At 65.1% G+C, this 56,115-nt stretch carries 48 protein-coding genes and 3 pseudogenes (2 of these 51 running past the window's edge); 22 read left to right on the top strand and 29 right to left on the bottom strand.

The window, feature by feature from the left end:
• On the bottom strand, positions 1-368 hold the 5' portion of the coding sequence (locus EST26_RS03615) for an arsenate reductase ArsC (RefSeq protein ID WP_291065527.1). It extends 142 nt beyond the left edge of the window; 368 of the gene's 510 nt are visible here — the first part of the coding sequence; it begins with the start codon at positions 366-368; the stop codon falls past the left edge of the window.
• Positions 347-739, bottom strand: a complete 393-nt coding sequence (locus tag EST26_RS03610) for a helix-turn-helix transcriptional regulator (RefSeq protein ID WP_291065526.1) — start codon at positions 737-739, stop codon at positions 347-349. The genes EST26_RS03615 and EST26_RS03610 overlap by 22 nt, the downstream gene beginning before the upstream one ends.
• A gap of 191 nt (positions 740-930) precedes the next feature.
• On the opposite strand from EST26_RS03610, the gene EST26_RS03605 reads away from it, so the two are divergent.
• From EST26_RS03605 to EST26_RS03585, 5 genes are all read left to right on the top strand, one after another.
• Positions 931-1,794, top strand: coding sequence for a GNAT family N-acyltransferase (locus tag EST26_RS03605; protein WP_291065525.1), 864 nt, complete (start codon positions 931-933; stop codon positions 1,792-1,794).
• Positions 1,794-2,720, top strand: coding sequence for a UDP-2,3-diacylglucosamine diphosphatase (locus tag EST26_RS03600; protein ID WP_291065524.1), 927 nt, complete (start codon positions 1,794-1,796; stop codon positions 2,718-2,720). Before EST26_RS03605 ends, EST26_RS03600 begins: the two co-directional genes overlap by 1 nt.
• Before the next feature lie 26 nt (positions 2,721-2,746).
• The gene (locus EST26_RS03595) at positions 2,747-3,841 is read left to right on the top strand and encodes a glycosyltransferase family 1 protein (protein WP_291065523.1); all 1,095 of its coding nucleotides are present in this window, start codon (positions 2,747-2,749) and stop codon (positions 3,839-3,841) included.
• A 66-nt stretch (positions 3,842-3,907) separates the two neighbouring features.
• Positions 3,908-5,986: a polyphosphate kinase 1 gene (gene ppk1 / locus EST26_RS03590; RefSeq protein ID WP_291065522.1), complete on the top strand. Its 2,079-nt coding sequence runs from the start codon at positions 3,908-3,910 to the stop codon at positions 5,984-5,986.
• A 16-nt stretch (positions 5,987-6,002) separates the two neighbouring features.
• A complete protein-coding gene (locus EST26_RS03585) occupies positions 6,003-6,479 on the top strand; it encodes a histidine phosphatase family protein (protein WP_291065521.1) in 477 nt (158 codons plus the stop codon).
• A 62-nt stretch (positions 6,480-6,541) separates the two neighbouring features.
• Here the strand turns inward: EST26_RS03585 and EST26_RS03580 are convergent, their stop codons facing one another.
• Both EST26_RS03580 and EST26_RS03575 read right to left on the bottom strand, forming a co-directional pair.
• Positions 6,542-7,108: a hypothetical protein gene (locus EST26_RS03580; protein ID WP_291065520.1), complete on the bottom strand. Its 567-nt coding sequence runs from the start codon at positions 7,106-7,108 to the stop codon at positions 6,542-6,544.
• Entirely contained in the window at positions 7,066-8,550 is a 1,485-nt protein-coding gene (locus EST26_RS03575) for a Ppx/GppA phosphatase family protein (RefSeq protein WP_291065519.1), read from the bottom strand. The genes EST26_RS03580 and EST26_RS03575 overlap by 43 nt, the downstream gene beginning before the upstream one ends.
• Positions 8,551-8,869: 319 nt before the next feature.
• On the opposite strand from EST26_RS03575, the gene phoU reads away from it, so the two are divergent.
• The 3 genes from phoU to phoR are packed head-to-tail and all read left to right on the top strand — an operon-like array spanning position 8,870 to position 11,626.
• A complete protein-coding gene (gene phoU / locus EST26_RS03570) occupies positions 8,870-9,571 on the top strand; it encodes a phosphate signaling complex protein PhoU (RefSeq protein ID WP_291065518.1) in 702 nt (233 codons plus the stop codon).
• Positions 9,568-10,299: a phosphate regulon transcriptional regulator PhoB gene (phoB, locus tag EST26_RS03565; RefSeq protein WP_291065517.1), complete on the top strand. Its 732-nt coding sequence runs from the start codon at positions 9,568-9,570 to the stop codon at positions 10,297-10,299. The genes phoU and phoB overlap by 4 nt, the downstream gene beginning before the upstream one ends.
• 7 nt (positions 10,300-10,306) lie before the next feature.
• On the top strand, positions 10,307-11,626 hold the full coding sequence (phoR, locus tag EST26_RS03560; RefSeq protein WP_291065515.1) for a phosphate regulon sensor histidine kinase PhoR: 1,320 nt from the start codon (positions 10,307-10,309) through the stop codon (positions 11,624-11,626).
• 9 nt (positions 11,627-11,635) lie between these two features.
• Here the strand turns inward: phoR and EST26_RS03555 are convergent, their stop codons facing one another.
• The 4 genes from EST26_RS03555 to trxA form a co-directional block, all read right to left on the bottom strand.
• Entirely contained in the window at positions 11,636-13,360 is a 1,725-nt protein-coding gene (locus tag EST26_RS03555; protein ID WP_291065513.1) for a hypothetical protein, read from the bottom strand.
• 135 nt (positions 13,361-13,495) lie between these two features.
• Complete coding sequence (locus tag EST26_RS03550) at positions 13,496-13,756, bottom strand: type B 50S ribosomal protein L31 (RefSeq protein ID WP_291065511.1); 261 nt, start codon at positions 13,754-13,756, stop codon at positions 13,496-13,498.
• Between the two features lie 130 nt (positions 13,757-13,886).
• A complete protein-coding gene (gene rho / locus EST26_RS03545; protein WP_291065509.1) occupies positions 13,887-15,149 on the bottom strand; it encodes a transcription termination factor Rho in 1,263 nt (420 codons plus the stop codon).
• A gap of 221 nt (positions 15,150-15,370) precedes the next feature.
• On the bottom strand, positions 15,371-15,703 hold the full coding sequence (gene trxA, locus EST26_RS03540) for a thioredoxin TrxA (protein ID WP_291065508.1): 333 nt from the start codon (positions 15,701-15,703) through the stop codon (positions 15,371-15,373).
• Positions 15,704-15,825: 122 nt separating this feature from the next.
• On the opposite strand from trxA, the gene EST26_RS03535 reads away from it, so the two are divergent.
• The 3 genes from EST26_RS03535 (at position 15,826) to EST26_RS03525 (ending at position 23,799) form a co-directional block, all read left to right on the top strand.
• Complete coding sequence (locus EST26_RS03535) at positions 15,826-18,519, top strand: PD-(D/E)XK nuclease family protein (protein WP_291065507.1); 2,694 nt, start codon at positions 15,826-15,828, stop codon at positions 18,517-18,519.
• A gap of 52 nt (positions 18,520-18,571) precedes the next feature.
• A complete protein-coding gene (locus tag EST26_RS03530; protein ID WP_291065505.1) occupies positions 18,572-21,976 on the top strand; it encodes a UvrD-helicase domain-containing protein in 3,405 nt (1,134 codons plus the stop codon).
• Positions 21,977-22,098: 122 nt separating this feature from the next.
• Positions 22,099-23,799 carry an alkaline phosphatase gene (locus EST26_RS03525; protein WP_291065503.1) on the top strand — a complete coding sequence of 567 codons (1,701 nt, stop codon included), beginning with the start codon at positions 22,099-22,101 and terminating at the stop codon, positions 23,797-23,799.
• A gap of 60 nt (positions 23,800-23,859) precedes the next feature.
• Here the strand turns inward: EST26_RS03525 and EST26_RS03520 are convergent, their stop codons facing one another.
• From EST26_RS03520 to EST26_RS03485, 8 genes are all read right to left on the bottom strand, one after another.
• Positions 23,860-25,818, bottom strand: a complete 1,959-nt coding sequence (locus EST26_RS03520; protein WP_291065501.1) for an ATP-binding cassette domain-containing protein — start codon at positions 25,816-25,818, stop codon at positions 23,860-23,862.
• A gap of 7 nt (positions 25,819-25,825) precedes the next feature.
• Complete coding sequence (gene prmB, locus EST26_RS03515; protein ID WP_291065499.1) at positions 25,826-26,731, bottom strand: 50S ribosomal protein L3 N(5)-glutamine methyltransferase; 906 nt, start codon at positions 26,729-26,731, stop codon at positions 25,826-25,828.
• Entirely contained in the window at positions 26,728-27,909 is a 1,182-nt protein-coding gene (gene dapE / locus EST26_RS03510) for a succinyl-diaminopimelate desuccinylase (protein WP_291065497.1), read from the bottom strand. Before dapE ends, prmB begins: the two co-directional genes overlap by 4 nt.
• The gene (locus tag EST26_RS03505; protein WP_291065495.1) at positions 27,906-29,066 is read right to left on the bottom strand and encodes a PilT/PilU family type 4a pilus ATPase; all 1,161 of its coding nucleotides are present in this window, start codon (positions 29,064-29,066) and stop codon (positions 27,906-27,908) included. Before EST26_RS03505 ends, dapE begins: the two co-directional genes overlap by 4 nt.
• Positions 29,067-29,085: 19 nt before the next feature.
• Entirely contained in the window at positions 29,086-29,910 is an 825-nt protein-coding gene (dapD, locus tag EST26_RS03500; RefSeq protein WP_291065493.1) for a 2,3,4,5-tetrahydropyridine-2,6-dicarboxylate N-succinyltransferase, read from the bottom strand.
• A 49-nt stretch (positions 29,911-29,959) separates the two neighbouring features.
• Entirely contained in the window at positions 29,960-31,204 is a 1,245-nt protein-coding gene (gene dapC, locus EST26_RS03495) for a succinyldiaminopimelate transaminase (RefSeq protein ID WP_291065491.1), read from the bottom strand.
• Positions 31,205-31,337: 133 nt separating this feature from the next.
• Positions 31,338-31,787, bottom strand: coding sequence for a hypothetical protein (locus EST26_RS03490; RefSeq protein ID WP_291065490.1), 450 nt, complete (start codon positions 31,785-31,787; stop codon positions 31,338-31,340).
• Positions 31,788-31,790: 3 nt separating this feature from the next.
• Entirely contained in the window at positions 31,791-31,943 is a 153-nt protein-coding gene (locus tag EST26_RS03485; RefSeq protein WP_291065582.1) for a hypothetical protein, read from the bottom strand.
• A gap of 15 nt (positions 31,944-31,958) precedes the next feature.
• Here EST26_RS03485 and EST26_RS03480 point away from each other — a divergent pair.
• Positions 31,959-32,525 (top strand): annotated as a pseudogene (locus tag EST26_RS03480) (S1C family serine protease); the annotation flags it as partial.
• 32 nt (positions 32,526-32,557) lie between these two features.
• Here the strand turns inward: EST26_RS03480 and EST26_RS03475 are convergent.
• Positions 32,558-33,652 (bottom strand): quinone-dependent dihydroorotate dehydrogenase, encoded by a 1,095-nt coding sequence (locus tag EST26_RS03475; RefSeq protein ID WP_291065488.1) that lies wholly within the window; start codon positions 33,650-33,652, stop codon positions 32,558-32,560.
• A gap of 40 nt (positions 33,653-33,692) precedes the next feature.
• On the opposite strand from EST26_RS03475, the gene rpiA reads away from it, so the two are divergent.
• The gene (gene rpiA / locus EST26_RS03470) at positions 33,693-34,364 is read left to right on the top strand and encodes a ribose-5-phosphate isomerase RpiA (RefSeq protein ID WP_291065486.1); all 672 of its coding nucleotides are present in this window, start codon (positions 33,693-33,695) and stop codon (positions 34,362-34,364) included.
• A 27-nt stretch (positions 34,365-34,391) separates the two neighbouring features.
• On the opposite strand, the gene EST26_RS03465 is transcribed toward rpiA, so the two are convergent.
• Genes EST26_RS03465 through EST26_RS03455 form a run of 3 tightly spaced genes read right to left on the bottom strand, consistent with a single transcriptional unit; the run spans position 34,392 to position 37,683 of the window.
• Positions 34,392-35,054 carry a DUF4124 domain-containing protein gene (locus tag EST26_RS03465; protein WP_291065485.1) on the bottom strand — a complete coding sequence of 221 codons (663 nt, stop codon included), beginning with the start codon at positions 35,052-35,054 and terminating at the stop codon, positions 34,392-34,394.
• A 30-nt stretch (positions 35,055-35,084) separates the two neighbouring features.
• Complete coding sequence (locus EST26_RS03460) at positions 35,085-37,166, bottom strand: M3 family metallopeptidase (protein ID WP_291065483.1); 2,082 nt, start codon at positions 37,164-37,166, stop codon at positions 35,085-35,087.
• A gap of 46 nt (positions 37,167-37,212) precedes the next feature.
• Entirely contained in the window at positions 37,213-37,683 is a 471-nt protein-coding gene (locus EST26_RS03455) for a YhbY family RNA-binding protein (RefSeq protein WP_291065481.1), read from the bottom strand.
• 44 nt (positions 37,684-37,727) lie between these two features.
• On the opposite strand from EST26_RS03455, the gene EST26_RS03450 reads away from it, so the two are divergent.
• Entirely contained in the window at positions 37,728-38,468 is a 741-nt protein-coding gene (locus EST26_RS03450; RefSeq protein WP_291065479.1) for an RlmE family RNA methyltransferase, read from the top strand.
• Between the two features lie 59 nt (positions 38,469-38,527).
• On the top strand, positions 38,528-40,438 hold the full coding sequence (gene ftsH / locus EST26_RS03445) for an ATP-dependent zinc metalloprotease FtsH (RefSeq protein WP_291065477.1): 1,911 nt from the start codon (positions 38,528-38,530) through the stop codon (positions 40,436-40,438).
• 242 nt (positions 40,439-40,680) lie between these two features.
• On the opposite strand, the gene EST26_RS03440 is transcribed toward ftsH, so the two are convergent.
• Positions 40,681-42,408, bottom strand: coding sequence for a DEAD/DEAH box helicase (locus EST26_RS03440; RefSeq protein WP_291065580.1), 1,728 nt, complete (start codon positions 42,406-42,408; stop codon positions 40,681-40,683).
• A 301-nt stretch (positions 42,409-42,709) separates the two neighbouring features.
• Positions 42,710-44,281 (bottom strand): annotated as a pseudogene (locus tag EST26_RS03435) (sodium-translocating pyrophosphatase); the annotation flags it as partial.
• Between the two features lie 45 nt (positions 44,282-44,326).
• On the opposite strand from EST26_RS03435, the gene EST26_RS03430 reads away from it, so the two are divergent.
• Positions 44,327-44,989: an IS607 family transposase gene (locus EST26_RS03430; RefSeq protein WP_291065475.1), complete on the top strand. Its 663-nt coding sequence runs from the start codon at positions 44,327-44,329 to the stop codon at positions 44,987-44,989.
• Positions 44,983-46,185, top strand: a complete 1,203-nt coding sequence (locus tag EST26_RS03425) for an RNA-guided endonuclease TnpB family protein (RefSeq protein WP_291065472.1) — start codon at positions 44,983-44,985, stop codon at positions 46,183-46,185. Before EST26_RS03430 ends, EST26_RS03425 begins: the two co-directional genes overlap by 7 nt.
• Positions 46,186-46,208: 23 nt before the next feature.
• Here EST26_RS03425 and EST26_RS03420 read toward each other — a convergent pair.
• A pseudogene (locus EST26_RS03420) lies at positions 46,209-46,706 on the bottom strand (sodium/proton-translocating pyrophosphatase); the annotation flags it as partial.
• A 255-nt stretch (positions 46,707-46,961) separates the two neighbouring features.
• On the opposite strand from EST26_RS03420, the gene ppa reads away from it, so the two are divergent.
• Complete coding sequence (gene ppa, locus EST26_RS03415; RefSeq protein ID WP_291065470.1) at positions 46,962-47,498, top strand: inorganic diphosphatase; 537 nt, start codon at positions 46,962-46,964, stop codon at positions 47,496-47,498.
• A 46-nt stretch (positions 47,499-47,544) separates the two neighbouring features.
• Here the strand turns inward: ppa and EST26_RS03410 are convergent, their stop codons facing one another.
• From EST26_RS03410 to EST26_RS03390, 5 genes are all read right to left on the bottom strand, one after another.
• Positions 47,545-47,961 (bottom strand): polymer-forming cytoskeletal protein, encoded by a 417-nt coding sequence (locus tag EST26_RS03410; protein WP_291065468.1) that lies wholly within the window; start codon positions 47,959-47,961, stop codon positions 47,545-47,547.
• Between the two features lie 91 nt (positions 47,962-48,052).
• A complete protein-coding gene (locus tag EST26_RS03405; RefSeq protein ID WP_291065466.1) occupies positions 48,053-48,280 on the bottom strand; it encodes a hypothetical protein in 228 nt (75 codons plus the stop codon).
• 24 nt (positions 48,281-48,304) lie between these two features.
• Positions 48,305-48,898, bottom strand: a complete 594-nt coding sequence (locus EST26_RS03400; RefSeq protein WP_291065464.1) for a polymer-forming cytoskeletal protein — start codon at positions 48,896-48,898, stop codon at positions 48,305-48,307.
• Positions 48,899-48,903: 5 nt separating this feature from the next.
• The gene (locus EST26_RS03395; protein WP_291065462.1) at positions 48,904-49,356 is read right to left on the bottom strand and encodes a polymer-forming cytoskeletal protein; all 453 of its coding nucleotides are present in this window, start codon (positions 49,354-49,356) and stop codon (positions 48,904-48,906) included.
• Complete coding sequence (locus EST26_RS03390) at positions 49,347-49,664, bottom strand: hypothetical protein (protein ID WP_291065461.1); 318 nt, start codon at positions 49,662-49,664, stop codon at positions 49,347-49,349. The genes EST26_RS03395 and EST26_RS03390 overlap by 10 nt, the downstream gene beginning before the upstream one ends.
• A gap of 195 nt (positions 49,665-49,859) precedes the next feature.
• On the opposite strand from EST26_RS03390, the gene EST26_RS03385 reads away from it, so the two are divergent.
• The 4 genes from EST26_RS03385 to EST26_RS03370 are packed head-to-tail and all read left to right on the top strand — an operon-like array spanning position 49,860 to position 54,832.
• Positions 49,860-50,462 (top strand): isochorismatase family protein, encoded by a 603-nt coding sequence (locus EST26_RS03385; protein WP_291065459.1) that lies wholly within the window; start codon positions 49,860-49,862, stop codon positions 50,460-50,462.
• A 60-nt stretch (positions 50,463-50,522) separates the two neighbouring features.
• Positions 50,523-51,233, top strand: coding sequence for an ABC transporter ATP-binding protein (locus EST26_RS03380; RefSeq protein WP_291065457.1), 711 nt, complete (start codon positions 50,523-50,525; stop codon positions 51,231-51,233).
• A 6-nt stretch (positions 51,234-51,239) separates the two neighbouring features.
• The gene (locus EST26_RS03375) at positions 51,240-53,609 is read left to right on the top strand and encodes an ABC transporter permease (RefSeq protein WP_291065455.1); all 2,370 of its coding nucleotides are present in this window, start codon (positions 51,240-51,242) and stop codon (positions 53,607-53,609) included.
• A complete protein-coding gene (locus EST26_RS03370; protein ID WP_291065453.1) occupies positions 53,606-54,832 on the top strand; it encodes an HlyD family efflux transporter periplasmic adaptor subunit in 1,227 nt (408 codons plus the stop codon). The genes EST26_RS03375 and EST26_RS03370 overlap by 4 nt, the downstream gene beginning before the upstream one ends.
• 103 nt (positions 54,833-54,935) lie before the next feature.
• Here EST26_RS03370 and EST26_RS03365 read toward each other — a convergent pair whose 3' ends face one another.
• A protein-coding gene (locus EST26_RS03365) for a bifunctional TVP38/TMEM64 family protein/FAD-dependent oxidoreductase (protein WP_291065451.1) crosses the window boundary here: on the bottom strand, positions 54,936-56,115 show its 3' portion. The gene runs 704 nt beyond the window's last position; only the last 1,180 of its 1,884 coding nucleotides appear in the window; its start codon lies off the right edge, out of view; it ends in the stop codon at positions 54,936-54,938.

Raw genomic sequence — 56,115 nt, 5'->3', positions numbered from 1 at the left:
TCACTGCCTTGTGTGTGGGAGGGATCGGGGTAGCCCCAGTGCGCACTCGCAGGCTGGCCCGGCCAGTAGGGGCAAGCCTCTGCGGCAGCGCTGTCGCATACCGTGATGACCAAATCCATGCGCGGCGCGTCAGGTCGTGCGAAAACGTCCCAGCTTTTGCTGTGCAGCCCGGCGCTGGCGATGCCGGCCGCTTGCAGCGCTTGCAGGGCAAACGGGTTCGGCTGTTGATGCGCGCGCGGGCTGCTGCCGGCCGAGTAGGCGGTCAAAAGTGTGCCGCCCAGGTGATTGAGCACCGCCTCGGCCATGATGCTGCGCGCCGAGTTGTGGGTGCAGAGAAACAGAACGTTCAAAGGTGTGGTGGTTTGCATAGGGCAGCTTGGCTTTGCAGGGGTGAAGTACTGAGAGGCGCAGCACAGGTGCTGGGCACGAGATCGCAGACCTGGCCTTGGCAGCAATGCTCGCTCAGGTAGGCCAGCACGGCATTCATGCGTTCGAAGTTCGCGCGGTAAATCAGAAAGCGGCCTTTCGGGTGGCTGTAAATCAGTCCGGCATGCACCAGTTCCTTGAGGTGAAAGCTCAGCGAACTGGGCGCCAGTTCAAGTTGCTGTGCCAGCGCGCCGGCGCTCAAACCGGCCGCACCGGCGACCACCAGGGCTCGAAACGCACGCAGCCGCTGCACCTGCGCCAAGGCGGACAACGCATGCAGGGTCTGGTTTTCTTCGGACAGCGGGGAAATCATATTTCGATTGTAGTTGAAGCGTGCAAATGATTTTTCGTTGTCTATTCAGAACGCCGCAATGTCATCCAATGTTCTTTGGAATGTCGCAAATTATTCACGTGCGCTTTGCAGAATAGGTATGCATGACGCTTGCCTGCCACGCTGAACAACACGCGCCGCCACGCGGCCACACAACCCGGGAGATGCCTGCCATGAAAGAGTTGCCTACGCCCACGCTGGATATTTCGCCGCTTGCGCGGCCACGGGGGTCGCTTCATCCGGGCTCCGATGGCGCTGCTTGGCCGCTGGTGGGCGCGCAGGCGTCCAAACCCACGCCGGCCGGTATCGAGGTTTCGTGGGCCCGGCATCTGGACGAAGTTCGCGCCGCGCAAAGATTGAGATACAGCGTTTTCGCCTCTGAGATGGGGGCTCGGCTGCCGCAGACCGTGCCCGGACACGACGTCGATTTGTTTGACGATTTTTGTGAACATCTGCTGGTGCGCCAGGTGGACAGCGCCGAGGTGATCGGCACCTACCGCGTGCTGACCCCAGCGCAGGCCAGGCGCGTTGGCAGCACCTACAGCGATACCGAATTCGATCTCACCCGCTTGCGCCATGTGCGCAGCCGCATGGTCGAGCTGGGCCGCAGTTGCGTGCACGTCGAGCACCGGCACGGCGGTGTCATCATGGCCCTGTGGGGGGCGCTGGCCGAGTTCATGGTGCGCAACCAGCTCGACACCATGATCGGCTGCGCCAGCATCCCCATGCAGCACGAAGGTGCGCACGGTTTGATCGGCGGCGGTCATGCCGCCGCCAGCATCTGGCGCCAGGTGAAAGAAAAGCATCTGGCACCGATCGATTTTCACGTCCGTCCACGCCTGCCGCTGCCGGTCGAGCAGCTCGACGATTCACTGGTCGTCGAGCCACCGGCCCTCATCAAGGGCTATTTGCGTCTGGGTGCCAAGGTGCTGGGGCCGCCGGCCTGGGACCCGGATTTCAACGCGGCCGATCTGCCGATGCTGATGCGCATTGCCGATTTGCCGCCGCGCTACCGCAAACACTTTTTGGGGGTCTGATGGGCAGCGCATTTGATGCCCTGGGTGGCTGGGCAGCCAAGTCCGGTTTTGCAGAAGGCATCGAACGCACCCATGACACGCCCGAGTGGGACGCGGATGAGGGCAGCGACGCTGGAGCCGACCCGCATGAGCGCCCCCGTTATCGAGCTGTTTTCATCTCCGACCTGCATCTGGGTACGCCGGCTTGTCAGGCCAAGCCCTTGCTCGAATTCCTCAAGCAACACCCCAGCCAGATGCTTTATCTGGTGGGTGACATCATCGACGGTTGGCAGTTGCGTCGCAAGTGGTACTGGCCGCAGGCGCACAACGATGTGGTGCAAAAGCTGTTGCGCCGCGCACGCAAAGGCTGTCGCGTGGTGTTCGTGCCGGGCAACCACGATGAGTTCGCGCGCCAGTTCGACGGCCATAACTTCGGCAGCATCGAGGTGGCGAATGAAATTGTCCACACCACGGCCGACGGCCGTCGGCTGTGGGTGGTGCACGGTGACTATTTCGACGGCGTGATCCAGTGCGCCAAGTGGTTGGCCTACCTGGGCGACAACCTCTACGGCCTCACCTTGCGGCTCAACCGCCACCTCAATTCCCTGCGCGCGCGGCTGGGTCTGCCGTACTGGTCGCTCTCGCACTACCTCAAGCACCGGGTCAAGAAGGTGGTCAGCATCGTGTCCGACTTCGAGCGCGCCGTCGCCGCCGAGGCCAGGTCCAGGGGTTATCAGGGCGTGGTGTGCGGCCATATTCACCACCCCGAGATGCGCAGCATCGACGGCACGCTGTACTGCAACGACGGCGACTGGGTCGAGAGCCGATCGGCGCTGGTCGAGCACTTCGACGGTCGACTCGAATTGCTGCATTGGAAGTTGCTGCCCACAGAAGAACAGCGTGCGGCAGAGCTGACACGCCTGGAGTCGCAACGTGACCTCGTTTGAGAAATAAGCCAGCAGTCGAGTCCAGCATGAAAATCCTTATCGTCACAGACGCCTGGCAGCCCCAGGTCAACGGCGTGGTCACTACGCTGCTGGAGTTGGTGCGCCAGACGCAGGCGCTGGGGTACGCGGTGGACGTGATCCAGCCTGGCCAGTTTCGCACCCGGCCCTGCCCGGGCTACGCGGGCATCGACCTGGCCCTGTTTCCCGGCTCCGAACTCGTGCGCCTGATGGATCAGGCGCAGGCCGACGCGATCCACATCGCCACCGAAGGCCCGCTGGGCTGGGCGGCGCGGCGTTATTGCCTGCGCCGCAAGCTGCCGTTCAGCACCGCTTTTCACACCAAGTACCCGGAATACGCGACGGCGATGCTCGGTGTGCCCACCTCTTGGGGTTACGCGCTGCTGCGCCACTTTCACCGCCCCAGCAGCGCCATTCTGGTGCCCACCGCAGGGGTGCTCCAGATGTTGCATCAGCGCGGTTTTCCCCATTTGAGGGCCTGGACGCACGGAGTCGATACGCAGTTGTTTGCGCTGGCAGAGCAGGCCAGCAGCTGCCGGCTGCTGGGGCCACTGGCGCGGCCGGTCAGTTTGTTTGTGGGGCGCGTGTCGGCAGAAAAGAACATTGAAGCCTTTTTGGCGCTGGACGTGCCGGGCAGCAAGGTGGTGTGCGGCGTCGGTCCGCTGGAAGCCGCGCTGCGCAGCAAATACCCCAACGTGCACTGGCTGGGTTTGCTCAAGCCTGTGGAGCTGGCGCAGGTCTACGCCGCAGCCGATGTGTTTGTTTTTCCCAGTCGAACCGATACCTTTGGGCTGGTGATGCTGGAGGCAATGGCTTGCGGGCTGCCGGTGGCAGCCTATCCGGTCGACGGTCCGCTGCAGGTGGTCGGTTCCGGCGGGGCGCTCGACGTCGATCTGCGCCAGGCTTGGTCGCAAGCGCTTAAAATCAACCGACGCCAGGCGCGCCAGCGCGCTTTGATGTTCGACTGGCGCGCGGTGGCCGAGCTGTTCGTCTCATTTTTGGTGCCGCGCCAACATCCGGTCCATGATGCACCCTCGCCGTCGGCACTGCTGGAGTCGCCGCGTGTGAAAATAGCGCACAAGCATCCCCCCTTCGTTGAATGAGCGCTGAAGTGGCCCGGCCCGTTCTGGGTCGAAAGCGAGTGGGGTGGGGCGCAATCGACAAAATTCATGAGTTCCACCGCACACAACGGCCGCCTGCATTTTCTGGATCGAGACCAAAGCATCTTGGCTTTCAATGAGCGGGTGCTGAGCTGGGCTCGAAAGCCCGGCGTCCCGCTGCTCGAGCGGCTGCGCTATCTGAGCATCGTCTCCAGCAACCTGGACGAGTTTTTCGAAGTGCGCATGGCGCTGCACCTGAGCGCACGCAAGTCCAACGAGCAAAGCGGTCTTTACTCGGTGCAGACGTACGACCGGGTCTCGGCCCAGGTGCAGGTGCTGGTGGCGCAGCAATACGCCATTTACAACGACGAATTGCTGCCGCTGCTGGAGAAAAAAGGTATCAAGCTGGTCGAGCACGGCGAGCGCAATCTGCGCCAGCGCCGCTGGGTCAAGGACTACTATGTGCGCGAGGTGCAGCCCTTGCTGCTGCCGGTGGGGCTGGATCCGGCGCATCCGTTTCCGCAGGTGGCCAACAAATCGCTCAACTTCATCGTGCGGCTGGTCGGAAAAGATGCTTTTGGGCGCGAAAACGAAATCGCCATTGTCAAGATCCCGCGCGTGCTGCCGCGTTTCTTGCGCATGCCGCCGGTCAACGGCTCGCGTCAGACGCACTTTGTCTCCATCGCCAGCCTGATGCGTTCGCATCTGGCCGACTTGTTCCCGGGGCGCTTGGTGACCGAGTTTTCGCAGTTTCGCGTCACCCGCCATTCGGACCTGGCGGTGGACGAGGAAGAGGTGAAAAATCTGCGCACGGCGTTGCGCATCGGTTTGCAGCAGCGGCACTACGGAGAGGCCGTGCGGCTGGAAGTCGCGGCCGGCTGCTCCGAGCACTTGTCGCACTTTCTGCTGGAGCAGTTTGCCTTGCCCGAGCAGGCCTTGTACCGCGTGCCGGGTCCGGTCAATCTGGTGCGGTTGAATCAATTGATCGAACAAATCGACGCGCCTGCGCTGCGCTTTGAACGCTACAGCCCCGGCTGGCCGGCGCAGCTTGCGCCGGGTCAGTCCTACTTCGACCGGCTGCAACACGGCGACGTCTTGATCCACCAGCCCTATGAGAGCTTCGACGCGGTGCTATCGTTCTTGCGCGAAGCCGTGCAAGACCCCCGGGTGTTGGCGATCAAACAAACGATTTACCGCACCGGCGCCAAGTCTGAGCTGATGGACTTGCTGCGGGAAGCGGTGCGCCGCGGCAAGGAAGTCACGGCGGTGGTCGAGCTCAAGGCGCGCTTTGACGAAGAAGCCAATATCAATTACGCCGAGCGCCTGGAGTCAGTTGGCGCCCAGGTGGTGTATGGCGTGGTGGGTTTGAAGACACACGCCAAGATGCTGCTGGTGACGCGGCGCGAAGAGGGCTCTTTGCGGCGCTACGCCCATTTGTCCACCGGCAACTACAACCCCGGCACCGCCAGGCTCTATACCGACCTGAGTTACCTGACGGCAGATGATGCCCTGACCGCCGACCTGGAGCAGGTTTTTTTGCATCTGGCCAGCCAGAACCGCCTGGCACGCATGAACAAGGTGCTGGTGGCGCCGTTTCACCTGCACCGCGCCATGCTGGAAAAGGTCGAAGCCGCAGGGCTGGCTGCCAAGGCTGGCAAGCCGGCGCTCATCGTCCTCAAAATGAACGCCCTGACCGACGAACCGCTGGCGCGGGCGCTGGTGGGGGCCTCACAGCAAGGGGTGAAAGTCGACCTGATTGTGCGCGGGGCCTGTATCTTGCCAGCTCAGGTGCCCGGCGTGAGCGACAATCTGCGCGTGCGTTCCATCATCGGGCGCCTGCTCGAACATTCCCGGGTGTTTTATTTCTCGGTCGACGGGCAGGAGGAACTGTGGTTGTCGAGTGCTGACTGGATGAACCGCAACATGCTGCGCCGGGTGGAGCTGGCATGGCCGGTGACCGACCCGGCACTGCGCCAGCGCATCGTAGACGAGTGCCTCACACTCTACCTGCAGGACAACAAAGACGCTTGGCTGCAGCAACCTGGTGGGGGGTATCTGCCGGCGGCGGCTGCAACCAGTGGTCGGGGCCGGGTCGCGCTGCATTCGGCGCAGGCCACGCTGATGGCGCGCTACGGCAGCAAAGCTTGATCAGGAGGGCAGTGGCATGGATTTGATTCTCTGGCGTCATGCGCAGGCGCAGGACCACCCCGATACCTTGTTGGGCCGGCAGGGCGACGCCCAAGATCTGGCGCGCCGCCTGACGCCGCGCGGTGAGAAGCAGGCGGCGCGCATGGCGGCCTGGCTTGATCTGAAGCTACCGCAAGCCGCCCGCATCTATGCCAGCCCGGCGCAGCGTACCGAACAGACCGTGCGCGCGCTCGGGCGCAAGTACAAACTGTGCGAAGAACTGGCGCCTGAAGGTGACCCGCTGGCCCTGCTCGAGCTGGTTCAGTGGCCGCACGGCAAGTTGCCGGCGGTGGTGGTCGGTCACCAGCCTACGCTGGGCCGGGTGATTGCGCGCCTGCTCAGCTTGAGCGAAGAGGATTGTGCGGTCAAAAAAGGGGCCATCTGGTGGCTGCGCGACCGCAACGATGACGGCCAGACCGTGCTGGTGACGGTTCAGACGCCGGAAATGCTATGACGGGTGCATAGACTCGAGAGTGCACCGCCACCGGGCCTGGGTGAGCGGCGTGGCAGACAGCGTCACACCGTTTTGTCACCTGGCGTCGCCGGTTCCCGTCGGTTGGCCGCTTTGCGCGCCGCTGCCGGCTTTGCAGCAGGCGAGGCCGCTGCTGGCGGCGCGGCAGCCGGGGCTGGGCTGGTCTGATCGGTTTTTGCTTGGACGGCTGGCTTCAGCGCTGCTTTCACCACGGGTTTGCGGGCGGCTGTTTTTGCTTCGCCTGTTTTGCTCGGGCGCCCCGTTTTCAGTGTCGGCACGCCAGCCAGGGCAGCTTTGAAGGCGCCCTCATCAAGGCCTTGCAGCAGCAGCAAGCCGGCACGAAGCAGCTCGCTTTTTTTGACCGAGGTGCCGAGCGCGACGGCGCGCGTTTTCAGGCTGTCGATGGCGGCAAACTCTTCTTTGGGGATGGTGAAGCTGTCGCGCACCAGTTTGGATTTCTTCGGGCCGGGCTTGTTGTCGGAAATGGTCATGTGGGTGCTCCCGCTGAGGTTTAATAACAAATGGGATAAACAGTTTATATCGTTCTTCAGGATTGTCAACGGGCTGCTCAACGAATTTCGGCGCTGAACGTCCAATCCGATTTCTGCCATGCCAGCACTTCTTCGCTCAGCAGCCAGGCCGACTGCGGGAAGCGTTTGGCCCAACCCGCACGGGTACTCAGGCTGAAACAGCCCGTCTGGTAGCGCAGGCTGACCGACTCGTGCTCGGGCATGCGCCGCGCATGGCACAGCAGCACCGCTAGGCGCAGACACATCAGTTGTTTGACGAACAATTCCTCTGCGAGCAAGCTGCCGAGCTTGCGCAGCTTGCCGCGCTGGCCCAGCACCAATTGGCTCATGCGGTGCAGCTCCGAGCATGAAAACCCGGGTGCGTCGACGTGATCCAGAATGTAGGCACCGTGGTGGTAGGCGGCGTCGTGCGAGATGTGGGTGCCGATTTCATGCAATTGCGCGGCCCAGGCCAGCTTGCGCGAGTAGGGATCGTTTTGCGCATCGACCTGCGCGACCTGGGAAAACAGCGCCCGACTCACGTTGCTGACGCGCTGCGCCTGCGCCTGATCGACCAAAAAACGCTCGCCCAGCCAGCGTACGGTGCGTTCGCGCACGTCGGCGCCGTCGGTCTCGCGATCGATCAGGTCGAACAGGGCGCCCTGGCGCAGGGCGCCTTCTGCGGGCAGCATTTTATCGATGCCGAACAAATCAAAAATAGCCCGCAGCACGCTCACGCCGCCACACAGCACCGGGCGCCTGTCGTCGCGCAGGCCATCGAGCCGGACTTGATCAACGTGACCAGCCTTGGTCAAGCGATCGACCAGCCAGTCCAGACCGCAGCGGCTGACTTCACCCGGCGCCCAGCCAGCCGCTGCGAGCAAGTCGGCCACGGCACTGACCGTTCCCGAGGAGCCGTAAGCCAAGTCCCAGGAAGCGGGGCTGAAAATCTCCAGCGCTTCGTCCAGCACCGCCTGCGCGGCGATCTCGGCGGTCTGGAAGGCGTTGTGAGCGATGACGCCAGCAGGAAAATAGCGGCCCGACCAGGCCACGCTACCGAGTCGATACGACTCCATCTTGTGCGCCGTGAAGTCCTGACCCAGAATCATCTCGGTCGAGCGGCCGCCGATATCGACCACCAGCCGCCGCTCGTGGGATTGCGGCAGCAAGCGCGAGACGCCCTGATAAATCAAACGGGCTTCTTCGTGACCAGACACCACCTCGATGGAAAAGCCCAGGATCGATTGGGCGTTGCGCAGAAAATCCTGCCGGTTTCTGGCTTCTCGCAGGGTTTGGGTGGCGACGACACGCACCTGGTGCTTTTTGAAGCCGTGCAGCCGCTCGGCAAAGCGGGCCAGGCATTCCCAGCCGCGCTCCATCGCCGCTTGGCTGAGATTTTTCTCGGCATCGAGCCCATTGCCCTGGCGCACCGGCTCTTTGATGTATTCGACCCGTTCGATGTGGCCCGAATGGTAGCGGCCGATCTCGAGCCGAAAACTGTTGGACCCCATGTCGATGGCGGCCAGTAGGGTTCCGTTATCCATGTGCAATCTGCTCAGACCGACGGGGACTGAGGGAGCGTCCTTCTGGGGACAGTGCACGGATTGTGCCGCATCCGGTGGCGGTGTCTGAGGACGCACGGCGTCAACCCGCCGTGAACGAGGCCGCAGCCGCAGCGCTGACACCGGATTTATGACAGCAAGAAAAGTTGTCATAACATTGACACATGCAAACCGTAGATTCGGTCACTTCGTGGAGCGTCGTTGTGACGCGGGCAAACGGTTTGCATGCTATGCGGCCGATCCGGTTCTTGCCCCTCCCGTCGAAATTCGACAACGAAAATCACAGAAAGCTTTGCCTGACATGAGTGACAAACACATTTCCAGTCAGTTCGACGCCGAGCTCAACGCCATCTCGACCCACGTGCTCGAGATGGGCGGTCTGGTCGAATCCCAGTTGCAGCAGGCGCTGCACGCGCTGGTGCACATGGATAGGGATGCGGCCGACCAGGTGCTCGAACTCGAGCCCAGAGTCAATCAGATGGAGGTGTACATTGACCGCGAGATCATCTCCACCATCAGCCGGCGCCAGCCGATCGCGCGCGATTTGCGTTTCCTGATGGCGATCGCGCGCACGACCCAGAACCTCGAACGCGCCGGTGACGAGGTCGCGCGCATTGCCCGCATGGTGAAATCGATTCTGCAAAGTGGTTCTGCCCGCGGGCTGCCCAATTCCGAGTTGCGGGTGGCGGCAGATTTGGCCGCCGGGCTGCTGCGCAAGTCGCTGGACGCTTTTGCCCGGCTCGACGTCGCCATGGCCGTCAGCATCCTCAAGGAGGATGACCGGATCGACGTCGAGTACGACGGTTTCCTGCGCAAGCTGATCACCTACATGATGGCCGACCCGCGCACCATCTCGGCCGGCATGGATTTGCTGTTTCTGGCCAAGGCGATCGAGCGGGTCGGGGACCATGCCAAAAACATCGCCGAACAGATTGTTTTCGTCGTCAAGGGTGAGGACATTCGGCACAAGCCAGCCGATCAAGTAGACGCGGTGACTCGATGAGAAAGTTGCCGCGCGTGCTGGTGGTCGAAGACGAGCCCTCGATCGCCGAACTGATTGCCGTCAACCTGCGGCACAACGGCTTTGCGCCCACGGTGGTATTTGACGGCGCAGCCGCCCAGCGCGAGGTGGACGCGGTTTTACCCGACGTGATTTTGCTCGACTGGATGCTGCCCGGCGAGAGCGGCGCGGCACTGGCGCGCCAGTGGCGCAAGAATGAGCGCACCAAGACCGTGCCCATCCTCATGCTCACCGCACGCAGCGACGAGTCCGACAAGGTGCAGGGCCTGGACGCCGGCGCCGACGACTACATCACCAAACCGTTCTCCACCCAGGAATTGCTGGCACGCATTCGCGCCGTGCTGCGCAGGCGCGCGCCCGAGATCGTCAACGATACGGTGCAGGTGGGTGAGTTGGTGCTGGACGCGGCCACTTATCGCATCACCTTTTGCGGCACCGAACTCAAGGTTGGCCCGACCGAGTTCAAACTCTTGCACTACCTGATGAAGCACGCCGAGCGGGTGCATACGCGCGGCACGCTGCTCGACAAGGTCTGGGGCGATCACGTTTTTATCGAAGAACGCACGGTAGACGTGCATGTCAAACGCCTGCGCGAGTCGCTCGGAGAAGCCGCCTGCATGATAGAGACCGTGCGCGGCGCTGGCTACCGCTTGACCGGCAGCAACGGCAACTCCCGTCCAGCACCAGGCTCCTCGCTCAGCACCGCCTGATCTTGGGATGATTCGCCGTGCCAGCGAACTGTTGCTGCTGGTGTCCTTGGGTGCGCTGTGGGGCTGGTACGCCGACTCGACCCTCTGGGCCGTCTTCGGTGCCCTGCTGGGCAGCCTGATCTGGAGCTTGCTCGACCACCTGCGCGCGCGCCGCTTGCTCGACTGGCTCAACAAAGCCGAGGCCAGCCGGGCACCCGAAATGTCCGGGGTCTGGCGTGAGCTGACCGAGCGCAACCGCAAGATCATCAAGAAACTGGAAAAAAAGGCGCAAAACAGCGACGCTCGGCTGGAGGAATTTCTGGCGGCGATCCAGTCTTCACCCAACGGCGTGGTCTTGCTCGACGCCGCCGGGCGCATCGAGTGGTCGAATCTGACCGCCGCCGCCCACCTCGGTTTTGATCCCCAGCGCGATCTCGGTCAGTCCGTGCGCCATCTGGTTCGCGCGCCTGTTTTCGCGAGCTATCTGGCCCATGCCGATTTCGGCCGCGAAATCCAGATCGACGGCCCAGGGCCGCGGCCTTCGCAGCCGTCCCAGATTTCCTTGCAAATTCACCCCTACGGAAAAAAGCGCAAGCTCATGCTCACGCGCGACGTCACGGCTTTGCAATGGGCTGAGGCCATGCGGCGCGATTTCGTCGCCAATGTATCGCACGAAATTCGCACCCCGCTGACCGTGCTGAGCGGTTTCGTTGAAACCCTGCAGACCATAGAGCTCGAAGAAGCCGACCGTGTGCGCTACCTCGCGCTGATGAGTCAGCAGGCGCAGCGCATGCAAACCCTGGTCAGTGACTTGCTCACGTTCTCCCGCTTGGAGGGCAGTCCGCCGCCAGGGCTGGGTCAATGGACAGACAGCGAGGAATTGCTGGCGCAGGTGCTGCAAGAAGCGCAGGGCTTGTCACAGGTGCTTGCCCAGCCGGTACACGATATTCGAGCCGTTGCAGCGCCCGCCATCTGGATCGCAGGCGCCAAGACCGAGTTGCTCAGTGCCCTGTCCAACCTGCTGAGCAACGCCGTGCGCTACACGCCCGGTGGCGGCCAGATTGTGGCTGGCTGGCGCTTGCGCCCGGATGGATGGGCTGAGTTTTTTGTCACAGATACCGGGCCCGGTATTTCGTCCGAGCACTTGCCTCGTTTGACCGAGCGTTTTTATCGGGTCGATCGCAGCCGCTCGCGTGAAACCGGCGGCACCGGCCTGGGGCTGGCGATTGTCAAACACGTCGCGCAGCGCCACGGCGGCCTGATCGATGTGCAAAGCGTGCTCGGTCAGGGGTCGACCTTTGTCATCTCGCTGCCGCCGACGCGGGTGCGGCCGCACCCGCTGGCCTAAAGCCGCTGCTCAATCGCTTGCGCGCCGGTAGACCAGCAAGCGCTCCCGGTCGTCGTTGCGTCGGCCGACCGTGCTCACATAAGTCCATTGCCGGTAGTCGCTGCGCTGCACCAGCATATCTCGCTGCGCTGGCGCAAGCACCAGCGTCAGGCACGGCGTTGCTGCGCTGCCCTTGCTGCGCCGCAAGTCCAGGCCGCCGTGGTATTGCAGCGCCGCGATCTGCGCTGGAGACAGACCTTTGACCAACACACAGCTCTGCGGCGGCACCAGCGCGGCAATGCGGCGCACCGCTGGCCCATAACTCAGGCCGAAATCGAGCAGCGGCAGCCACAGCGTCATCAGCAGCAGCCAGCACAGCGTGCTGCCGGCCGCCGGCAACACCAGACTTTTCCAAATCTGATCGCGGTGGCGCCACATCCGCCAGGCCACCAGCCCCAGCCAGGCGGCGCTGGCCAGTGCGGCCGGAACAAACAGCAGCCAAGAGAACTCGTGCACGAAATTCGGTGCCAGCCGGGCCACATTGGCAGCCGGTCGGGCCGGAACGCCGGTTTGTATGGCCAGCCAGATGACCCAGATGATGAAGGCACAGGCGGTGAAAAAAACAAGCGTGAACCAGTCAATCAGCGCCGCCATGCTGCGCCGCAGTGTCGGCAGGGCAAATGCCGCCAGCGCTGCCAGTGCCGGCAGCGCCAGCAGCAGGGCGCGGTCGCGCTCGTTTGAGAGGGCGCTGAGCGCCACGCCGACCAGTGCAACCCACAAGGGCAGGGCCAGATGGGGCTCTAGCAACTGGCGGCGCCAGCGCCACAGGGTCCAGAGCACCAGCGGCCAGGCCGGCCAGGAAAACCACAGCAGCAGCCGGGCCCAGCGCAGCCAGTGCTCGGGCGAAAAGTCGATTCTCGGTTGCGGCAGCGCTGCCAGGCCGGCCCCGATGGCGCTGGCGACGACCAACAACAGCACCCCGGCTGACCAGTACAAGAGATCAGGCGGTGTCGGGTTGACTTCGATGGCCTGATGGCGCGGCCGCCGGCGTGCCAGCCAGATCGCTCCCAGCAGGCCGCTGCCCAGAACCGCGCTGAGCCAGATGCCGCCGCTCAAGGTCAGACCGAGCGCGGCCAGTCCCCAGGCTGCCAGCGCATGCACCGGCTGGCGCTCAGTCTGATGCGCCAGGCGGGCCGCCGCGTACAACATCAGCGCCACCAGCGACAGACGAACCAGATCGGGCGTGGTTTCGTGCGCGAGTTGCGCCAAGCCTAGGCAGGCCAGCAGGGCCAGCAGGCCGGCGTCGGCCAGCGCACGCGCGTAATCGGCTGGTCTGGCCTCGCCGCCAAACGCGAAACTCACCGGCTGTGCCGCCGGTTGGCGCGCCAAGTGGTAGACGGCGTACCAGGTACACGCCAGGGTCAGCGCCAGCAACAGCGCAAACGGGATGCGGGCTGCCAGGTGAGACGAGAAAAAAGGCAGCAACTCGATCGCCACGGCGCCCAGCCAGTAGGGCAGGGGGCCGGATTCATCGACCGCCAGGCCAAGCAATTGAGGCTGCCACCAACTGCTGCGCCCCGCCGCCATTTCCAGCATGACGCCAAACGCGGTGACGTCGGCGTCTTTCCACGGCTCGCGCCCCAGAAATCCGGGCAGCACATAAGCGGCGCAAAACAGGATCAGTGCCAGCCGGGGCAGGCGGCGCACGGCCGCTTGGCTGACAATCGCTGGGGTGGCGGGGGTGGGAGGATTCACTGCGGGAAATGTACAGGGCGAAACCGCAAAACTGTACTTTTAGCTGCGCTGCCAGCAGCCGACGGTAAAAAAAAACAGCCGGAATCAGCGGCTGTTTTTTCAGAGGCCCACCAGAATGCAGTGGCTGCGGCCGTCTTACTTGGTGCTGCTCGTCTTGCTGTAGCGGTTGCGAAAACGTTCGACGCGCCCGCCCATGTTGTCCACGCTCTTTTGTGTTCCGGTGTAAAACGGATGCGATTCGCTCGAGGTGTCGAGCTTGTAGAGCGGCAGTTCGCGACCGTCTTCCATTTTGATCATCTCTTTCGTGTTGGCGCAGGAGCGCGTGACGAATTTGAAGCCGTTGGACAAATCAACGAAGCAGACTTCACGGTATTTGGGGTGAATGCCGTTTTTCATGGCGAATCTTTCTGTTTCAAGCGTGGTAGCCGCAGGCCAGCGGATTTGTTGGCTTGGCCAATGTACTTGCCACAAGTTGCAAAGCCTCTGATTCTATCAGGGTGCAAGACCGTAGCGCGGGTCAGCCGGGTCAGCCGCCGCGACGCATCATGTCGAAGAACTCGGAGTTGTTCTTGGTCGACTTCATGCTCTTCAAGACCATCTCCATCGCCTCGATCTCGTCCATGTTGTACATGAACTGGCGCAGGATGCGAGTCTTTTGCAAAATCTCCGGCTGCAGCAGCAGTTCTTCGCGGCGCGTGCCGCTGCGGTTGAGTTGTATCGAGGGGAAGACGCGCTTTTCATAGAGGCGGCGATCGAGGTGGATTTCGCAGTTGCCGGTGCCCTTGAACTCTTCAAAAATCACCTCGTCCATGCGGCTGCCGGTATCGATCAGCGCGGTGGCGATGATGGTCAGCGAGCCGCCTTCTTCGACCTTGCGCGCCGCACCGAAAAAGCGCTTGGGGCGCTGCAGGGCGTTCGCGTCGACGCCGCCGGTCAGCACCTTGCCCGAGGACGGCAGCACGTTGTTGTAGGCGCGCGCCAGCCGGGTGATCGAGTCGAGCATGATGACCACGTCTTTTTTCAGCTCGACCAGCCGCTTGGCGCGCTCTATCACCATCTCGGCCACGTGCACGTGGCGCGCGGCCGGTTCGTCAAAGGTGGAGGCGATCACCTCGCCGCGCACCGTGCGCTGCATTTCGGTCACTTCTTCCGGGCGCTCGTCGACCAGCAGCACCATCAGTTCGACATCTGGGTGGTTGGCGGTGATGGCGTGGCAGATGTGTTGCATCATGACCGTCTTGCCGCTTTTGGGCGGCGCAACGATCAGCGCGCGTTGGCCGCGACCTACCGGGGCAATGATGTCGATGATGCGACCGGTGATGTTTTCTTCGCTCTTGATGTCGCGTTCCAGCCGCATCTGCTCCTTCGGGAACAGCGGCGTCAGGTTCTCGAACATGATTTTGTGCTTGTTGTCCTCTGGCGGCAAGCCGTTGATCTTGTCGAGCTTGTTAAGCGCGAAGTAGCGTTCGCCGTCTTTTGGAATGCGCACCTCGCCTTCTATCATGTCGCCGGTGTGCAAGTTGAAACGGCGGATCTGACTGGGCGAGATGTAGATGTCGTCGGTGCTGGCGGTGTAACTGGTGTCGGGCGCGCGCAGGAAGCCAAAACCATCGGGCAGAACTTCGAGCACCCCGTCTGCATTGACCAATTCGCCGCCCTTGGCGCGCTTTTTGATGATGGCAAACATCAACTCCTGCTTGCGCATGCGGCCGGTGTTTTCAATCTCAAGCGCCTCGGCTTGCTTGAGGACTTCAGACACGTGCAGCGCCTTGAGTTCGTTCAGGTGCATGGAATTCGCTCCAAACAACTCCGGTGCTGGAGTCGGGTAAAAAATCGAGGGGGTGGGGGCGCTGATTTCCGGTTGCCGGACAGGGCGCGATGCGATGGCCGGTCGCGGATTGACCGGTAACGGTGCGAATTATGACAGGAAAAATGCGGCCGGCAAACCGCTCTGCTGCAAGCGGCTCTGGCCTTTGACTCGGGTGTAGGGCCAGAGCCGGCGCGCGGCAATCAGGCCAGATGCTGATCGATGAAAGCCGTCATCTGTGACTTGCTCAAGGCGCCAACCTTGGTGGCATCGAGCTTGCCGTTCTTGAAAATCATCAAGGTGGGAATGCCGCGGATGCCGAACTTGGCCGGCACCTCGCGGTTGTCGTCCACGTTCATCTTGGCCACCAACAAGCGGCCGTTGTAGGTGCCGGCGACGTCGTCCAGGATAGGGGCGATCGTTTTGCAGGGACCGCACCATTCGGCCCAGAAATCAACCAGCACGGGCAGGTCGGCATTGAGCACGTCGGCTTGGAAACTGGCATCGGAAACATATTTGATCAGGTTGCTGGCCATGATTCGTCCTAACTGCATTGAACGGGGAGGTTAAAGTGTGGCGCAAGCGTCTAACAGGCCGACTGCCACAGGCAATGGCTGCTGGTTGCGATTCTCGGCATTGTGACAGAAACCATCGTTTTATGATCGATCCGCTGCTCCCTGGGGCTGCCGACGGCAGCGCCGATTTGAACGCCGTGTCGGCCGCATCTGGCCGCCACCCGGCGGCGCAGCGCTGGGCGACGCTGGTCGAGCGCATCGAGCAGTTCATGCAGGTGCAGCAGGTTCGCGCCGACCGAACACTGGTGCTGGTGCCGTATGCGCAGCTCATGGCGCTGGGGCGTCGTGCCTGGGCACAGGCACACCCGAACGGGTTTGTTCCGCGCTTTGTCTCCAGCCGCCACTGGGCCGCTGCGCTGCACGCCTTTGTTCCGGCAGCGACCGACCTGTGCCTGGACCTGGCGCGTGAGCAACTGGTGGCCGCTGCCCTGCTGGAGCGGGTGGCGCCGGGTGACGTCGACGCCGCGCTGCGCGCCAGCCTGGTGCGCCGACTGGTCGAGGCTGCGCACCAGCTCGCGCCGCTGGCCGCCGCCGTCGACCCGCAGCAACGCCTGGCTTGGGCCGAATCGCGGCGCTGCACCCTGGCGTCGGACGCATTGACCACCGCCGCACCCTTGCACTGGGAAAATCTGCTCGCCGCGCTGGCACTGACCTGGGTCAGCACCTCTGCTTATGCCACTGATGTGCTGTGGGGCCCGCTGGCGCAGCCGGGGGCCGATGCCGACGCCCTGATCGTGTTGCAGGGTTTTCAGCCAGACCCACTGGCAGACGCGCTCTGCCGCCGTTGGGGCGAGCGTGCCTGCGTCTGGTCCTTGCGCGTTGACGAGGCCACGCCTGGCGTGCGCCGCTTGCACGCCTGCAGCGACGCTGAAGACGAAGCGCAGCGTGCTAGCGCCTGCGTGTTGGCGCAGCTCAATGCGGGACATACACCGCTGGCGCTGGTGGCGCAAGACCGCTTGCTCACGCGCCGCGTGAGCGCCTTGTTGCACAGTGCCGGCGTGACGCTGCAAGACGAGACCGGCTGGAAACTCTCCACCACGCACGCCGGCGCACAACTGATGAGCCTGCTGCGCGCGGCCGACGCGCGTGCCGGCATGGACGAGGTGCTCGACCTGCTCAAGTCGGCCCGGCGCTGGCCTGATGCGCAGGTGCAGACCCTGGAGCAGCAGGCCCGCGCAAGCGGTGTTTCGCGTTGGAGTGCCGCCGTGCGCTCGCCCGCCCTGGCAGCCGCGCTGCCGGAGGGATTGACGGCCTTGCTGGCTGGCTTGCGCTCGGCGCGGCCGCTCGAGCGCTGGATCGGCGATGTGGCTGCTGCGCTGCGTGACAGCGGCCTGTGGGAGCTGCTGCAGCGCGACCCGGCGGGTCAACAGGTGTTGCAGGCCCTGCGCTTGGACACGGATGCGGCGCGCGAGCTGGGCGAGCTGAGCCAGGCGCTGGCGACTGTGCTGGGCGCGCCAGCCGGTCGGTTCGCCGCGCCGCTGAGTCTGGCCGCGTTCACCACCTGGGTGCGTGAGGTGCTCGAAAATGCCAGCTTCGTGCTGCGCGGCGAAATCGAGCCGGCGGTGCTTGTTGTGCCCTTGGCGCAACTGCTGGGCCGCACGTTTGCCGCGGTGGTGCTGCCCGCTTGCGATCAGACACACCTCAGCCCCAGCCCCGAGCCGGGTGGCCAATGGAGCGTGGCGCAGCGCGCAGCGCTGGGTTTGCCGACGCGCGCCGCGCTGGCGCAAGCGGCGGCGCAGGCGTGGCAGGAGGCGCTGGCGCAACCGCAGCTCGATTTGCTGTGGCGCACGCAGCAGCGCGGCGAAGCCGTGCTGCCCAGCGCCTGGGTGCAGGCGCTGCCGGACTTTGACGCCGGCCCAGCAGCGGCAACCCGCAGCGACCCGCGTCGCTGGCGCCCATTGCAAGCCCAGTTGCCGGCGCGCCCGGCGCCGGCGGCGGGCGATCTGTTGCCGCAGGTGATTTCGGCCAGCGCCTACCAAGACTTGCGCGACTGCCCGTACCGGTTTTTTGCCTTGCGCCAGTTGCGCTTGTCCGAAGCCGCCGAACTGCAGGACGAACCCGACCAGCGCGACCTGGGCAACTGGCTGCACGCGGTCTTGTGCGCCTTTCACGAGCAGCGCGGCGCGGCGCGTCCCGGCCGCACGGCCGACTGCGCGGCGCTCGATCGGCACGCCGCTGCCAGCGCCGCCGCCATGGGTCTGAACGCTGCCGATGGAGGGGGTGGTTTTCTGCCCTTTGAGGCGCTGTGGCCGGCGCTGCGCGACGGTTATCTGGACTGGCTGGCTGGTTTTGAAGCCGACGCAGAGGGTAGGGGGCCGCGCTTTGAGCGCGCTGAAGCCGCGTTCAGTGTTCAGGCCGAGTCCTGGAAGCTGGTCGGCAAGATCGATCGCATCGACCGCCAGGCCAGCCCCGAAGGCGACATCCGCTTCGTCATCGACTACAAAACCGAAGGCCGCGACAAAACGCTGGCGCGCGTGAAAGAACCGCTGGAAGACACGCAACTGGCTTTTTACGCCGCGCTGCTGCCAGATGAGAACCTGCGCGCCGCCTACCTCAGCATCACCGACCAAGACGGCGCCGGCGCGCGCCAGCAAGCCACGCGGCTGCTTGAGCAGACCGAGGTGTTGTACGCGCGCGAGCAGTTGCGGGTCGGCCTGGCGCATGATCTCGCGCGTGTGGCCGCCGGCCATCCCATGGCTGCGCTGGGAGCGGGCCGGGGCTGCGATTATTGCAGCGCCCGCGGCCTGTGCCGCAAAGATTTCTGGGGCCAGGCATGAAGCCGTCTGACCTGTTGCACCGCTGCCGCTCGAACCCATACCCACTGCCGCCATGACGCCTGCAGCCTACCGCATCGATGGCGAGCTGGTCTCGCGCGAGGCCTTTTACGCCCTGGCCTGCGACCCGGCGCGCAGTCTGGCCGTGCAGGCCTGCGCGGGCGCCGGTAAAACCTGGATGCTGGTCTCGCGCATCCTGCGCGCCTTGCTCGACGGCTGCGCGCCACAGGACATTTTGGCCATCACCTTCACCAAAAAAGCCGCCGGTGAAATGCGCGCCCGGCTCAACCAGGAGCTGCGCCGCTGCGCCAGCTTGTCAGACGACGAACTGGCGCAGGCCTTGCGCGAGCGCGGACTGAGCGCGGCCGATGCGCGCGCCCGCGCGGCCGAATTGCGCGGCCTGCAGCAACGCGTCGACGCGCACGGCCGCTCGGTGCAGTTGCGCACCTTTCACAGCTGGTTTGCGGCCCTGCTGCGCAGCGCGCCGCTGTCGGTGTTGCAGCAACTGCGCCTGCCGCCCCAGTACGAGCTGCTGGAAGACGACAGCCTGGCGCGGGCGCAGGTCTGGCCGCATTTTTATGCCGCGCTGGCCAGCCGCCCGCTCGAGCGGCAGGACTATATGGATTGCGTGGCCGAACACGGCCGCCACCAGACGCAACAGGCGCTGGAAAATGCGTTGCAAAAACGGGTCGAGTTTGCGCTGGCCGACGCCGCCGGGGTGGTGCAGACTTCGGTGCAGCCGTTTGGCCAGCTTTATCCCGAGCTGGCGGCACTGGCCACGCCGACGCAGTACCTGGCGCAGCCCGGCCCTGAGCACGCCGTACTGTGGGCGGGCGCGCGCGCGCTGGGCGGCGCCCATGCGCCCAGCTTTGTTGCCAAAGGCGTCGCACTGGAGCAGGCCTTGAGCGCGTGCGACGTGGCGGCGCTGCTCGATGCCTTGCTGACCAAAGAACGCGGCGCGCGCAAATTCAGTGAAAAAATCAAAGACCTTGCCGCCGTTCGGGCCGCGCAAGACCTGGCGCTGCGTTTGCACGCTGCCCTTGAGCAGCACGCCGCCTGGCAGCACCAGCAGCGCATGGCGCGGCTGGTGCGCGTGTTGCTTTGCGCCTACGCCGACGGCAAGCGCGAGCGCGGCTGGGTCGATATGGGAGACGTCGAACTCGCGGCGCAGCGCCTGCTTGGCGATGCCACCCTCTCGGGCTGGCTGCAGCAGCGGCTTGACGCGCGCGTGCGCCACCTGCTGATCGACGAATTTCAAGACACCAACCCGCTGCAATGGCAGGCCTTGCACGGCTGGTTGTCGGGCTACGTCGGTGCCGGTGCAGGCCAGGCACCCAGCGTGTTCCTGGTCGGCGACCCCAAGCAATCGATCTACCGTTTTCGCCGCGCCGAGCCGCAGGTGTTTTTGGCCGCGCAAGACTTCGTGCGCCACGGTCTGGCGGGTGCGCTGCTCAGTTGCGACCACACGCGCCGCTGCGCCCCGCAGGTGGTGCACGCCGTCAATACCGTCTTGCTGACGGCGCTGCAGGCGGGCGAATACAGCGGCGACTTTCGCGCCCACAGCACCGAGAGCACGGCGCCGGGCGCCGTGCTGGCGCTGCCGCAGATCGCCCGCAGCCAGCGCAGCGCCCGGGCGCAGCCAGGCGCTGGCGATGCGCCCGCGCTCTGGCGCGACAGCCTGCGCACGCCGCGCGTGCTGCCCGAAGACAGCCTGGCGGCGCTCGAAGCGCAGCAAGCGGCCGACTGGCTGGCGGCGGAAATCGCCAGCGGGCGCCTTCAGCCCGGGCAAGTCATGGTGTTGTCGCGCCGGCGCGAGCGCCTGGCCTGGCTGCACACCGCCTTGCTCGAGCGCGGCATCGCCAGCGAACAGCCCGAAAAGCTCGACCTGTGCCAAGCGCCGGCGGTGCAAGACGTGGTGGCACTGTTGGACGTGCTGGTCTCGAATCGGCACGACCTCAGCCTGGCGCGCGCGCTCAAATCGCCCCTCTTTGGCTGGAGCGACGAGTTGCTGGCTCAGTTGGCGCGCCTGCAGCGGCAGGCCTGCCAGCACACCCGGCCCGATGCTGGCGCAAGCCCGGCGCTTGCGCTCAAGCCGGCCTGGTGGGACGTGCTGCAAGAGCTGGCCGCAGTGCCGCCCGAGCAGCAAGTGAGCCTGCTGCGTCCTTACTGTCCCGACGGCGAGGCGGCCCAGACGCAGGCGGCGCTGTTGCGCACCAGCGCCGAGCGCTTGGTGCAATACCGCGACTGGCTGCGCAGCCTGCCGCCGCACGACGCGCTGTCGGCCATTTACCAGCACGGCGACCTGCTCGCGCGCTTTGCCCAGGCGGTGCCCGCCAGCCAGCGCGAGGGGGTACTGACGCCCTTGCGCGACCTGTTGACGCAGTCGCTGGCGCTCGACGGTGGACGCTTTCTCACGCCCTATCGGCTGGTGCGCGCGCTCAAAGCCGGTGGCCTGGCAGCCACGCCGGTGCAAACGCCGGCGGCCGTGCGCTTGCTCACCATTCACGGCGCCAAGGGCCTGGAGGCCGACACCGTGCTGATGCTCGACACCGACAGCGCGGCCGCGCGCCCCGCCAGCATGGACGTGCTGGTGGACTGGCCCGGCCAGGCCAGCGCGCCCAGGCGTTTTGTTTTTTTGCTCAGCGAAAAAACACCGCCGGCCTGTGCGCTTGAGGCGCTGCAATTGGAGCAGCAGGCGCGTTTGCTTGAAGAATTCAACGCCTGCTACGTGGCGCTGACCCGGGCCGAGCGCCGGCTGGTGCTTTCCAGCTTCGAGCCACACCAGCGCGGCAACGGCCCCAGTTGGTTCGAACGCCTGCGCCCCCTGGCCAGCGTGCTGGACGCGCCCGTCGCGTTGCAAAAAATAGACGTCGCTGTGCCCGCCGCTGCGCATGCGGCGGCCTTTACGCTGCCGGAGTTGCCGTGCAGCGCCGGCTGGCATGCGCCGCCGCCTGCGGCAACGGCGGCCGGCAGCACCGCTGCGGCGCCAGGCGCAGACGCCGAGCAAGCCCGCATCGGTCAGGCGCTGCACCGCCTGCTGCAGTGGCACCCCACGCCGGGTGGGGGCTTTGACTGGACGGCGGCGCACGAGCAGGCGGTCGCGCGGGAGTTTGGCCTGAGCGCCGAGCAAGCGCGCCTGGCGCGAACAATGGCACGGCGCATGGTTCAGGGAGAAGCCGCCTGGGTGTGGGACTGCGGCGTGATCGATCACTGGAGCAATGAAGTCGAGCTGCTGCACCAGGGCCAAGGGCTGCGGCTGGACCGCCTGGTGCGCCAGCGCAGCAGCGGCATCTGGTGGGTGCTGGACTTCAAGAGCGCCGCGCGGCCCGAGCAGCAGCCTGAGCTGCTGGCGCAAATGCACCGCTACCAGCAGGCCATGGCGCAGACGCTGCCGGGGCAGACGGTGCGCCTGGCCTTCATCAATGCGCTCGGCCGTGTAATCGAGTTGACATACCCCTGAAACATGGGCTGGTGAAGATTCCAAGACCGTTGCAGTGTTTGCCCAAGCGGGTCAAAGGCCGTTTGAGGTCGGCGTGTTGCGGTCTTCCATTTCATTATCAAAACTTCTCACAGGGCTTACGAATGCAAAAATTTTCATTTTCCACGCTGGCGGGCGCTGTGCTTGCCGTCGGTTTGCTGGGCAGCGGTGCGGCCGCAGCCAGCGGCACCCCTGTTGCGAACACCGTCTTTTTCCACCCGGACGGCACCGGCTTGAACCACTGGACGGCGGCGCGGATTTACTGGAAGGGGCCAGACGGCACGCTGAATTGGGACCGGCTAGGGCAAATGGCGGCCTACCGCGGCCACATGAGCGAGTTGTTGACCGGCACCTCCAACGGCGGCGCCACGGTGCACGCCTTTGGCTACCGGGTCGAGGGCCTGGGTTCGTTTGGCAAAGACGGCAACGGCAACGCCACGCCGCCAACCGACCGTTTCATCAACGCCTTGTCGGGCTATCGGGGCAGTCTGATGCGCGAGGCGGCCAACAAAGGTCATCCGGTTGGTCTGGTCAACGATGGCAACATCAGCGAACCCGGCACCGCAGCCTTTGCCGCTGAAGTTGGCAACCGCGACAACTGGAACGCGATTGCGCTGCAAGTCATTGCCGGACGTGACACGGCGCAGCCGATCCAAAACTCGCGCGACCGGCCGATACACGTCATTCTTGGCGGGGGCGAACGCAACTTCCTGCCTGCCGGCACGCCCACCTGCGCGCCAGCCAGCGCCGGCAGCACGATGCAGCAGGGCGTTGCCACCTTCCCGCTTAACTGTATGGTGCACACGCTGGACTGGAGCAAACCCGCAGCGGCCGGCAGCGGGCCGCTGGGCATCGGCCGCGTGGCCACGCCGGACCGCGCCGACGGTCGCAACCTGCTGCAAGAAGCGGCTGCCGCTGGTTATCTGGTGATTCGCACCCGTGCTGAGTTTGCAGCCGTGCAAAGCAGGCTCGAGCGCGAGCGCAACTGGCAGCCCAGAATTCTGGGCTTGTTTGCCGCGCACCACACTTTCAACGACCGCAACGAGGAAGACCTGATTGCCAACGGCTTTCGTGACGCTGCCGTCGACGTCAACGCCAAGACTTCCAACCTGGTGCTGTTTGGCAACCCCAGGGCAGCCGACCCAGGCTTTAACCCGCCGCGCGGCAACGAGTTGATGGGCATGGCGATGCTGGTGCTCGCGCGCGCGGCCGACCAAGCCGCCAAGCCCTACTTCTTGGTGGCAGAGGCCGAGAGCCCCGACAATTTTGGCAACAACAACAACGCCATCGGCGTGCTGGTGTCGACCCAGATCGCCGACGACATGATAGGGGTGGTGCTCAGGGCGCAAGCGGCGCGCCGGGCCGACTTGTTCGGCTCGCGCTTTCCCACCACCGTGCTGACGGCGGCTGACAGCGGCGCCGGCGGCATGCAACTGGCCTCTTTGCCGGCACCGCTGGAGAAGGTGGCCGAGCTGCCCTTGAATCCGGCCGCCGGGCTGGCCGCATTCACCAGCCCGCTCGACGGCTTGTACGGCCGCGCCACCCAGTCCTTTCTGGCCGCGCCCGACAAGTTGGGCCGTCGCGGCAGCTTTGGTATTGTCTGGGCGGGATCGCCTGACTTTGCCGGCGGCATTCTGGCGCGCGCCAGCACGGCCCAGCGCGCCCCGCGCGAGCGGCGCGCAGGCCTGCACCTGAGCGACTTCAGCAGCCGTTTTGACAACACAGACGTGTATCGATTCTTGCACGCCAGCTTGTTTGGCGGCCTGCTCAAGCCGCCGACGACTGCTGCGCCGGATCGTCGCTGACGCCAGCCGCAGACGGTGCGAGCGCAAGCTCTCGGTGGTCGCAGCGCCGTCTGTGCGGGTTCAGGACTGGGCGGCTTCGATCGCTTCGCCCAGTTCGAGCCAGCGCGCTTCGAGCGCTTGGGTCTCGGCGGCAATGGTTTTCAGGCGCCGCCCCGCTTGTGCGATCTCGCTCGGGTGGGGCACTTGGCCCAGGCTGGTTTGCAGCCCTGCCTTTTCTTGCGCCAGTTCGGCCAGTCGCTGCTCGATTTTTTCCAGCTCTTGGTGCAGCAATCGGCTCGCCCCGCCGGCTGCTGCGCGGCCGGGTTCGGATCTGGTCTGGGCTGGCGCAGCGCGCCCGGGCGCCGGTGCGGCTGTGCTGCGGCGCTGCTCTTGCCGCTGCGCCTCGCGCGATTGTTTGGCCAGCTCCAGCAGGTAGCGCTGGTAGTCGTCCAGGTCTCCGTCAAAGGGTTCGATGCCGCCGTGCGAGACCAGCCAGAATTCGTCGCAGACCGTGCGCAGCAGGGCGCGGTCGTGGCTGACCAGCATCACCGTGCCTTCAAATTCGTTCAGTGCGACCGACAGCGCTTCGCGCGTGGCCAGGTCCAGGTGGTTGGTGGGCTCGTCGAGCAGCAGCAGATTGGGGCGCTGCCAGACGATCATGCACAGCACCAGGCGGGCTTTTTCACCGCCGCTCATACTGCCGACGGCTTGTTTGACCTGGTCACCGCCGAAGTTGAAGTTGCCCAAAAAGCTGCGCAGGTCTTGTTCGCGCGTGGCCTGACCGCATAAACGGTTTTGCGCAGCCCAGTCGCGCGCCAGCCGAATCATGTGCTCCAGCGGGGTGTCGGCCGGGCGCAGCACGTCGAGTTCTTGTTGCGCAAAGTAGCCGATGTTGAGGCCACGGCCTTCGGTGATCTGTCCGGCCAGCGCTTGCAGCTCGCGCGCAATGGTTTTCACCACAGTGGACTTGCCCTGGCCGTTGGCGCCCAGGATGCCGATGCGCTGGCCGGCCAGTACCGAGCGACTGACGTTTTTGACGATGACGCGGGGTGAACCACCGGCGTGCGCAGCCGGGTAGCCGAAGCTAACCTCGCTGAGCGCCAGCATCGGGTTGGGCAGGTTTTGCGGCTCCGAAAATTCAAAGTTGAAATCGGCCTCGGCCAGCACCGGACCTATTTTCTCCATCCGCTCCAGCGCCTTGACCCGGCTTTGTGCCTGTTTGGCCTTGCTGGCTTTGGCCTTGAAGCGGTCGATGAATTTTTGCAAATGCGCCATCTTGTCTTGCTGGCGCGCAAAAGCCGATTGTTGCAAGGCCAGTTGTTCGGCACGCATGTCTTCAAAGCGGCTGTAGTTGCCGCCGTAGCGTGTCAGTTGCGCGTTGTGTATGTGCAGCGTGACGTGGGTTACTGCGTCGAGAAACTCGCGGTCGTGGCTGATCACCAGCATGGTGCCCTCGTAGCGCTTGAGCCAGGCCTCGAGCCAGACCAGGGCGTCGAGGTCGAGGTGGTTGGTCGGCTCGTCGAGCAGCAGCAGCTCACTCGGGCACATCAGCGCGCGCGCGAGCTGCAGCCGCATGCGCCAGCCGCCTGAAAAGCTGTTTACCGGGCGCTCGAGCTCGTCGGTGCGAAAACCCAGGCCCAGAATCAGGCTTTGCGCGCGCGCAGCGGCGTCGTGTGCGCCGGCGTCGTGCAGCGCGAGGTAGGCGTGCGCCATGCGCTCGCCGTCGCCGCTGTCTTGTGCCGCACTCACTTCTTGTTGCGCTTGCAGCAGGATGCTGTCGCCCTCGACCACGAACTCGGTGGCGGGCTGGGCGGTCTCGGGCATGTCTTGCGCCACCTGCGCCATGCGCCACTGCGCCGGCAGGTAAAAATCGCCCTTGTCTTCGTGCAGGCTGCGGTTGAACAGGCCAAACAGGCTGGATTTGCCGGCACCGTTGCGGCCGACCAGACCGACTTTTTCACCCGGGTTGATGCTGGCCGACGCGCCGTCGAGCAGCACTTTGCTGCCACGGCGCAAAACGACGTTTTTGAGTGTGATCATTGCAAGTTCAGGGGTTCGTCTCGGGTGCGCGGGCCCAGGTCGCCAGGGCTTGGGCGCTCAACAGCAGCACCTGGTCGTCGCCCGCGCTGGTGCTGAGCCAGAGGGGTTCGAGGTGTGGGAAGGCGGCTTCGAAGTGTTCGCGTTCGTGGCCGATTTCGAGCACCAGCACGCCGTCGGGATGGCGCAGCACGGCTGGTTGCTGGCGCAGGCGCTGCAACAGCGCGCGAATGAAGTCCATGCCGTCGCAGCCACCGGCCAGCGCCAGCGCCGGTTCGGCGCGGTATTCTGCCGGCAGGGCGGCCATGCTGTGGGCGTTGACGTAGGGTGGGTTGCACACAATCAAGTCCCACGGGCCGGGGCAGTGGTTCAGGCCGTCGGACTGCAGCAGCGTGATGCGCTCTTGCAAGCCGTAGCGGTCGACGTTGATGCGTGCCACCGCCAGCGCGTCGGCGCTGATGTCGGCCGCGCACACACTGACTTCTGGCCAGGCCAGAGCCGCCAGCACCGCTAAGCTACCGTTGCCGCTGCACAGGTCTAGCACCTGTTGCGTGTGCGGGCTCAGCCAGGGGTCTATGCTGCCCTGGACGATCAGTTCGGCGATGAAGCTGCGCGGCACGATGGCGCGCCGGTCGACATAAAACGGCAAGCCTTGCAGCCAGGCCTCGCGGGTCAGGTAGGCGGCCGGTTCGCGGCTTTCGATGCGGCGTTCGACCAAGGCCAGCAGCGCGGCTTGCTGCTCGGCGCTGACGGCTTGTGCGGCCCGTGCGTCCAGGTCGGTGTCTAGCGGCAGACCGAGCTGCCACAACAGCAGCCAGGCGGCTTCGTCGCGCGCGTTGTCGGTGCCGTGGCCATAGGCCAGAGGAGCAGCGGCCAGGCGTTCGGTGGCCTGGGCCAGCAGTTGTTGCAGCGTCATGGGCTGGGGTGGCTGGCGCGCGCTTGCTCGTCCAGCAGCTCCAGGGTGCGACGGTAGATGTTTTTCAGCGGCTCGATGTCGGCCAGCGCCACGTGTTCGTTGACTTGGTGGATGCTGGCGTTGGGCGGGCCGAGTTCGATCACCTGCGGGCAAATGCGCGCTATGAAGCGGCCGTCGCTGGTGCCGCCGCTGGTCGAGAGCTGGGCTTGCAGGCCGGTTTCGGCCGCGATGGCCGCGCGCACCGCGTCGACCAGCGTGCCCGGGGCGGTCAGAAAAGGCAGACCGCTGACGGTCCAGGCCAGTTCATAGTCTGTGCCGGCTTGCAGGCCGTGGCCTTGCAATATCTCAGCCACGCGCTGCTGCAAGTCCGGCGGCGTGGTTTCGGTGCTAAAGCGAAAATTGAAGTCGAGCACCAGCGTGCCGGGAATCACGTTGCTCGCGCCGGTGCCTGCGTGGATGTTGCTGCTCTGGAAACTGGTGGGCTGGAAGAAGGCGTTGCCGACGTCCCAGACCGTGGCAGCGAGCTCGGCCAGCGCCGCTGCGGCCAGATGGATAGGATTTTTAGCCAGTTGCGGGTAGGCAATGTGGCCTTGTATGCCGTGGATCGTGAGTTTGCCGCTCATGCTGCCGCGGCGGCCGTTTTTTATTGTGTCGCCGCTGCGCTGGCTCGCCGTCGGCTCGCCAACGATGCACCAATCCAGCCGTTCACCGCGTTGCTGCAGGGTGTCGCAGACGACTGCGGTGCCGTCGAGCGCCGGGCCTTCTTCGTCACTGGTGAGCAAGAAGGCAATGTCTATGGCGGGTTGCGGGTGTTGCGCCAAAAATTCCTCGCACGCCACCAGCATGGCGGCGAGCGAGGTTTTCATGTCGCTGGCGCCGCGGCCATAGAGCCGGCCATCGCGCTGGCTGGGAGTGAAGGGGTCGCTGTGCCAGGCCCCCAGCGGGCCAGTCGGTACCACGTCGGTGTGGCCAGCCCACACCAGGGTGGGCTGCTGGCCGTTGCCGCGGCGCGCCCAAAGGTTGCTGACGCGAAAGTCGGCCGGGCCGCTGTCCAGGTGTTCGCAGGCAAAGCCCAGCGTACCCAGTCGTTCGGCCAGCAGCGCTTGGCAGCCCGCGTCGTGCGGGGTGACGGAGGCGCGGGCGATCAGTTGTTCGGTCAGGCGCAGGGTGGCGTTCATTGGTGTTTGACGTCGAGGGTGAACTCGGTGAAGGTGGCGTGGTCGCTCTGATCGTCGTCGCTTGCGACGGCCGCTTGGGCCGGGCTGGGTTTGAAGTCGTTTTGCAAGCGCCACATCAGATTGGTCGGCGAGTCGGCATGCGCGAGGCCTTCGTTGCGCGCAATCAGGCCGACGTTGATCAGGCGCGCGAGATCTTGCTCGAAACTTTGCGAGCCTTCGGCGAGCGATTTTTCCATCGCTTCGCGCGCGCCGGCAAAGTCGGCTTTTTGAATCAGGTCGGAAATCAGTGCGGTGTTGAGCAACACCTCCATCGCCGGCGTGCGTGTGCCGATGTGGGTGCGCAGCAGCCGCTGCGAGACGATGGCACGCAGCGCGGCGGCCAAGTCGCCCAGCAGGGTCGGACGCACTTCCACCGGGTAAAAACTCAGAATCCGGTTCAGTGCCTGGTAGCTGTTGTTGGCGTGCATGGTGGCCAGGCACAGGTGGCCCGACTGGGCGTAGGCAATCGCCGCCGACATGGTTTCGCGGTCGCGGATTTCACCGATCAGAATCACGTCGGGCGCTTGGCGAAGCGCGTTTTTCAGGCCGACCTGTAGCGAGGCGGTGTCGGTGCCGACCTCGCGCTGGTTGATGACCGATTTTTTGTTGCGGTGCACGTATTCGATCGGGTCCTCGATGGTCAGGATGTGGCCGCTGGCGTGGTTGTTGCGGTGGTCAATCATGGCCGCCAGCGTGGTGGTCTTGCCCGAGCCGGTGGCGCCGACCATCAGCACCAGACCCCTTTTTTCCAGCACCAGATCGGCCAGTATCGGTGCCACAGCAAGCGAGTCCAGCGCCGGCACGTTTTCCGGCACGTAGCGGATCACCAGCGCGTAGCTGCCGCGTTGACGCATGGCGCTGAGGCGAAAGTTGCCCACGCCGTCCAGGGGAACTGCCATGTTGAGTTCGCCGGTTTCCGACAACTCTTCCAGGCGCGTGGCCGGCACAATCTCAGACAGTAGCTTGCGCGGCGCGTCGGGCGGCAGCACCTGGTTATTGATTGGCAGGGTTTGGCCGTTGATCTTGATCATGGCCGGCGCATGGGCCGACAGGTATACGTCCGAGGCTTTCTTTTCTGCCATCAGGCGCAAGATGCGCCCCATTGTTCCGTTGCTCATGCCGGTTTCTGTGCCGGATTTAGTCTCTGAGCAAGTCGTTCAGGCTGGTCTTGCTGCGGGTCTGGGCGTCAACGCGCTTGACGATGATGGCCGCGTACAGGCTGTAGGTGCCACCCTCTTTGGGCAGGCTGCCGCTAATGACCACCGAACCGGCTGGCACGCGGCCGTAGCTGACGCAGCCGCTGGCACGGTCGTAAATGGGGGTGCTTTGGCCTATGTACACACCCATCGAAATGACCGAGTTTTCTTCCACCACCACGCCTTCGACCACCTCAGAGCGCGCGCCAATGAAGCAGTTGTCCTCGATGATGGTCGGGCCGGCTTGCAGCGGTTCGAGCACGCCGCCGATGCCTACCCCGCCCGAGATGTGTACGTTTTTACCGATCTGGGCACACGAGCCGACCGTGGCCCAGGTATCGACCATGGTGTTTTCGTCCACGTAAGCGCCAATGTTGACGAAACTGGGCATCAAAATGGCGCCACGGGCGATGTAGCTGCCGCGGCGCGCCACCGCGGGCGGCACCACGCGCACGCCGCTGGCTTTCATCTGCGCCTCGGACAAATGGCCGAATTTGGTGTCAACCTTGTCGTAGAACGCCAGATCGCCGCTGCGCACAAGACGGTTGTCGTTCAGTCGAAAAGACAGCAGCACGGCCTTTTTGATCCACTGGTGCACCGTCCACTGGCCCACACCGGTGCGCGTGGCCACCCGCAGCCGACCGGCGTTCAGATCGGCAATCACGTGCTCGACGGCGTCCATCACTTCTTTGGGCGCGCTGGTGGGGCTGAGTTCGGCGCGTTGCTCCCAGGCGGATTCGATCAGGGTTTGCAGGACTTGGGTCATGTGGGGTGTCACGGGTTCAGGGTTGGTGTTCGAGTCTGTGCGGTGCGGTTCAATTCAGCGGCGCTGCCGACTCGCAAAAGCGCACGATGCGCCCAGCCGCTTGCAGGCATTCGGCTGGATGTGCCACCAGCGCCATGCGCACGCGGCCTCGGCCCGGGTTATGGCCGTCGACCTCGCGTGCCAGATAGCTGCCGGGTAAAACCGTCACATTGTATTGAGCCAGCAGGTCGCGTGCGAACGCCTCGTCGGCACTCAGACCGGGCCAGCGCGCGGCAAATAGCGCCGGCACGCCGGCCCAGAGGTAAAAAGAGGCGTCGGGCAGCGCCACGTCGAGCACCTGCGCCAGCAGCGGCGTGACCTGCGAGAACTTTTCCCGGTACAGACGGCGGTTGTCCTGCACGTGCGCTTCGTCGCCCCAGGCGGCCCTGCTGGCGGCCTGTACCACCGGGCTCATGGCGCTGCCGTGGTAGGTGCGGTAGAGCAAAAAGGCTTGGATCAGCGCCGCGTCACCGGCGACGAAACCGCTGCGCAGACCGGGGACGTTGCTGCGCTTGGACAGGCTGGAGAAGGTCAGCAGGTTTTTGAAGTCGCTGCGGCCGAGTTGCTGCGCCGCTTGCAGCGCGCCCAGCGGCGCCGCGCCCGCGTCATCGGTGCCGAAATAAATCTCGCTGTAGCACTCGTCAGACGCAATCACGAAGCCGTGCCGATCGCTCAGATCGAACAGATCGGCCCACTCCGACAGCGGCATCACCGCACCGGTCGGGTTGCCGGGTGAGCAGGCGTAGAGCAGTTGCGTGCGCGCCCAAACGGCAGCGGGCACGCGCTCCCAGGCGGTGGCGAAGCGGCGTGCCGGATCGCTGGCCACATAAAACGGCTGCGCGCCAGCCAGCAGCGCAGCGCCTTCATAGATTTGGTAGAACGGATTGGGAAACACCACGGTGGCGCCCGGTCGCGCGGAATCGATCACGGTCTGGGCTACGGCAAACAGGGCTTCGCGCGTGCCGTTGACCGGCAACAACTGGCGGTTCGGGTCGAGTAAGACGCGGTAGCGCCGCTGCAACCAGTCCGCGCAGGCCTGGCGCAGCGCCGGCTCACCTGCGGTGGCGGGGTAGTTGCTCAGGCCGCTGTCGAGCGCGCCGGCCAGCGCTGCCTTGAGGAAGGCGGGTGCGGCGTGCCTGGGCTCGCCAATACCCAGGCTGATGGGGGAGAAAGCCGGGTTCGGGGTCACGCCGGCAAACAACTGGCGCAAGCGCTCGAACGGGTAGGGCTGCAGGAGCGACAATTTCGGGTTCATGGGCGCTGCATTATCCGGCATGGCAGATCAGGCGGCTGTCGTGACCTGATCTGATCTGCCATGCCCAGCCAAGCAGTCGTCGCCAAAGGCCAGGCAAGCGGGTGCGTCGCCGCAACAGGCTCGCAGCGGCCGCTTACGGCGTTCTGGGGACGATGGCCCAAGTTGGGTCGGAAGCGAACGTGGCGTCCATGCGCGGCGTCATCGCTCTCCACCGAGTGTAGGCCTCGGCGGCCCGGCTCACCCCCACGTTGGCTGCCGACGCCAGCATGGCGCGTGAAACCGCGGCATAGCCGGCCGAATGAATCGCCAGGCCGCTGGCCGGGATACTGGCGCAGGGTGTGCTGACATGTTGCGGGAAATTGCGAACGAAAAGATCTCTCCAAGTCGTGATCATTTGGCCATCGGCGTGTGCGATATGCCAATAAAACCCGGGTGCCTCGGCCGCGCAGAAACCGTTCTGGTCGTTCAGATAGCGGCCCACATTGAATTCACTGATGGCCGCCAAGGCACTGGCCGCTCTGGGTTCGCCGTGAAGCGCCAGCCAGCTGAAAACCATGCCGGTGAAATCGCTCTGCCAGGGCAAGTGTCAAGTTCCGCCCGTCCAGACCACCTGGCGCCAGCGGGCCTGATGGTTGTGGGTGAAACGGGGTTGCGCATGCACGACTTGACCGTTGCGACGGATGGTCAACTCGTAGCGGATGTTGCCCTTGTTCGGCGTGAACGTGCGGGCGTTTTCCATCATCACTTCGTCACCAGCGCGCACGTGTTGCCGCCCGAGCAAGGCGGCGCCGATGCGCCGGAATTGGTGGTGCAACTGCGCCAGGGGCAGGACGGCTGGCAGATGCGCGCGGCCCGCTTGCAGGGCCAGGATGGCGCGCGCGATCTGGCGCTGCTGCGCATCGAAGGCCCCGGCGGCCCGGTGCTCGCGCTGGGCGACTCCAGGCGCGTGCGCGAAGGAGACGATCTGGCTTTCATGGGTTTTCCGATCGGGGGCGTGCTGGGTTTTTCCAGTGTCACGCACCGCGCCACCGTCTCATCCATCACGGTCGCGGCCTTGCCCAGCCCGTCGGCGCAGCGCTTGACTGAACAGGCGATCCGCGGTTTGCGCGCCGTCAACTTTGAAATTTTTCAGCTCGATGCCACGGCCTTTCCGGGCAACAGCGGTGGCCCCTTGTTCGACCCCGCCAGCGGGGTGCTGCTGGGCGTGGTCAGCATGACGCTGGTCAAGGGCAGGCGCGAATCGGCGCTGAGCCATCCCTCGGGTATTGTCTATGCCGTTCCGGGCCGGTACGTCAAAGACCTGTTGGAGCGGCACCGCTGAGGCGGGCGCGATTGCTGTGCTTTGCTGCCGGGTCAGCGCAGCGCGTGCGGCAGGCGGCGCAGCGCCCCAATGGCCTGCGCCGCCTGCCGCACCAGGGCAGGCCCCTGGTAGATCAAGCCGGTGTAGATTTGCACCAGGTCGGCACCTGCCTCGATTTTGCTGCAGGCGTCGGCCGCGCTCATGACGCCGCCCACGCCGATGAGGGGAAAACCCAGACCCAGGCTGCTGCGCAGGTGGCGGAGCACCCGGTTGCTGGCCTTCAGCAGCGGCGCACCCGAGAGGCCACCGGCTTCTTGCGCGTGCGGCAGCCCGGCCACTGCGTTGCGGCTGAGGGTGGTGTTGGTGGCGATCGCGCCCCACGCCTGATTGGCCTGGCCGTCGCTGTCGGCGCCGTAGCGCAGCAAGGTGGTGGCGATGGCGTCGATCTGGCCGTCGTCCAGGTCGGGCGCAATTTTCAGGAAGATGGGAATGCGTCGTCCCCAGCGTTGCGCCAGCCATTCGCGCCGCTCGCTCACCGCGCCCAACAGGGCGTCCAGGGCGGCGTCGCTTTGCAGGCTGCGCAGGTTTTGTGTGTTCGGGCTGGAGACGTTCAACGTGACGTAGTCGGCGTGCGGATAGACGCCGTCGAGGCAGTGCAGGTAGTCTTCGCTGGCGCGCTCGATCGGCGTGCTGGCGTTTTTACCTATGTTCAGGCCCAGCAGCATGGGCTGTGGCTGGCTGCGAAAGCGCGCCCGCTGCACATTGGACAGAAAGACCGGCAAGCCCTGGTTGTTGAAGCCGAGCCGGTTGATCAGCGCGCGCGCCTGCGGCAGGCGAAACAGGCGCGGTTTCGGGTTGCCGCTTTGGCCCAGTGGCGTGACGGTGCCGACTTCGACGAAACCAAACCCCATCGCGGCCAGAGCGTCGATGCAGCCGGCGTTCTTGTCCAGCCCGGCCGCCAGGCCGACCCGGTTTGGAAAATGCAGTCCGGCCAGAGTGAACGGGTCGCTGACCCGGGGCTCGGCGTACAGGCAGCTCAGCGGCGAGTGCTGCAACCGGGTAAGCCCAGCCAGTGTCAGGTCGTGAGCGGTCTCGGGGTCCAGACCGAACAGCAGCGGGCGGGCGAAGGCGTAGGGCAACAGCGACATTGGATAAACTGGAATGCTTTATAAACTTTGATTGTCGCAAATGACCCAAGACGAGCTCAAAACCCTGGTCGGCCTGGCCGCCCTGCGTTACGTGGTCCCAGGCGAAGTCGTGGGTGTCGGCACCGGCTCGACCGTCAACAAATTCATCGACGCGCTGGCTGCCATGAAAAACCAGATCGCTGGAGCGGTCTCGAGTTCGCAGGCGTCCACTGCGCGCCTGCAGGCGCTGGGCATCCCGGTGTTCGACGCCGCTGCGGTGCCCGAGTTGTCAGTCTACATTGACGGCGCCGACGAGATCGACCACCAAGGTTACATGATCAAGGGCGGCGGTGCTGCGTTGACGCGGGAAAAAATCATTGCTGCGCAGTCGCGCCAGTTTGTCTGCATTGTCGACGCGTCCAAGCTGGTCCAGACCCTGGGCGCGTTTGCGTTGCCGGTGGAGGTGATTCCGATGGCTGTCGCGCGCTTGCTGCGTCAGTTTGCAGCGCTGGGCGGGCAGGCGCGCTTGCGGCTCAAGGACGGCGTGCCCTTGCTGACCGACAACGGGCAGCAGATGCTGGACGTGAGCGGCCTGCAGATCAGCGATCCGCTGGCGTTTGAGTCCACCGTCAGCCAGTGGCCGGGGGTGGTGACGGTGGGTGTGTTTGCCTACCAAAAGGCCAACGTGTGCCTGCTGGGAACGACCAGCGGTGTCAAAACCATGACCTTTTGAACCCGGGCCGGCGCTGCGGCAGGGCACTCAGAAGCGAATGCCAGTAGGCGGGGCAAGGGCAGGCGCGGCGGCTGCAGCAGGCTGGTCGGTTTGCCGCGCCGCAGCAGCAGCGGCATCCGGCGCCGGGATGTCCACCAGGGCGGTGGGCGCTGGCTGGCGGTAGTTCGCAGGCAGAATCGATCGCGCTGGATAGCCGGCGCGGTCAAGGAGTTGCGTCCAATCGGGCTCTGAAAAGCCCTTGATCTGCTGGCTGCCAACGGTCAGCAAGGGCAGTGCGTCTGAGCCGCTCAGGCGCCGCAGCGCCATGCCGTCTTGCGCCGTGTTGACGGTTTTTTCTCGGTAGGGAATACCGCGCGCCTGCAGCAGGCTGCGTGCGCTGTCGCAGGGCGCGCAGTCGTCGCTGCTGTGCAGCGTGACCGGAAAGCGGCTGACCAGTTGGCGCAGCACAAACGGCAGCGCCGGCTCGGCTGCCTGCGCAGGAGCGCCAGGGGCGGCTGGGTCAACCGGTCGGGCCGCGGCCTCGTGCGTGGGCGGGCGGTCGGTGAAGGTGACGCGCCCGTCGGGACCGACGATGCGGTGTACGCCCTGTGCCAGTGCCGGCGCAGCCAGCACGCCCAGCAGCAGCGCCCAGACCAGCCGGCGCCTGCCGCCTGGGTGAAAGTTCTTTGCTGCACTGGAATTGATGCGCATGGCAACTCCTATTGACAGAGCGGGCGTTTTTCAATCCATGCCCTGGTGGCGCAGCAAGGCGTCGATCGACGGTTCGCGGCCGCGGAAGGCATGGAACGACTCCATGGCCGGACGGCTGCCGCCGACTTCGAGAATCTGCTGCCGAAAGCGCCGTCCGCTCACCCGGTCCAGCGCGCCTTGGCCGCTGCGCTGCGCGGCTTCTTCGAATACGGCGTAGGCGTCGGCCGACAACACTTCGGCCCATTTATAGCTGTAATAGCCGGCCGCGTAGCCGCCAGCAAAAATATGATTGAAGGTGTTGGGCGTGCGGCTGTAGGCCGGTGGTCGCAGCAGTGCCACCTCGTCGCGCACCTGTTCTTGCAGCGCCACAATCGCCGCGCCGCAGTCAGCCGGCTGGGGCTGGCAGTGCAGCAGCATGTCAAACAGCGAGAGCTCGACCTGGCGCAGGGTTTGCAGGCCGCTTTGGAAGTTCTTGGCCGCCCGCATTTTGTCGAACAGCTCGCGCGGCAGCGCTGCACCCGTCTCGACGTGCGCTGTCATGCGCTTGAGCACGTCCCACTCCCAGCAAAAATTCTCCATCAACTGGCTCGGCAGTTCTACCGCGTCCCACTCGACGCCGCTGATGCCTGCAACGTCGCGCTCGTCGACTTGCGTCAGCAGGTGGTGCAGGCCGTGGCCGAATTCATGGAACAAGGTGATCACGTCGTCGTGCGTGAGCAGCGGCGGCTGGCCGCCTGCGCCTTCGGCAAAATTGCACACCAGATGCGCCAGCGGGGTTTGCAGCTTGCCGCTGTCCGGGCGCAGCCAGCGCGCACGTGCGTCGTCCATCCAGGCGCCACCGCGTTTGCCGGCGCGCGCGCCGGGGTCGAGGTAGAACTGACCCAACAGCTCCAGCCCCTGGAGCGATTGCCGTTCGATGCGGTAAAAGCGCGCGCTGGGATGCCAAAGGGGGGCTGCATCGGGCCGGATCGATACCTCGAACAGCGTCTCGATGATTTGGAACAGCCCGGCCAGCACCTGGGGCGCGGTGAAATAAAGTTTGACTTCCTGTTCGCTGAAAGCGAAACGCGCTTCTTTCAGCCGCTCACCGATGTAGGGCCAGTCCCAGGTTTGCGGCTCGTTCAAGCCCAGCTCGCGGCGGGCAAAGTCGCGCAGGTCGGCCAGGTCTTGCTCGGCATGGTGGCGCGCTTTGGCCGCGAGTTCGCGCAGAAAAGTCAGCACCTGCTCGGGCGACTCGGCCATCTTGGGAACCAGCGACAAGTCGGCGTAATGTCGGCAGCCCAGCAGTTGCGCCTCTTCCTGTCGCAGCGCCAGCAGCTCGGTCATGACGGCGGTGTTGTCAAAGCGCACCGCATCGCCTTCGGCCTGGTCGCTGGCGCGTGTGACGTAGGCGCGGTAGAGTCGTTCGCGCAGGGCACGGTTGTGGGCAAACTGCATCACCGGCAGGTAGCAGGGCATTTTCAGCGTCAGCTTGTGGCCGCTTTGTCCGTCGGCCTGCGCCGCTGCCGCACTGGCTTGCAGCACGTCTGCGGGCACACCGGCCAGTTCCTGCGTTGGCAGGTACAGCGCAAAGGCGTCGGTGGCGTCTAGCGTGTTTTCGCTGAATTTCTGGCTCAGCTCGGCGCTGCGTTCTTGCAGCCAGGCATGGCGGGCCTTGGCTGCACCTTGCAACTCGGCGCCGCCCAGTACAAAGCTGCGCAGCGCGTTTTTGTGCGCCTGGCGCTGCTCGGGCGTCAGACCGGCCGCGTCAATTGCCTTGTACTTGGCGTATAGCCGCTCGTCGGCGCCGAGTCGGGTCCAGAATTCGGTGACCCTGGGCAGTGCTGCGTTGTAGGCTGCGCGCAGCGCGGGCGTGTCGGCCACGCTGCTCAGGTGGCTGACCACACTCCAGGCGCGCGACAGGCGCTCGGTCGGCACGTCCAGCGTGCGCGCGATGTGCTCCCAGGTGGTGGGTGAGTCGCTGGCGCACACCTGTTCCAGCGCGGCGCTGGCTTGTTGCAGCAACTGGTCGATGGCGGGCTCGACCAGTGCCGGCGTGACGGCGTCGAACAGCGGCAGGCCGCAGTCGTGCAGCAATGGGTTTAGTGCCCGGGCGTCCAAGCGGTCGTTCATGGGTTGTTGCAGGATGGACAAGCCAGGCCGTTCCTTGTGTTCTGGCTCACTGCGCCGCCTTCTTCAGGCTCTTCTTGAGCACCTTGGCGCGCTTGACCAAACCAGCGCTGGTCAGGCGTTGGTTGCCCAGCACGCGCACCAGCTTGACTTCGGGCCGCTGGCCGCCGCGGCTGCTGAACTTGAGCACTTTGACCTCGCGCGGGCCGGGTTTGCGGTCTGCCTCCAGCGCTTTTTCTTTTTCTGGCAGCGGCCGCCAGAGCACCAGCAGCTTGCCGATGTGCTGAATCGGAGCCGCGCCCAGAACGTCTGCCAGCGATTGCAATAGAGCCTCGCGCGCGCTGCGGTCGTCGCTAAAGACGCGGATTTTTATCAGTCCGTGTGCCTGGAGCGCTGCGTCGGCTTCTTTTATCAGCGCTGGACTCGCGCCGTCGTTGCCAATGAGGACGACGGGGTCGAGGTGGTGGGCCTGGGCGCGGTGGACTTTGCGCTGGGCGGGGGTGAGATTGATCTGGGGCATGGGACAATTATCGTTTAGTCTGCACGCGAGCGTCCCCGATGGGCATGAAAGTCAAAACTCAGAGCAAAAAGGTCAACAAGGCCTGGCTCAACCAGCACGTCAACGATCCCTACGTGCAGCTGGCGCACAAGGACGGCTACCGCGCCCGTGCCGCCTACAAACTCAAGGAGCTGGATGAAGCGCTGGGCCTGATACGGCCCGGACAGTCGGTGCTCGACCTCGGTTCAGCTCCGGGTGCCTGGAGCCAATACCTGCGCCGACGCCTGAGCCCGCAGGGGGCGGCCGTGGGTGAATTGTGCGGCCACATCTTTGCGATCGATCAGCAGTCTATGGAGCCGATCGAAGGGGTTCACTTCATTCAAGGCGACTTTCGCGAACCGCAGGTGCTGAGCGCACTCGAGCAGGCGCTGACGCAGCGCGGCGTGGCAGCACTTGATCTGGTGCTGTCCGACATGGCGCCCAATTTGTCTGGTGTTGGCGCGACCGATGCGGCCCGTATTGCCGACCTGGTCGAACTGGCGCTGGATTTTTCCTCTCAACACCTCAAGCCCCAGGGCGCGCTGGTGGTCAAGCTGTTTCATGGCGGTGCATACGATGCGCTGGTGGCCCGGTTTCGTCAAACTTTCACCCAGGTCAAGGCGATCAAGCCCAAGGCTTCCAGAGAGAAATCATCCGAAACCTTTTTGTGCGGTCGGGGTCTGAAGCGGGTGTCGCAGAAGTGCCACGCGCCCAATGACGCTGCGACCCTCATGGCTTCATCGCTGATTCCTGGTGTCCGTGCTTGAAAGACTTAAAATAGAACCCATATGCCCTTATCTGTCAATACCCCCGCCAGGAGCTGCTCTTGAACAACCAGTGGTTTTCGAAAATCGCCGTGTGGATGGTTATCGCCATGGTGCTTTTCACGGTCTTTCAGCAGTTTGACACCCGTCCGGCGCAGGGTGCTGCCATGGTGGGTTATTCTGAATTTCTCGATGAGGTCCGGGCCGGTCGCATCAAGAGCGCGACCATTCTGGAGGGCCAGGGTGGTACCGAGATTTTGGCCGTGACCCACGACGACCGGCGCGTGCGCACCACCGCCACCTTCCTCGACCGCGGCTTGGTCGGCGACCTGATCTACCACGGCGTCACCTTCGATGTGCGCCCGCGCGAAGAAGGTTCGCTGCTAATGACTCTGCTGGTGAGCTGGGGCCCCATGCTGCTGCTGATCGGCGTCTGGATTTACTTCATGCGCCAGATGCAAGGTGGCGGCAAGGGCGGTGCTTTCAGCTTCGGCAAGAGCAAGGCCCGCATGATGGATGAGAACAACAACACCGTCACCTTTGCCGATGTGGCCGGTTGCGACGAGGCCAAGGAAGAGGTCAAGGAAGTGGTTGACTTCCTGAAAGACCCGGCCCGGTTCCAGAAGCTCGGCGGGCGCATTCCGCGCGGCCTGTTGCTGGTGGGTCCGCCGGGCACCGGCAAGACGCTGCTGGCCAAGGGCATTGCGGGCGAAGCCAAAGTGCCGTTTTACAGCATCTCGGGTTCCGACTTTGTGGAAATGTTTGTCGGCGTGGGTGCGGCCCGCGTGCGCGACATGTTCGAAAATGCCAAAAAGAATGCGCCCTGCATCATCTTCATCGATGAAATCGACGCGGTCGGCCGCCAGCGCGGCGCTGGCCTGGGTGGTGGCAACGACGAGCGCGAACAAACGCTCAACCAGATGCTGGTCGAGATGGACGGTTTTGAGACCAATGCAGGCGTGATCGTGGTCGCCGCCACCAACCGGCCCGACATTCTGGACGCGGCTTTGCTGCGTCCGGGCCGCTTTGACCGCCAGGTCTACGTCACACTGCCTGATATTCGCGGCCGCGAGCAGATTTTGAACGTGCATATGCGCAAGGTTCCGCTGGGCGCCGACGTCAACCCCAGCGTCATTGCGCGCGGCACGCCCGGCATGAGCGGCGCCGACTTGGCCAATCTGTGCAACGAGGCTGCGCTGATGGCGGCGCGGCGCAGCGCCCGCGTGGTCGAGATGCAGGACTTCGAGAAGGCCAAGGACAAGATTTTCATGGGCCCGGAGCGCAAGTCCATGGTCATGCCCGAGAGCGAGCGCCGCAACACCGCTTACCACGAGTCCGGGCACGCCCTGATCGGCAAGCTGCTGCCCAAGTGCGACCCGGTGCACAAAGTCACCATCATTCCGCGTGGCCGTGCGCTCGGTGTCACCATGAGCCTGCCGGCGCAAGACCGCTACAGCTACGACAAGGATTACATGCTGAGCCAGATCAGCATGTTGTTTGGCGGCCGCATTGCCGAAGAAGTGTTCATGCACCAGATGACCACCGGCGCGTCCAACGACTTCGAGCGCTCCACCACCATAGCGCGCGACATGGTCATGCGCTACGGCATGTCAGACGCTCTCGGTCCGATGGTCTATGCGGAAAACGAAGGCGAGGTGTTTCTGGGCCGCTCGATCACCAAGACCACTCACATGAGCGAGCAGACCATGGAAAAAGTCGACGCCGAGGTGCGTCGCATCATAGACCAGCAGTACAAGCTGGCGCGTGACCTGATCGAGCAGCACAGCGACAAAGTGCATGCCATGGCTGCGGCTTTGCTGGAATGGGAAACGATTGACGCTGACCAGATCGACGACATCATGGCCGGCAAAGCACCGCGTCCGCCCAAGGACTTTGTGCCGCGCAACCCGCCTGTGGGTGGCGGTGGTGGAACGCCTGCGGTAGCCAGCGATCCGGCGCCCACGGCAGCCTGAGCGCGCCTTGAGCGGCTGAGCGTCGCTCGGCTCATGCCCGCTCGCTCCACTCCCACCTCCCGCGCATAAAAAAACGCAGCCTCGTAGAGACTGCGTTTTTTTTTGATGCTCAGCTTGCGTGGTTCAGTGCCCGCATGGCTGGCAGTCTGCGCCATCCGCACATTCGCAGCTGGATCATGTGCGGGCCGCGCAGGCGCGGCCTGATGCTGCGGGGTGCGGGCATGGGCGCAAAGCTCAGCCTCTTAGCGTAGGCGGCCGAAGCTGGTGCGCAACGGGTCGGCCGGGCCGCCGCTGCGCTGGCCGCCTTCTTTGCCCTTGCCTTTGCCGCTGCGCATCGAGTCGATGCTGGTGCGTAGCGGGTCGGGTTGGCCGCCAGGTGCGGCGGCGCGCGGACGCGGTTCACGAATGCGCAGGCTGCCTAGATGGGCGTTTGGACCGGGCTGGCGCTCTTGGCCTTCGCCGCGGGGTTCGCGTTCCTCGCGCGCTGCGCGGTTGTTTCGTGCCTGGCCTTGGCCTTGGCGCGGCAGACCAGCGCCAAAGCGGGTGCTGCCCGCGTTGCCTGCACCACTGCGGCCGCCGACGCTGCGGCGGCTCTCGCTGTGTTCGGCGTCGCTGCGCGGCTGCTCAGGGTTGGCGCCAGCCGAGCGCTGGCGCCGGTCGAGCGCGCGTCCGGCGGGAGCGTCGGTGCGCTTGTCGCGTACCCGGGTCAGCATCTCGCTGCGGGCTGCCTTGGCGGCCGCCGCCATCACCTCGCGGCTGGGTGGCTTGCCCGCGCCGCCCCAGATGGTCTGGCGACCCATGGCAATGGGTTCGGCCTTCTCGCCCGGCTCAGGCATGAATTCAGGAAAAATCTGCACCGGAATTTGCTGCTTGGTGAAGCGCTCGATTTCCATCATGAAACCTTCTTCGTCCAGGCTCACCAGGTTGACCGCCTCGCCGCTGTTGCCCGCGCGGCCGGTGCGGCCAATGCGGTGTACATAGTCTTCGCACACGTTCGGGATCTCGTAGTTCACCACGTGTGGCAGCTCGTCGATATCGATGCCGCGCGCGGCAATGTCGGTCGCCACCAGGGCGCGAATGTCACCGCTCTTGAAGCCAGCCAGCGCCTGGGTGCGCGCGCCTTGGCTCTTGTTGCCGTGCAAAGCCATGGCTTGAATGCCGTTTTTGCTCAGGAATTCGGCCACGTTATTGGCGCCGAACTTGGTGCGGGTGAAGACCAGCACCTGACTCCAGTTGTGCTGGTTGATGATGTGCGCCAACAAGGCCTTCTTCTTGCCGCGGCCCACCGGGTGGATCACCTGCGTGATGCGTTGCACCGTGGTGTTGCGCGGCGTGACCTGGATGCTCAGCGGGTCTTTCAGCAGGTTGTTGGCCAGGTCGCGGATTTCGTCGCTGAAGGTGGCGGAGAACAGCAGGCTCTGCTTTTCTTTTGGCACCAGGGCCAGGATCTTCTTTACGTCGTGGATGAAGCCCATGTCGAGCATGCGGTCGGCTTCGTCCAGCACCAGCATCTGCACCTGGCTCAGATCCAGAAAACCTTGCTGCTGCAAATCGAGCAGACGACCCGGCGTGGCCACCAAAATATCAACGCCGCGTTTCATGGCGTTGATCTGCGGATTCATGCCGACGCCACCGAAAACGACGGTGGAGCTCAGGGAGAGGTGTTTGCCGTACACGCGCGCCGATTCTTCCACCTGAGCGGCGAGTTCACGCGTGGGCGTGAGCACCAGGGCACGGATGGCTACTCCGCCAAAGCGGTTCTTGCTGCGTTCACCCTGGCTCAAGCGTTGCAGCATGGGCAGGATGAAGGCGGCGGTCTTGCCGGTGCCGGTCTGGGCGCCGCCGAGCAGGTCGCGCCCGGCCAGCACGGCCGGAATGGCCTCGACTTGGATCGGGGTGGGGGTTTCGTAGCCGTGCTCGCGCACGGCTTGAACGATGGCCGGAGCCAGTTTCAGATCGTCAAAGTTCATGTAGATGAGGCGCCCGTCCAGGGCGCTGTGGGGATCGGCCACTCCGCTGGTCGCTGCCTGGTGGCAGGCGACAAACGGTCAGTCTGGGGCAGATGGATGCAGGAATTTGGTGCAAGCACGCGGGTTGCGCACACCCCAGCGAAGTGCTGGAGCCGGGCCAACTGAAGTGCCCGACCGGGCGCATTATGGCACGAGCGCCGCAACACAACAGCCTGGCACCCGGCGCAGTGCCGCTGCGGGTGCTGCAAGCGCCGACCCAGGCGCGCCGCGCCTGCGTGCCTGGGCGTGGCCAGCGACTGCTTCAGGTCGCCATGGGCAGCAGCGGCACGATCAGCAGCGCGACGATGTTGATGATCTTGATCAGCGGGTTGACCGCCGGGCCGGCGGTGTCTTTGTAGGGGTCGCCCACGGTGTCTCCGGTGACGGCGGCCTTGTGCGCTTCGCTGCCTTTGCCGCCGTGGTTGCCGTCTTCGATGTACTTCTTGGCGTTGTCCCAGGCGCCGCCGCCGGTGCACATGGAAATGGCGACGAAGATGCCGGTGATGATGGTGCCCATCAGCAGGCCGCCCAGCGCCTGTGGGCCCAGCAGCAGGCCAACCAGAATCGGCGTGGCGACCGGCAGCAAGCTGGGTATCATCATTTCCTTGATCGCCGACGCCGTCAGCATATCGACCGCTTTGCCGTAATCGGGCTTGGCCGTGCCTTCCATGATGCCGGGTATTTCACGGAACTGGCGCCGCACCTCGACCACCACCGAGCCGGCCGCGCGTCCGACCGCCTCCATCGCCATGGCGCCGAACAGGTAGGGAATCAGGCCGCCGATGAACAGGCCGACGATCACCATCGGGTTGCTCAGATCGAAGCTGATCTGATGGCCGTGCGCCTCGAGCTTGTGCGTGTAGTCGGCGAACAGCACCAGCGCGGCCAGGCCGGCCGAGCCGATGGCGTAGCCCTTGGTGACGGCCTTGGTGGTGTTGCCCACCGCGTCGAGCGGGTCGGTCACGTCGCGCACGCTCTTGGGCAGTTCGGCCATTTCGGCAATGCCGCCGGCGTTGTCGGTGATCGGGCCGTAGGAGTCGAGCGCGACCACGATGCCGGCCATGCTCAGCATCGAGGTGGCGGCGATCGCAATGCCGTACAGACCGGCCAACTGATAGGCCACCAAGATGGCGACGCAGACGCAGAGCACCGGCCAGGCGGTCGAGCGCATCGACACGCCCAAACCGGCAATGATGTTGGTGCCGTGACCGGTGGTCGAAGCCTGCGCGATGTGGCGCACCGGGGCAAACTGGGTGCCGGTGTAGTACTCGGTGATCCAGACCAGCAGCGCGGTCAGCACCAGCCCGACGGCGCAGGCGGCCCACAGGCGCAACTGCGTGCCCGATTCCAGAATGGCGTTGTCTGGCATCACCCAGGCAATGGCGAAGTAAAAGCCGATCAAGGACAGCAGGCCCGAGATTGCCAGGCCCTTGTAGAGCGCGGGCATGACGTTTTTCATGCCCGGGCTGGCCTTGACGAAAAAGCAGCCGATGATGGAGCCGATGATCGAGACGCCGCCCAGCACCAGGGGCAACAGCACCGCTTGCATGGGTGCGGCCGCCACCAGCAGGGCGCCCAGCACCATGGTGGCGATCAAGGTCACGGCGTAGGTCTCGAACAGGTCGGCGGCCATGCCGGCGCAGTCGCCCACGTTGTCGCCCACGTTGTCGGCAATCACCGCCGGGTTGCGCGGGTCGTCCTCGGGAATGCCGGCTTCGATCTTGCCGACCAGGTCAGCGCCGACGTCGGCGCCCTTGGTGAAGATGCCGCCGCCCAGACGCGCGAAGATCGAGATCAGCGAAGCGCCAAAGGCAAAGCCGATCAAGGGGTTTAAACAGTTCGCTTGACATCTATCTATATCTATGCAACACTGCGCAATATGGACAGATATGTAGCGATAGGCGAAGCCTCTGAAGCGTTGGGTGTGTCGATCACAACCCTGCGGCGCTGGGAGGTCGAGGGTAAGCTGATCCCGGAGCGCACGGCGGGGCGGCAGCGCCGGTATGATCTGGCCAAGCTCAAGCCGGAATGGTTCCATGCCGCGCAGGAAGACCGTAAAACCATCGCCTACGCCCGTGTTAGCAGTCATGACCAGAAAGATGATCTGGAACGGCAGAAGCAGGTGCTCGAACTCTACTGCGCCAAGCAGGGCTGGACGTTCGAGGTGATTGCCGATCTGGGCTCCGGCATGAACTACAACAAGAAAGGCTTGAAACGGCTGCTCGACGAAATCATCGAGGGGCGTGTCGGTCGCCTGGTCATCGCCCACAAAGACCGTCTGTTGCGCTTTGGCGCGGAACTGGTTTTTGCAATCTGCGAAGCGAAAGACGTGGAGGTGCTCATCATCAACAAAGGTGTGGATACGAACTCGCGGAGCGACGCCAGCCCTGCGCAGCAGGGTACAGACGCGGAGGAAGATTTGGCGAAAGACGTGCTGGAGATCATCACTGTGTTCAGCGCCCGCCTGTACGGCAGCCGCTCGCGCAAGAACCAGAAGCTGCTCGATGGCGTGAAGCAAGCCGTGGAGGCAGCCTCATGCTGATTGCCCACCGAATAGCGCTCGATCCGAACAACGTGCAGGCGACTTACTTTGCCCGTGCCGCGGGGACGGCGCGCTTTGCCTACAACTGGGCGCTGGCCGAATGGCAGCGGCAGTACGAAGCATGGAAACACGACAGCATCCTGCCCAAGCCGTCACAAATGGCGCTGCGCCGCCACCTCAACAGCATCAAGGCCGAGCAGTTCCCGTGGATGCTGGAAGTCACCAAGAACGCGCCGCAGATGGCGATCATCCAGTTGGGCGCGGCCTTCAAGAACTTCTTCGCTGGCCGCGCCAAATTCCCGAAGTTCAGAAAGAAAGGTCTGCATGACCGTTTCAGCCTGAGCAACGACCAATTCGACATCGACGGCTCCCGCATCCGCATCCCCCATCTGGGCTGGGTGCGGATGCGTGAGACCTTGCGCTTCACTGGCAAGATCATGTCGGCCACGGTCTCCCGTGTGGCCGACCGCTGGTTTGTCAGCATCACCGTCGATACCCCGGACGATTCACGCGTGCCAGAAGCCAAAAACCAAGGCGCGGTGGGTGTGGATTTGGGCGTATCGGCACTGGCGACACTCTCAACGGGAGAAATCATCACGGGGCCAAAGGCGCACCAGGCTTTGCTGTGCCGGTTGAGACGACTCTCACGCGGCTTGTCGCGCAAGGTCAAAGGCTCGGCGAACCGCAAGAAGGCCAAGGCCAGGTTGTCCAGGCTGCACGCCAGAATCGGCAATGTCAGGAAGGATGGGCTGCACCAACTCACGACTGATCTGACGCGCCGGTTTCACACCATCGGCATCGAGGATTTGAACGTGCGCGGCATGGTCAAGAACCGGCGCTTGTCGCGGGCTGTTTCCGACATGGGCTTCTTCGAGTTCCGCCGGCAACTGGAGTACAAGGCGGCACAGCGCGGTGGCGTGATCGTCTTGGCTGAGCGCTGGTATCCGAGCAGCAAGACGTGCTCGGACTGCGGACATAAGTTGGAAACCTTGCCGCTGGCGCTGCGCGAGTGGGCTTGTCCTGCCTGTGGCGCGGATCACGACCGCGATGTGAACGCAGCAATCAATTTAAGAAATCTGGCGGTGAGTTCCACCGTGTCAGCCTGTGGAGAAGTTGGCTCTGGCCTTGGGCGCAAGCTCAAGACGAAACCAGCCTCGGTGAAGCAGGAATCCAGCAGCAAAGCTACCTATGGTTAGCTTTGCGTAGGTATGGACGAACGGTTGAGCAACTGGCTCAGGTTGGCGACCGGGGTGAAATTGCTGTTGCCCACCAGCAGCCAGAAGAAGCCGGCCACGCCCAGCAGCCCCAAGCCAACCACCAGCATGCCGGTGATGGCGCCGCCGCGAAACGCCACGTCGAGTGCGGGCCCGATGCCACGGCTGGCGGCCTGCGCGGTACGCACGTTGGCGCGCACCGAGATGTTCATGCCGATGTAGCCGCACAGCCCCGAGAGCACGGCGCCGAGCACGAAGCCCAGGGCGCTCAAGGGTTCGAGAAAAATCAGCATCAAAAGCGTGATCGCCACGCCGACGATGGCAATCGTCTTGTACTGACGCGCCAGGTAAGCCGCGGCGCCGGTCTGGATGGCGCCCGCGATTTCCTGCATGCGGGCGTTGCCCGGGTCTTGAGAAAGAATCCAGCGGCGCGACCAGAAGCCATAAGCGACTGCCAGCAGCCCGCAAACCAACGCAAAGATCAGCGCAGATTGTCCAACCATAGGTTTCCCCCGCTTGTTACGACGGAAAGGGACAACGCTTCCAAGGGTGGCCCCGGCGGCGTTGCTTCCTCGCGTGCGGCCGCTGCGCTTGTGTGCGGCGGGGCAGGGCGATTGGCCAACTGCTGGAATTTGGCCGCAAACGTGTCAAACAGAAAATGATCCGACTCAAAAAGTCAGCTTCAGACCAGTAAAATCGGGGTGGATACTGGCCTGAAGTCTGGTTTTTTCACTATCAACCCATCTGCACCCCACTCTATGTCGTTCGACAACGTCACCCCTGGCAACAATGTTCCTGAAGCGTTCAACGTCATCATCGAGATCCCGATGAACGCCGACCCGATCAAGTACGAAGTGGACAAAGCTACCGGAGCCATCTTCGTGGACCGATTCATGAACACGGCGATGCACTACCCGACCAACTACGGCTACGTGCCCAGGACCATTTCCGGCGACGGCGACCCGGTCGACGTGCTGGTGATCACCCCGGTGCCGCTGTTTCCGGGTGTGGTGGTGACCTGCCGCGCCATCGGCATTCTGAAGATGCAGGACGAGGCCGGCGAAGACGGCAAGGTGCTGGCGGTGCCGACCAACAAGCTGCTCTCGCTCTACAGCCGCTGGGAAAAGCCGGAAGATCTGAACCCGATGCGCCTGAAGACCATTCAGCACTTCTTCGAGCACTACAAAGACCTCGAGCCCGGCAAGTGGGTCAAGATCATCGGCTGGGAGGGCAAAGACGCCGCTCACCAGGAGATCATGGACGGCATCGCCAATTACGCCAAGGCCCAGGACTGAAGAACATGCCCCAGGGCCTGCGCGACGGCTTCGCGCAGGCGTCTCGTCAGGTTTCGTCCGGGGGTGCGGCGGCGTCGATATCGCCGCGAAACTCGATCTTGCCCCGCACCCGCGCGCGTGGGTGTACATCGATCAGTTCGTCATAGCTGGCGTCTCCCAGCAGCGTGGCGGTGCCTGTGATCTCCAGCGCCTTGCGCGCGACCACGCTGCCTATCACCTTGCCTTCGATGAATACGTGATCGGCCTCGAGTCGGGTGTTTTCGATCACGCCGCGCGGACCCACGTGCAGCGTGCCACCGGTATCGAAGCTCACGTTGCCCTTGAGGTGGCCGTCGATCTTGATGCCTTGGTCGCGCGTGGTGTGGAAGTTGCCCTCGAACACCGCGCCTTCGGCGATCAGGCTGTCGATGGCCGCGAGGCGTTCGACCGGAACGAGGCGGGTGCTGGCGTGGTTTTGGCTCATCGGGTCAGGGCTCCTGACGGTGCAATCCGTCTGTGGGTTTGAGGAATGGGTGCATGAGATTTTTGCACGCGGGCAGCAACACCATTGCGGTTCAAAGCAGCCAGCGGCCCAGCGCGCCGAGCGCGGCCAGCAGCAGCAACGCCGCTGGGCCGTAGCGCCAGCAAGCCCACAGCAGCCAGCGCCAGGCCAGACGGCGCGCGCGTACCCAGCGGTCGCGCCGCCAGCTCGCTTGCAGCGCTGAACGGCGCAGGGTTTCAGGGTCTGGCAGGGCATGGCTGGACGATGACGCAACAGGGTGGGCCGGACGCGGTTTGGCCATGGCTGGGCAGCGTGCAAGGCCGGCTCAATGCCGCGCCGTCGGTACGCGCTCGAGTGTGGCGTTGAGGTCGGCGCCGTTGACCTGGATGCGCCCGTAGCGCACCCGACCCGACACACTGGCGCTGTCGTGCAAGGTCACTTCGCCCTGGCCCGAGTCGAGCAGACCGTCGGTCTGACCCATGACGGCGATCTTGTGCGCCGTGATGTCGCCCTTGACGCGGCCACTGGGTGCCACCACCACCGCTGCCAGTGTGCCGGGCGCCTGGCTCAGATTGCCCTCGAACTGGCCAGCCACGCTGCACGGGCCGCGCAGCACGGCGTTGCCGACGAACTGCATGCCCTCGGCCAGCAGGCTGCAAGCCGGTGTGCGGGGCGGCATGGGGTCGGATGCGCTGGCCGGCACGTGCAGCAGCGGCAGATAGGCCGACTGTGTCGGCGGCATGGCCTTGCCTGCGTCCACCTCCAGGCGGCTGGCAGCGTCGGTCGGGCCTGGGTTTTCCTCGTTGAAATCGGGTGTAGGGGTGGGCGCATCGGCTGCTCGTGCGTGCGTGCTTGAGTCGTGCTCGTTCATGTCCGGCTCCAGGTGGCGGTTGGGGAGGATGTGGCGTCTGGCTTTCATGTGTGTCAACTGGGGCTTGAGCCTGGACTGGCCTGCACATCATGCAGTACCGGCAGTTCGTCGCTCCCTTTGAGGGTTTTGAACGGGCCTTGCAAGTCGGCTCCCTCGTAGACCTGTAGTCGCCGCGCCAGCAAGGTGCCGGTGGACACGGCGGTGTTGCAGACGTAGGCCGTGCCCAGGCACTCCAGGCTGCTGTCGTGCGCTGCGGCGCCGGGTGCGCCCAGGCGGCCAAACAGATAGAGGTCGCCCAGCACCCGCACCCGGCCCCGCACCACGCCGGTGCCCCAGACGATCAGACTGCCGTTGACGCGAAGGCGTCCTGAAATCTCGCCCTGCACCAGCAGGCCCCCCTCGAACTCAAGCTCGCCGCTGAGCCGGCTGCCCGCAGCCACCCGGTTGACCACGTTCATGGCGACCGGATCCAGCGTGAGTGTGTCCTGCACCAGGTTCAGCGCCATGCCACCGCCCCCCAGAATACCCCGCTGGCCAGCAGGCCGAGCAGCGCCAGCACGGCCAGCCACAGCGCGTGGCGCTCCAGCCGGCGCCGCCAGCGTCCCGGGCGCCGGCGCGGCAGGCCGGGACAGTTGTCGGCGTGGTTCAGTAGCAGCCAGCCCTGCCAGTCTTGGCAAAAATGCTGTGTGGCGCGGCCCAGATCAACGTGCAGCCCCTGTGCCTGCGCCTGAGCTGGGCCAAGTCGGCGTCCCAGCGGCACAGATAAAGGCGCACCGACAATGGTGTGCGTGAAAAAAACATCGGTTTGGTTCATGTGACAACACTACACCAGTTTGGCGAGCGCTGGCGCGCTGCCGGGCGCTGCTCACCCCCTGCTGCTCGCGCAGCAAGACGCCGCAGTTGGTGCTCGATCTCTGAAGCCCTGGGTGGACGCCGCCAAAAGACTGGCCGGGCGGCAACCGGTCTGCGAGAATAAACCTGTTTTGACTTCTTTTGCCGAAAGCCTGCCATGCTGCTCGACGCCTCTGACTCCCAACTGGTGCTGGTCGATTACCAAAGCCGCTTGTTGCCAGCCATTTCTGACGGGCCGCAGGTGCTGGCGCAGGCGCAGCGACTGGCTCAGGTGGCCAAGCTGATGCAGGTGCCGATCTGGGGCACCGAGCAAAACCCGGACAAGCTCGGCCCCAACGATCCCGTTTTGCGCGAGCTGTGCCAGCACACCTTGGCCAAAATGCACTTCAGTGCCGCCGCCGACGGCCTGATCGATCTTTTGCGCCCGCCAGCGCGCGCGCCGGCGGGCAACGCACGCAGCCTGCCCAAGCACTTGCAAAAACCGGCCGTGGCCGCGCCCGAGCGATCAACCCTGGTGCTGGCCGGCTGCGAGGCCCATGTCTGCCTGCTGCAGACCGCGCTCGAGTTGATCGAACAAGAATTCGACGTCTGGGTGGTGACCGACGCCTGCGGCTCGCGCACCGAGCGCAACCGCGACGCCGCCTTTGACCGCCTGGCTGGTGCCGGTGCCGAGTTGGTGACGACCGAGATGGTGGCTTTTGAGTGGCTGCGCAGCGCCGAACACCCGGCCTTTCGCGCTGTTCAGGCACTCATCAAGTAAGTGTCTGCCCGTGCGCCGCTCACCAGCACCGCTGGTCCTGGGCCGTCCGCAGCGCTTGATGTGGTCTTTCGGGCGCGTGGACTGAGCAAGGTTTACGGCAGCGGTGCCAGCGCCGTGCATGCGCTGCGCGGCGTCGATCTGGAGGTGGCGCGCGGCGAATTTGTCGTGTTGCTGGGAGCCTCGGGCAGCGGCAAGTCGACCCTGCTCAACATCCTGGGCGGGCTGGATACGGCCAGCAGCGGCTCGGCCCAGTGGCTGCACGCTGGCCAGAGGCACGAATTGACCGGTGCCGACGACGCCGCGCTGACGCGCTATCGGCGCGAGCACGTGGGTTTCGTTTTTCAGTTCTACAACCTGATTCCGAGCCTGACGGCGCGTGAAAACGTGGCGCTGGTGACCGACATTGCCACCGACCCGATGACGCCGCAAGAAGCGCTGGCCCTGGTTGACCTGGGTCCGCGCATGGATCACTTCGTGGCGCAACTCTCGGGTGGCGAGCAGCAGCGGGTGGCGATTGCGCGTGCCATTGCCAAGCGGCCGGCGGTGTTGCTGTGCGACGAGCCCACGGGCGCGCTCGACTGCGCCACCGGGGTGGTGGTGCTGCAAGCGATCGAGAAGATCAACCGCGAGCTGGGCACCACCACCGTGGTCATCACGCATAACGTTCCGATTGCCGACATGGCCGACCGCGTGCTGCGGCTGGCCGACGGGCGCATCGTGCACAGCCATGTCAACCCGAGCAAGGTGGCAGCGGCAAGTCTGCACTGGTGATTCGTCATGACGGCCTTGCAGACCAAACTCTGGCGCGACCTGAACAGCTTGCGCGCTCAGGTGGCAACGATAGGGCTGGTGGTGGCGATTGGCGTGGCCGGTTTCGTCGGCATGTTTTCGGTTCATCAGTCGCTGCACCAGTCGCGCGACGCCTTCTACCGCGAAAACAGCCTGGCCGACGTGTTCGCCAGCGTGCGGCGTGCGCCGCTGCCGCTGGGTCAGCGCTTGGCGGCGCAGGACGGCGTGGCCCAGGTCAAGCTCGAAGTGGTGTTTGACGCACAACTCGACCTGCCGGGTGTAGAGTCGGTGCTGACGGGCCGCTTCATTGGTCTGGCGCTCGATCGGGCGCACGCCGATCGCCAAGGGCTCAACGCACTCACCCTCAAGAGCGGGCGCTGGCCCGAGCGCGGTGCGGCGCTGGAGGCCGTGGTCAGCGACCGTTTTGCGACGGTGCGCGAACTGAACCCGGGTGACACGGTCTACGCCATGCTGGGCGGGCGCCGCGAGCGCGTGCACGTGGTGGGCACGGTGGTCTCGCCCGAGTATGTGTTTGCCGCGCGCGGTGCGCTGCCCGACGATCAGACCTTTGGCATCTGGTGGATCGACGACGAGGTCATGGCCAGCGCCTTTGGCATGCAGGGCGCGTTCAATCAGGTCGCGTTGCGGCTGACGCCCGACGCTGCGCTGGCCGACGTGTTGCAGCGGGTTGACCGCCTGTTGCGGCCCTACGGGTCGGTCGGGGCGATCGGGCGCACCGACCAGCTCTCGGCCCGCTTCGTCGAAGACGAGATGGCGGCGCTGCGGGTGATGGGAACGGTGTTGCCGTCGATTTTTCTGCTGGTCTCGATGTTTGTCCTCAACGTCGTGCTCAGCCGCCAGGTGAGCACGCAGCGCAGCCAGATCGCCGCGCTCAAAGCGCTGGGCTATCCTGATACCGCCATTGCCTGGCACTACATGCAACTGGCCTGGGTGATCGCCGGTCTCGGGCTGGCCGCCGGGCTGGCGCTCAGTGTCGTGGTTGGGCGCTTGATGCTCGGTTTGTACGACGAGGTGTTTCGCTTCCACGCCTTGACCTACGTCAGCAGCGGCGGGCTGCTGGCGGCGGCCAGTCTGATCGTTTTGGGTGCCGCCACGCTCGGGGCCTGGAGCGCCGTTCGCGCCGTGCTGCGACTCAGGCCGGCACAGGCGATGCAGCCTGCCACGCCGCCGGTCTACCGGCCCACGCTGATCGAGCGCCTGGGTTGGGGCCGCCGGATCGGCACGCGCGCGCTGATGGTGATTCGCCAGTTCGAGCAGCGCCCGCTGCGCGCCACCTTCACCGTCGCCGGTCTGGCGCTGGCGGTGGCGCTGCAAATTTCGGGCGCGTTCTGGCTCGACACCATAGCGCACATCATGGACATGCAGTTTCGCCAGGTGCAGCAAGGTGATGTGCTGGTCAATTTTGACCGCCCGCTGCATCCTGGCGCGGTGCGCGAGCTCAAGCAACTGCCCGGCGTACTCGACGCCGAACCCTACCGCGTCGAACCGGTGCGCCTGCGCCTGCGCCAGCGCAGCGAAGACAGCGTCCTGCTGGGGCTGCGCAGCGACGCGCAACTGCTGCGGCTGGTGGACGAGCAGCGCGGCCCGCTGGCGCTGCCGCCCGACGGCGTGGTGCTCAGCAGCTTGCTGGCGCGCGCGCTCGGGGCGCGCGTGGGCGACCGGCTTGAGCTGGAATTTCGGCTCTGGTCGCAGGTGCGCACCGAAGTGGTGGTGGTCGACGTCGCACAGACCCTGCTCGGCCAGCAGCTCTACATGAATCTGGAGGCGATGAACCGGCTCGCGCGGGACGGCGAGGGCATCAGCGATGCGGCGCTGCTTGTCGATCCGCAGGCCATGAGCGCGTTCTGGGCCGCGGTCAAAACCTCCCCGGTCATCAATGCGGTGTTCGACAAAGCCGGCGCACGCGCCGCCTTTGAGCAAGTCACTGCGCGCAGCATGGCGGTCTTCAGTGGCATTCTTACGCTGTTTGCAATCGCGCTGGCGGTCGGCATCACCTACAACGCGGCGCGCATTTCGCTCTCCGAGCGCGCCTGGGAACTGGCCAGTCTGCGCGTGCTGGGAATGACGCGCGCCGAAGTCTCGCAACTGCTGCTGGGCGAGCTCGGTGCCGAGTTGCTGGCGGCGCTGCCGCTGGGGGCGCTGGCCGGCTGGGGCTTGGCTTGGCTGCTGATGGGGCTGATGGCGGTCGAGCACATCGACTTTCCGGTCGTGATCGAGCCGTCCACCTACGCCTCGGCGCTGCTGATCGTGCTGGCCGCAGGCGCCATCAGCGCCTTGCTGGTGCGCCGCCAGATCGATCGGCTGGATCTGGTTGCTGTTTTGAAGGTACGCGAATGAACGACGGAAAAACAAGCCTGAGCCGGCGCCGGCGCTGGTTGCTGCTGGCGCTGTTGGGCGCGCTGGTCTTGCTGCTGGTGCTGGCGGCGTACTGGCCGCGCGCGCTGGTGGTTGAAGTCGCCAGCGTGAGCCGGGGTGACTTCGAGCGCAGCATCGAAGAAGACGGCAGCTTGCGGCCGCAGCAGCGCTACCTCATCACGGCACCCAGCGCGGCCCAGTTGCAGCGCCCCGTGCTGCGCGTGGGCGATCCGGTGCGCAGGGGCGACGTGGTGGCCCGCCTGACGCCGCTGGCCGCGCCCTTGCTCGACGCGCGCACGCGGCTGATGTTGCAGCAGCGCGTGGGCAGCGCCGACGCCGCCCGCCGTGCCGCTGCCGCGCAGGTGCAGCGGCTGCAAGCGGCGCTGGCGCAGGCCAGCGCGGACGCCGAACGTGCGCAGCGCCTGGCGCAGGGCCACTTCATTGCCGCCGCCGCGCTGGAGCAGGCGCGGCTGGCGCAGCAGGCAGCGCAGCAGGCGCTGGCAGCCGCGCAGGCCGAACAGGCCATGGCCGAACACGCGCTGGCCGAGGCGCGCGCCGCCCTGCGCGGCGACGATACGGCCGCAGCAGCGCCGCCTGCACCGGGCTGGACCTTGCGCAGCCCGGTCGACGGCCAGGTGATCAAGCTGCATCTGCAAAGCGCTGCCGTGGTCGCTGCCGCGCAGCCCTTGCTCGAACTGGCCGACTTGCGCGCCCTGGAGGCCGTGATCGAGGTGCTGTCGCAAGAGGTGGGTCAAATCCAGGTCGGCGCGCCGGTGCGGCTGTCATTCGGTCGCACCGCTGCGGACGTGCCGGGTCGGGTGCTGCGCATCGAACCAGTCGCCGTGACCCGGGTCTCGGCGCTGGGGATAGCGGAGCAGCGCGTCAACGTCATCGTCGGTCTGGACGCAGCCGCGCCAAGCACCGCCAGCCTGGGCGACGGTTTCCGCGTCGACGCCCGCATCACCGTGGCCGCGCAGCCAGGCGTGCTGCTGGTGCCTACCGCTGCCTTGCAGCGCGGTGCGGCGCAGTGGCAGGTGCTGCTGCTCGAACAAGGCCGTGCGCGCGCCCGGGTGGTGCAGGTGCAAGACCGCAACGCCGAGCAGGCGTGGATTGCTGCTGACCTGGAGCCTGGTCAGGCTGTGCTGCTGTTTCCGGGTGACATTCAAGACGGCCAGCGGGTGCGCACGCGCGCGCCAGCGCGCTGAGGAGGCGCTGAAAAATCCGGCTCAGGAATTTGCGGTGTTTGAGCGCCCATGCGGCGTTGGATGTTTCCGGACACGGCTGCAAGGCCGGCCCCTGGGCTGCATTTCATTCGGTGCAGGCCGCGCCCTCAAGGGCCGGATTCGGGTCCAAGGTCAGCAGGCGGCTGCGCAACACGTCGGTCGCGTGCGGGCCCAGCACGCTCAGGCCCAGCACACGCTTGCCATCCGGGACGCTGAGTACTTTGACCCAGGTCTGCGCCTGCGGGCCAGCAGGCGCATCCGGCGCGTCCAGCACAAACTCGCGCAGCGCCACCGAAACCCCTTGTTCCTTGGCTGCTTGCTCGGTCAGGCCGGCGCGTGCCAGTTCGGGGTCGGTTCCGATGCGGCAGGCAAACAGGTGTTCGTCGGCCCGCAGCGGATGGTTCTCATCCAATAGCACCTGCAGCAGCGCGCCCCAGCTCCGCTGCGCCGCAGTGCCGCCCAAGGGTGTGCCAGCGGCCGCTTCGCTGGCCACGTAGACATGCGGGCAAAGGGCTTGCAGACAGGTGTTGCTCGGCAAACGCAGTGAAGTCGCCATGCCGAGCGCTTGCAGTCCGTGGTCTGGAAGCAGCGCCAGCCGGCCCAGGGCGCAGACGAGCTGGTCGAAAACGATGCGACGCTGCCCCCCGGCGTGTTCGAGCTGCAAGGTTTTTTCTTCGCCCTGGCGCGCGCAGCGCAAGGCCTGGTGCTGCAGCAGCACCTGCACGCCGTCGGCCAGCAAAGACGAAAACACCCGTGCGGCCACGTCCTCGTCTTCGTGCGCCAGCAGGCGCGTGGCCTGCTCGACCAGCGTGACCTGCGCGCCCCGGCGGGCGAAGGCCTGCGCCAGCTCGCAGCCGGTCGGGCTGCCGCCCAGCACCAGCAGGCGCTGCGGCACGTGCTCGGGCGCGGGCACGGCAAGGCTTTGCCAGAGCGCGTCGCTGTCGGTGCAGCCAACGTCCTCCAGCCCGGGCAGGTCTGGCAGCACCGGCTGCGTGCCGGTGGCAAAGACAATGCTGCGCGCAGTCAAGCGCCGGCTGCCGCCAGCACGCAGAGCGACGTGCAGCGTCCAGGGATTGAGCAGCTTTGCCGCACCCTGCAACAGCTCCACGTCCGGGCCTGTGCGCTGCGGCATTGGCTGCAGGCACGCACCGCCTGCGGTGGGCGCCGGCACAACCCGTGTCAGGCGAACGCCGGCTTCGACGCAGGCGCTCTCCAGGCCGGTCAAGCCAGCACCGATGACGACCAACTCACGGTCAAACGCAGTC

This window comes from Hydrogenophaga sp. (genome assembly GCF_014773545.1).
Taxonomy (GTDB): domain Bacteria; phylum Pseudomonadota; class Gammaproteobacteria; order Burkholderiales; family Burkholderiaceae_C; genus Hydrogenophaga.
Note: the sequence above shows the minus strand (reverse complement) of the source record. Positions and strands in the feature narration are given on the sequence as shown.

Excerpts from the sequence above, each read along its gene's own strand:
- EST26_RS03610 (WP_291065526.1), bottom strand. The coding sequence starts at position 739 with ATGATTTCCCCGCTGTCCGAAGAAAACCAGACCCTGCATGCGTTGTCC.
- EST26_RS03605 (WP_291065525.1), top strand. The coding sequence starts at position 931 with ATGAAAGAGTTGCCTACGCCCACGCTGGATATTTCGCCGCTTGCGCGG.
- EST26_RS03600 (WP_291065524.1), top strand. The coding sequence starts at position 1,794 with ATGGGCAGCGCATTTGATGCCCTGGGTGGCTGGGCAGCCAAGTCCGGT.
- EST26_RS03595 (WP_291065523.1), top strand. The coding sequence starts at position 2,747 with ATGAAAATCCTTATCGTCACAGACGCCTGGCAGCCCCAGGTCAACGGC.
- ppk1 (WP_291065522.1), top strand. The coding sequence starts at position 3,908 with ATGAGTTCCACCGCACACAACGGCCGCCTGCATTTTCTGGATCGAGAC.
- EST26_RS03585 (WP_291065521.1), top strand. The coding sequence starts at position 6,003 with ATGGATTTGATTCTCTGGCGTCATGCGCAGGCGCAGGACCACCCCGAT.
- EST26_RS03580 (WP_291065520.1), bottom strand. The coding sequence starts at position 7,108 with ATGGCAGAAATCGGATTGGACGTTCAGCGCCGAAATTCGTTGAGCAGC.
- EST26_RS03575 (WP_291065519.1), bottom strand. The coding sequence starts at position 8,550 with ATGGATAACGGAACCCTACTGGCCGCCATCGACATGGGGTCCAACAGT.
- phoU (WP_291065518.1), top strand. The coding sequence starts at position 8,870 with ATGAGTGACAAACACATTTCCAGTCAGTTCGACGCCGAGCTCAACGCC.
- phoB (WP_291065517.1), top strand. The coding sequence starts at position 9,568 with ATGAGAAAGTTGCCGCGCGTGCTGGTGGTCGAAGACGAGCCCTCGATC.
- phoR (WP_291065515.1), top strand. The coding sequence starts at position 10,307 with ATGATTCGCCGTGCCAGCGAACTGTTGCTGCTGGTGTCCTTGGGTGCG.
- EST26_RS03550 (WP_291065511.1), bottom strand. The coding sequence starts at position 13,756 with ATGAAAAACGGCATTCACCCCAAATACCGTGAAGTCTGCTTCGTTGAT.
- rho (WP_291065509.1), bottom strand. The coding sequence starts at position 15,149 with ATGCACCTGAACGAACTCAAGGCGCTGCACGTGTCTGAAGTCCTCAAG.
- trxA (WP_291065508.1), bottom strand. The coding sequence starts at position 15,703 with ATGGCCAGCAACCTGATCAAATATGTTTCCGATGCCAGTTTCCAAGCC.
- EST26_RS03535 (WP_291065507.1), top strand. The coding sequence starts at position 15,826 with ATGATCGATCCGCTGCTCCCTGGGGCTGCCGACGGCAGCGCCGATTTG.
- EST26_RS03530 (WP_291065505.1), top strand. The coding sequence starts at position 18,572 with ATGACGCCTGCAGCCTACCGCATCGATGGCGAGCTGGTCTCGCGCGAG.
- EST26_RS03525 (WP_291065503.1), top strand. The coding sequence starts at position 22,099 with ATGCAAAAATTTTCATTTTCCACGCTGGCGGGCGCTGTGCTTGCCGTC.
- EST26_RS03520 (WP_291065501.1), bottom strand. The coding sequence starts at position 25,818 with ATGATCACACTCAAAAACGTCGTTTTGCGCCGTGGCAGCAAAGTGCTG.
- prmB (WP_291065499.1), bottom strand. The coding sequence starts at position 26,731 with ATGACGCTGCAACAACTGCTGGCCCAGGCCACCGAACGCCTGGCCGCT.
- dapE (WP_291065497.1), bottom strand. The coding sequence starts at position 27,909 with ATGAACGCCACCCTGCGCCTGACCGAACAACTGATCGCCCGCGCCTCC.
- EST26_RS03505 (WP_291065495.1), bottom strand. The coding sequence starts at position 29,066 with ATGAGCAACGGAACAATGGGGCGCATCTTGCGCCTGATGGCAGAAAAG.
- dapD (WP_291065493.1), bottom strand. The coding sequence starts at position 29,910 with ATGACCCAAGTCCTGCAAACCCTGATCGAATCCGCCTGGGAGCAACGC.
- dapC (WP_291065491.1), bottom strand. The coding sequence starts at position 31,204 with ATGAACCCGAAATTGTCGCTCCTGCAGCCCTACCCGTTCGAGCGCTTG.
- EST26_RS03485 (WP_291065582.1), bottom strand. The coding sequence starts at position 31,943 with ATGGAAAACGCCCGCACGTTCACGCCGAACAAGGGCAACATCCGCTAC.
- EST26_RS03475 (WP_291065488.1), bottom strand. The coding sequence starts at position 33,652 with ATGTCGCTGTTGCCCTACGCCTTCGCCCGCCCGCTGCTGTTCGGTCTG.
- rpiA (WP_291065486.1), top strand. The coding sequence starts at position 33,693 with ATGACCCAAGACGAGCTCAAAACCCTGGTCGGCCTGGCCGCCCTGCGT.
- EST26_RS03465 (WP_291065485.1), bottom strand. The coding sequence starts at position 35,054 with ATGCGCATCAATTCCAGTGCAGCAAAGAACTTTCACCCAGGCGGCAGG.
- EST26_RS03460 (WP_291065483.1), bottom strand. The coding sequence starts at position 37,166 with ATGAACGACCGCTTGGACGCCCGGGCACTAAACCCATTGCTGCACGAC.
- EST26_RS03455 (WP_291065481.1), bottom strand. The coding sequence starts at position 37,683 with ATGCCCCAGATCAATCTCACCCCCGCCCAGCGCAAAGTCCACCGCGCC.
- EST26_RS03450 (WP_291065479.1), top strand. The coding sequence starts at position 37,728 with ATGAAAGTCAAAACTCAGAGCAAAAAGGTCAACAAGGCCTGGCTCAAC.
- EST26_RS03440 (WP_291065580.1), bottom strand. The coding sequence starts at position 42,408 with ATGAACTTTGACGATCTGAAACTGGCTCCGGCCATCGTTCAAGCCGTG.
- EST26_RS03430 (WP_291065475.1), top strand. The coding sequence starts at position 44,327 with ATGGACAGATATGTAGCGATAGGCGAAGCCTCTGAAGCGTTGGGTGTG.
- EST26_RS03425 (WP_291065472.1), top strand. The coding sequence starts at position 44,983 with ATGCTGATTGCCCACCGAATAGCGCTCGATCCGAACAACGTGCAGGCG.
- ppa (WP_291065470.1), top strand. The coding sequence starts at position 46,962 with ATGTCGTTCGACAACGTCACCCCTGGCAACAATGTTCCTGAAGCGTTC.
- EST26_RS03410 (WP_291065468.1), bottom strand. The coding sequence starts at position 47,961 with ATGAGCCAAAACCACGCCAGCACCCGCCTCGTTCCGGTCGAACGCCTC.
- EST26_RS03405 (WP_291065466.1), bottom strand. The coding sequence starts at position 48,280 with ATGGCCAAACCGCGTCCGGCCCACCCTGTTGCGTCATCGTCCAGCCAT.
- EST26_RS03400 (WP_291065464.1), bottom strand. The coding sequence starts at position 48,898 with ATGAAAGCCAGACGCCACATCCTCCCCAACCGCCACCTGGAGCCGGAC.
- EST26_RS03395 (WP_291065462.1), bottom strand. The coding sequence starts at position 49,356 with ATGGCGCTGAACCTGGTGCAGGACACACTCACGCTGGATCCGGTCGCC.
- EST26_RS03390 (WP_291065461.1), bottom strand. The coding sequence starts at position 49,664 with ATGAACCAAACCGATGTTTTTTTCACGCACACCATTGTCGGTGCGCCT.
- EST26_RS03385 (WP_291065459.1), top strand. The coding sequence starts at position 49,860 with ATGCTGCTCGACGCCTCTGACTCCCAACTGGTGCTGGTCGATTACCAA.
- EST26_RS03375 (WP_291065455.1), top strand. The coding sequence starts at position 51,240 with ATGACGGCCTTGCAGACCAAACTCTGGCGCGACCTGAACAGCTTGCGC.
- EST26_RS03370 (WP_291065453.1), top strand. The coding sequence starts at position 53,606 with ATGAACGACGGAAAAACAAGCCTGAGCCGGCGCCGGCGCTGGTTGCTG.